Origin of the sequence: Paenibacillus thiaminolyticus, from assembly GCF_007066085.1 — a bacterium.
In the GTDB taxonomy this organism is placed as follows: Bacteria; Bacillota; Bacilli; order Paenibacillales; family Paenibacillaceae; genus Paenibacillus_B; species Paenibacillus_B thiaminolyticus.
Window position 1 is genome coordinate 5487501 of sequence record NZ_CP041405.1, and the last position, 57671, is coordinate 5545171.

Consider the following 57671-nt stretch of genomic DNA (forward strand, 5'->3'; position numbering starts at 1 on the left):
AGTCAGAGCCCTTTTTATGGGTGATGGCGTGCCTTTTGTAGAATGAACCGGCGAGTTACGTTTACGTGCAAGGTTAAGGTGAAAAGCCGTAGCCGCAGCGAAAGCGAGTCTGAATAGGGCGAATGAGTACGTAGGCGTAGACCCGAAACCGTGTGATCTACCCCTGTCCAGGGTGAAGGTGCGGTAACACGCACTGGAGGCCCGAACCCACGAATGTTGAAAAATTCGGGGATGAGGTGGGGGTAGCGGAGAAATTCCAATCGAACTCGGAGATAGCTGGTTCTCCCCGAAATAGCTTTAGGGCTAGCCTCGGAGGAAGAGTCGTGGAGGTAGAGCACTGATTGGGTGCGGGGCCCGCCAAGGGTTACCAAGCTCAGTCAAACTCCGAATGCCATGGACTTATTATCCGGGAGTCAGACAATGGGTGCTAAGGTCCGTTGTCAAGAGGGAAACAGCCCAGACCATCAGCTAAGGCCCCTAAGTGTACGTTAAGTGGGAAAGGATGTGGAGTTGCCCAGACAACCAGGATGTTGGCTTAGAAGCAGCCATCATTTAAAGAGTGCGTAATAGCTCACTGGTCGAGTGACTCTGCGCCGAAAATGTAACGGGGCTAAACGTACCGCCGAAGCTATGGATTGATGCTTTGCATCAGTGGTAGGGGAGCGTTGTGTACCGGGTTGAAGGCAGACCGGAAGGACTGCTGGACTGTACACAAGTGAGAATGCCGGTATGAGTAACGAAAAGACATGTGAGAATCATGTCCGCCGAAAGCCTAAGGGTTCCTGGGGAAGGCTCGTCCGCCCAGGGTAAGTCGGGACCTAAGGCGAGGCCGAAAGGCGTAGTCGAAGGACAACAGGTTGAAATTCCTGTACCACCGTAGCCGTTATGAGCAATGGGGGGGGACGCAGAAGGATAGGGACGCGAGCTGATGGATGCTCGTCCAAGCAGTGAGGCTGGTCAGTAGGCAAATCCGCTGACCGTAAGGCTGGGCTGTGACGGGGAGGGAAAATTACAGTACCGAAGGTCTTGATTTCATGCTGCCAAGAAAAGCCTCTAGCCAGGTAAAGGTGCCCGTACCGCAAACCGACACAGGTAGGCGAGAAGAGAATTCTAAGGCGCGCGGAAGAACTCTCGTTAAGGAACTCGGCAAAATGACCCCGTAACTTTGGGAGAAGGGGTGCCCCGGTAGGGTGAATAGCCCGAGGGGGCCGCAGTGAATAGGCCCGAGCGACTGTTTAGCAAAAACACAGGTCTGTGCGAAGCCGTAAGGCGAAGTATACGGGCTGACGCCTGCCCGGTGCTGGAAGGTTAAGGGGTGGTTAGCCGCAAGGCGAAGCTATGAACCGAAGCCCCAGTAAACGGCGGCCGTAACTATAACGGTCCTAAGGTAGCGAAATTCCTTGTCAGGTAAATTCTGACCCGCACGAATGGCGTAACGACTTGGGCGCTGTCTCAACGAGAGATCCGGTGAAATTTTAATACCTGTGAAGATGCAGGTTACCCGCGACAAGACGGAAAGACCCCATGGAGCTTTACTGCAGCTTGATATTGACTTTGGTACGGTCTGTACAGGATAGGTGGGAGCCTGAGAAGCCGGAGCGCCAGCTTCGGTGGAGGCGCCGTTGGGATACCACCCTGATCGTATCGGAGTTCTAACCTGGGACCGTGGAACCGGTTCGGGGACAGTGTCAGGCGGGCAGTTTGACTGGGGCGGTCGCCTCCTAAAGAGTAACGGAGGCGCCCCAAGGTTCCCTCAGAATGGTTGGAAATCATTCGAAGAGTGCAAAGGCAGAAGGGAGCTTGACTGCGAGACCTACAAGTCGAGCAGGGACGAAAGTCGGGCTTAGTGATCCGGTGGTACCGCATGGAAGGGCCATCGCTCAACGGATAAAAGCTACCCTGGGGATAACAGGCTTATCTCCCCCAAGAGTCCACATCGACGGGGAGGTTTGGCACCTCGATGTCGGCTCATCGCATCCTGGGGCTGAAGTAGGTCCCAAGGGTTGGGCTGTTCGCCCATTAAAGCGGTACGCGAGCTGGGTTCAGAACGTCGTGAGACAGTTCGGTCCCTATCTGTCGCGGGCGTAGGAAATTTGAGAGGAGCTGTCCTTAGTACGAGAGGACCGGGATGGACGTACCGCTGGTGTACCAGTTGTCTCGCCAGAGGCATAGCTGGGTAGCCAAGTACGGAAGGGATAAGCGCTGAAAGCATCTAAGCGTGAAGCCCCCCTCAAGATGAGATTTCCCACATTGGTAAGACCCCTTGAAGACGACGAGGTAGATAGGTTGGAGGTGGAAGTGCAGCAATGCATGGAGCTGACCAATACTAATCGGTCGAGGGCTTATCCTAACTAAGATGATTCGCAAGACAAACTTTCGCATTCAGTTTTTAAGGTACAATACCTTATCTGTTTGGTGGCGATAGCGGAGGGGTTCCACGCGTACCCATCCCGAACACGACCGTTAAGCCCTCCAGCGCCGATGGTACTTGGACCGCAGGGTCCTGGGAGAGTAGGACGTTGCCAAGCAGAGGCTTTACATATCGGTCTCCGGCGAAGTCCGAGAGATACGTTACATTCCCTGATAGCTCAGTCGGTAGAGCACTCGGCTGTTAACCGAGTTGTCACAGGTTCGAGTCCTGTTCGGGGAGCCACACGGAGAGATGTCCGAGCTGGCCGAAGGAGCACGATTGGAAATCGTGTAGGCGTCACAAGCGTCTCGAGGGTTCAAATCCCTCTCTCTCCGCCAGCGTGGCCCGTTGGTCAAGCGGTTAAGACACCGCCCTTTCACGGCGGTAACACGGGTTCGAATCCCGTACGGGTCACCATTACATTCATATGGACACTTAGCTCAGTTGGGAGAGCACCATCTTGACAGGGTGGGGGTCAGCGGTTCGAACCCGTTAGTGTCCACCATATTATCGCGGGGTGGAGCAGTTCGGTAGCTCGTCGGGCTCATAACCCGAAGGTCGCAGGTTCAAATCCTGTCCCCGCAATATTATTTCCATCGAGAGCGGTTATTACGCATCGATGCGGAAAATGAATAACAACTATGGAGCTGTGGTGTAGAGGCCTAACATGCCTGCCTGTCACGCAGGAGAACGCGGGTTCGAATCCCGTCAGCTCCGCCATTATTATGAAATGCTGGGGCCCGTTGGTCAAGCGGTTAAGACACCGCCCTTTCACGGCGGTAACACGGGTTCGAATCCCGTACGGGTCACCATGCGAGCCATTAGCTCAGTTGGTAGAGCACCTGACTTTTAATCAGGGTGTCGAAGGTTCGAGTCCTTCATGGCTCACCAGTATGCATTCAACAAGCTTGCGCAGATGCGCAGGCTTTTTTCTTTTTTTGCCTGCTAAGAAGGGACCGTGAACCATTCTACGAATACATTGTAACCATGTGCAGGGAAAAGAATGGAGGATGGCAGCTTGGCAAGGCGAATCAGTACAGCACAGCTTAGACCGTTTGTCCGGCGATACGGGCTGCATTTGCGTCACATTCAGCCCTGCCATTCGCTGTATCGACGCCATGCGGCATTTCGGGCGCTGGCCACGCTTCATACGATATGTCAGGCCGCTCTTCCCCATGTCTCCATACACTTCCCGTCAGATTTCACTTTTCCAAGATCAGGACCGAATGTTCCGCCGCCGATTGACGATGATGCGTAAGCGGAAGGGCGGCCTGGTTCAGGGTACATAGCATCAGTGCATTCGCTTGGCTGAGGAGGCGTGGAGGTCTATCCAGAGGCCGGCCACGAGCAGGTGCTCCGGGATGAAAGCCGGTTCCCGGCATTAATCCACGGGGATGTAACCTTCCCGAATGTCATTATGCACTCGAATGGCTTGTATTTAATTGATTGGAATCAGGTCAGAATGGAGTCAACCTATTACGAAATCGCAAAGACGCTTTTGAATACCACGAATTTCAATCCGCTGTGGATGGGAGCGCTGTTACAGGGGGAATGGCTGGATGAATGGGGCCGCCAATCAGGCCAGCCGTAGCTTGCTCGCAAGCACAAGCTGGCCCGAGCATCGTTATGACCAGCGATCAACCTTCTGGTACCCTTTGCCCATCCGGAAGGATGAGGGGCTGATTCCGTATACGGAGGAGAATTGATTAGAGAAATAATGAATGGAATCGTATCCGAGCATAAGCGCGATGTCCGTAATTGATTGGCGGCTTTCCATCAACAGGACGGCCGCTTTTTTCATGCGGGCCTGCAGCGCGTACGCTTTGGGCGACATTCCGGTCTCCTGCTTGAACAGCCGATAGAATTGCGACTTCTCCAATCCGCACTCGCTGCACCAGTAATCTACGGAGAACCGCTGCTCCGGACAGGCCTCCATCTGCTCCAATATGCGGGTAATCCGGTAATCAGCCGTCTCGGTCAGACTGCCAGCTTCATGCCATTGCAATATCCAGGAATAAAAGCAGGCGGAGACCGCTTGCGCCGTATATTTGCCGGAACGGTTGAACGCAACCAGCGTCTGCTTGATCAGCTCGATCAGATGCGGGTAAGGCCGCAGCGACATGCTCGTCGGCAGCGCATCCAATTCGGGGCAGGGCATCTGTTCCGTAAGCCACCGGGGATCATAGTCGTCCCATTGATAAGCGAAGGTTGGCTGCTTAGGCTGGGGCAGGCACCATAAGTCGCAGTAAATATTGCAGGCATCCATCGTTTCCCCCGGGGCCGGAACGAAATAGTGCCCCTCTCCCGGACGGACGAAGATCAGGCTGCCGCTGGCAACGGGGTAGACCTGTTCATTGATAATCATATGTCCATGGCCTTCCGTGAAAAGATGGAAGGCATAGCTGTAGCCTCTGCGCCGCTGCTCCTCGGGAGCCCCGCGATAGTTGTACATATGGGCCGCACGGATATGGGGCTGTACCTTAATGAGCGGTTTCATCGTTTTTCCTCCACATGATCGGAATTTTGTATAAATGAAAGGAAGCTGTCTTAAATACGTCCGCCTATGTAAATGATACAATGATCTCAAGAAAATGTCATGTATAGGAGGATATTATGCGCTACAGACAGGTTCACCTCGATTTCCATACGTCGGAGCATATTTCTGATATCGGGAGAAATTTTTCTAAAAAGAATTTTCAAGAGATGCTGCAGCTGGGACATGTGAACTCGATAACCGTGTTCGCCAAGTGCCATCACGGCTGGGCGTACTTCCCTTCGGCAACGAATGAAATCCATCCGAGGCTTGATTTTGACCTGCTTGGCGCCCAGATCGAAGCGGCGCACGAGATCGGCGTCAAGGTGCCAATTTATATATCCGTCGGCTTCGATGAGAAGCTGGCTTGGGAGAAGCCGCAATGGTTGATGCGGGATGAAGCGGACCGGATGAACTGGGTCGACTCCTTCATGAAGCCGGGCTATCATCAATTTTGCTTGAATACGCCCTATCTTGATCTAGTCATTGAGCAGGTGCAGGAAGTTGTGCGGAAGTATGACGGCGACGGCATATTCCTCGATATTGTAGGCGAGCGGACGTGCTATTGTACGACCTGTCTGAAGCAAATGCAGGCGGATGGCCTCGATCCCCATAACAAGGAAGATGTGATTGCGAACGGCCGCCGCATTTACGCGAATTACACGACACGCATCCGGGAAGCGATCGACGCGATCAAGCCGGGATTGCCGGTCTTCCATAACGCGGGACATATTCATCAGGGGCGCCGCGATCTTATGGGTATGAACTCCCATCTTGAACTGGAGTCGTTGCCGACAGGCGGCTGGGGGTATGATCATTTTCCGCTGTCTGCCCGCTACGCCCAGCCCACCGGGTTCCATTTCCTCGGCATGACCGGGAAATTCCATACCTTCTGGGGCGAATTCGGCGGTTACAAGCATCCGAACGCCTTGCGCTATGAGACTGCGCTGAGCTTGGCGAACGGTGCCCGCTGCTCGATCGGAGACCAGCTCCACCCTGGCGGACAGATGGACCGGGCCACGTATGAGCTGATCGGGAAGGCGTACGCGGAAGTGGAGGCCAAGGAAGCATGGTGCGTCAACGCAGTCAACCTTGCGGATGTCGCGCTGCTTACGGTAGAGGCCGCCGGCGTGCAGCAGGAAAGCGGAGCCATGTATTCCGGCAAAGTCGATATGGGTGCGGTCCGCATGCTGCTGGAAGGCAAAATCTTGTTCGATATCGTAGACCTGGAAAGCGACTGGAGCGGCTATAAGGTGCTCATTCTCCCGGACTCGATCGTGATGAAGGATACCATTTTGCCGAAGGTGGAGGCTTTCTTGGCTGCAGGGGGCAAAGTGTTGGCGTCCGGGCGTTCCGGCCTGAATGTCGAACTGACGCGGCAGATGCTGCCCCTTGGCTTCACCGATAGCGGACTGAATCCGTTCCGTCCGGATTATTTCCGTCCGCTCTGCGATGGAATGGCGAATCTCGGAGAAGCGGCTTATGTCATGTACGGAGACGGGCGCCGCATCGAGCTGACAGACGGGACAGAGCTTGGAAGAAGGGAGGATCCGTACTTCAACCGCCAGGCCTTCCGTTTCTGTTCCCATCAGCATGCGCCGAGTTCTGAACAGGAGGGCGGTCCAGGCATGGTCGAATCCGCCCAAGGCATTTATATCGCTTGGAACGTATTTGAAGATTATGCGACGAAGGGCAGTCTCATTTTGAAGGAAATGGTTCTGTTCGCGCTTCGCCGGCTGCTCGGGGAGCAGATCACGTTGAAGACGACACTGCCTGCCCAGGGCGTGACGACGCTCCAGCATCAGGCAGCAGAGCGCCGCTATATCAATCATTTGCTGTATGCTTCCCCGGTGAAGCGCGGGGAACGGGTCGAAATCATTGAAGATATGATTCCTCTACAACAGGTCGAGGTTCAGCTCCAGCTGCCGGTGACCGACGTGAAGCGGGTCTATCTGGCTCCGCAAATGACCGAAATCGAGTTCAAGGCGTCCGGGGGAGATGTGCAATTTACGGTGCCTCAATTGGAATGCCACCAAATGGTCGTCGTAGAGTATAATGAGTAGCAGCAGGACAGTCATCCCGGAGTTGCGAGGAGGAACCAACATGGTAGACTTGGGTAAAGTGTTAGTAGAAGAGTATCGTGGCAATTGGTTGGAATGCGCGTATACCGGCCATATGGTCGGTGTGAATGAGCAGGGAGAGCCGCTATTCTCGGTAGGGGATGAGAACTATGTCAGCTTCATGCGTTCATCATCGAAGCCGGTTCAGGCGCTGCCCGCGCTTATGGCCGGAGTGCCGGAGCATTATGGATTGAGCGACGAGGAGATCGTGCTCATGACGGCATCGCACCGGGCGCAGCAATTCCATGTAGAAGCGCTGGAATCGTTCATGCGCAAGACCGGAATCTCGGAGTCGCAGTTCGTATGCAAGCCGACGTATCCGCTGAACGGAGCGGCCCGTGACGAGCTGATCGCCCATGGCAAGCCTGCGCGCTCCATCTACCATAATTGCTCGGGCAAGCATCTCGGGGTGCTGGCCCTCTGCAAAATGAAAGGCTGGCCGACTGAGAACTATGCCGAGTTGGACCATCCGGTGCAGCAGCAGGTGCTGTCTCTGATGTCCGCGCTTTCGGATGTGCCGGTCGAGCAGATCCGGTTAGGGACGGACGGATGCGGCTTCCCGGTCTATGCGCTGCCGATCCGCAATATCGCTACGCTGTACTTGCGGCTTGCTTGTCCGGATCTGATTCCGGATGAGGCGATCCGAGCGGCTGTCATCCGCTTGACGACGCTAATGAACCGGTACCCGTTCTACGTATCCGGCACGCAGTTGATCTGTCCGACGCTTCTGCAGGACGACAACATCGTCGCCAAAGGCGGAGCCAAAGGAATCTACTGCTTCGGCTTGCGGAATGAGCGTATGGGGATCGCCTTCAAAGTGATGGACGGCTCCGAGGATCAATGGCCGCTCATCGCAGCCCATATTTTGAAGGAGATTGGATATCCGAACGTGGAGACGATCGAGCGTCTGCGGCAGCTCAGTCCGCCAGAGACGAAGAATGACAATGGCCGGGTCGTCGGCATGCGGGAAGCGAAATTCGAATTGAAGTGGGTTAAGAATAAGAAGAAAGTATAAGTATATACCGTCTTGTCCGAAGGGTTAACCCTGAAGACAAGGCGGTTTTTTCCATTCTTGCCCTCATATTAAAGAAGAGAAAGCTAAGGAAAAAACATCACTTTTCATCAAAAAAGAATTGATTTTCGAAAGGTGGTCTGTTATATTAATAAATGTCCTTCTTGAAGCATGCTCTCGCGGCAAGCGAGGGAATGACGATGGACAGGCTGGACAGCCGATGCGCGGACATAGCTCAGTGGTAGAGTATCGCCTTGCCAAGGCGAGGGTCGCGGGTTCGAATCCCGTTGTCCGCTCCAGAAGAATGCGCCCTTAGCTCAGCCGGATAGAGCGTTTGACTACGAATCAAAAGGTCGGGAGTTCGAATCTCTCAGGGCGCGCCAGATTAACTTTATAGGCCGGTGTGGCGGAATGGCAGACGCGCGCGACTCAAAATCGTGAGGGAAACCGTGGAGGTTCGAGTCCTCTCACCGGCACCAGCATAAGCGATGAAGTTCTTTGGGGTTAAAAAATCCTAAAGGACTTTTTATTTTTTAAGCTGTAAACATTGCTTATTGCATGAGCGGAACTAATTTACTGCTGGATGGTAATAGTTATGGTATCGTTATTCTCCGTAAGGCTTAACACATCGCGGGTGTTGTCGCAAAGGATGAAACGATTACGAAGGCAATGTTGATCGTTCCTGACGTATCCTTTCCGGTAAGCCTTTATTTCACGTTCAGATCCAGCAATTCGGGGATGGTCACCAACTTCACCCCATCGTTTTGCAGTGTACGAATGATGTCCGGCAAAGCCAAAACCGTTCCGGATAAATCTTGGCCTGTTCCTCCGGCAGAATGTTGCAAAATAATTGCCCCTGGGGATACATGAGCAAGGACATTTGTCTTCACTTCTTCTGCATCCAAACCTTTCCAATCGAGGGAATCGACATTCCAGTTGACGATCTTTTTCTTCTGGCTTGCCAACCACTTGATTTGATCCTCGCTGATATTACCATAAGGCGGCCGGACGATATTGGGGGTATATCCGGTATGCTCGCGAATCAATTGATCCGTTTTAATAATTTGATCGCGAAATTCTGCATCGCTTAATTTAGGCAAATTTGCATGGTTGTAAGAATGATTGCCAAGGATATGGCCTTCCTCGACAATCCGTTTCACGATGTCGGGATGCTTCTCGATTCTGTTTCCAACTACGAAAAAAGTTGCTTTCACGCCTTCGCTTTTGAGTACATCCAACACCTTCGGGGTAAAGTTGTCATCTGGCGCATCATCAAATGAAAGGGCAATTTCCCGTTTCGTACCGGGACCGTGCAGTATAAACGTTGATGGGTACTTCGCCCGCAAATCCGCCAAGGAAAGGGCATGCGGCTCACGCAAATTTGCCTCAGGTCCATCTGCAAGATCTGGTGTTGAAGATCTAGCGGAATTTTGCAAAATTTGCGGTGGTTGGGGAGCGCTGTAGCTGTAAGGAGTGCTGCCGGGCTTTTGTTGCGCGTGATTCTGAGCACATCCCGACAGCACACTAAGCCCTGCTAGAACTAATAACAATAAACGCAAGATCATCTTTCCTCCATTTCTTTGGAAATCACGTGCTTATAGAATTACACAATGTGAATAAATTATTCGTGGCTTCTCTTCTCCAGTCTGCGGAGAAGGGCGAGAATGAGTCTTGCGGCTCAAAATCGTGAGGGAAACTATGGAGATTCAAGTTTTGTTTTTACCCACTTCTTTTTCTCAGCCCAAAATAAACCCCTGAAATTATCGTAAAAAACAGTAAATAACCGAAGAAGCTGTATAAATGCATCCATTTATCGGAATGGACAAACATCCCTAATCGCTCCGCTATTTTTTCAAAAATCGGCATCAGCAGGCTGACACAGATAATAATCCCTACCCTTCCCCAACGATTTGCTTGGGAGAAGCAGTACAGAAAAATCATCGTCAATATAGGCAACCCGATTAAAGTGAAGACGATATGAATCGAAAAGATCTCCGGTAGCAGCCGGTAAGGAAAATGATACAGCCCTTTACCGACAAAATAGAGATCTAAATACGTACCAAGCAACGATCCCAGTACTGCACATGCTAAACTATCTTTGTTCCAAAAAGTGAATCGTTTTTTTGGCGAACGCGGCAATTTCGAGCCGCTCCAATGTTTTGCAGTAGTCATTCTTAATCTCTCCGTCCGTCATTTCTTGGTCAACCTCCAAATAATCCACCACGCTTATATGTTGAAACCAATCCCCCGGTTCTGCTTCCGGCTGGCTGACATTTTTCCAGGCATATTCCAGCTTGGGGCTGTAAATTCTCCTTGCTCCCTTGCGAAGCCGGCACGATTTTAACCGTAATGGATAGGTAATTCCCGGTGTGCCTTCATTTACATCATTAAATAAATGCGGCCAGTAGTCTTTCCTCGATCCGGTATGCGGCTGACGTGTCGCCCAATCCAGAGCCTGCCTATGAAAATCCTTATTTTTAAACAAAATCGCATACAGCCTTTTTCCAAGTAAAATTCGCTCATGGAGAGACTGGAATTGGTGAAGGGTCTGCCCCTTTACGTTCTCGCCTTCCGAAGGAAACAGAATTTGATTAAACGATAGCCAGTTCTGAAGGTGAAATTCGATCTTGTGTAATACTTCTTTTTGATAATGGGGATTTTGGATGACCCTTTGTTCCAAATAGCTCTGTTCATTGATGACTAACGCTAGACAAAGAATATACGCATCTCGGACTCTCCAAAAATAATTCCAAACCGTTTCCATAAAAATAGAAACATTCAATTGAGGCAGCAGATAAAACATAGGTCTCTTTTGCCGTAAACTCTCATCGTAAAGCAGAAATTGCGGGTATACATCCTGGAAAATCAGCCAGTTGCCGCGTTCTAAAAAATGAAAAAAGGATTCCCGCTCCTCTTTTGCAAGGAGTGTGGCTAAAAATTCTCCCTTGAGATCGCTCATATTCCAGCCGCCATTCCGCGATACCATATGGCCTAAAAATGCCCAGTGGATCTCAGGATGCCGGAGATAAAACTCGAGATAGGCTTTTGTTCTCGTCACATTATTTAGGTTGTGGTCCTGTGTAATCTCTCTGATTTTGTTTAAAAGCTTTTTCTCGGTAAGAGTTAGCTCATTCAAGATGGCAGGGGAGTGTTTCTTTCTTTTCTTTAATTCCTCGCGAATCGTTTCAAGCGGCGTTTTGTGGCGTTTTCTTATTAAAAAGATGGCAGCTTCCCTCCCTCATGAATTCTCGATAACAGAGCCGAATATGTATAGCTTAAAGGCTTTTGCGGGAGGAAGGAGTATGGGGATGATTGATACCGTCACAGGGATAGGGTGGATTATTGAGACACTTCGCAAAGAGCAATCTCCCGATGGGTCATGGGCTTATCCGTTTGATACGGGTATTTCTACCGATGCCTATATGATTATTTTATTACGGACTTTAGAGATTGATGATGAGGAATTAATCGAGGGGCTTTGCCGCAGAATTTTAAGTAAACAGCAGCAAAATGGAGCATGGAAGCTTTTTTATGATGAAGGAGAAGGAAATGTAACCTCCACTGTAGAAGCCTATTACGGACTGCTTTTTTCCGGATTGTACCGTAAAGAAGACGAGCGTCTTCGCGCTGCCAAAAAGTTTATTCTCGCTCACGGCGGTTTATCGGAAGTAAGCATGTTTACGAAAATCATGCTGGCACTGACCGGGCAATATCAATGGCCGTCCTTTACCCCTCTGCCTATTGAGATGATTCTGCTCCCGCCCAACTTCCCTATCAATTTCTATTCTTTTTCTGTTTTCGGGAGAGCCAACCTGACTCCGATTATGATACTGGCTGATCAAAAGTTTTCGATGAAAACAGTATATTCCCCCGACCTGTCTGATTTGAAATGGATAAGGGGGAATGAGGAACAATGGGTTCGCTCAAGGGAATGGCGCTCGCTGCTCTCCTGTATTCAGGACGGAGTCAAAAGATTGATCGGCATCCCGGGGGAACTGCGCCGCTTAGCGCTTGAGCGTGCCCGAACCTATATGCTGGACCATTTGGAGCAGGATGGAACTTTTTATAGTTATTACAGCAGTACCTTTTTGATGATTTTTGCCCTGCTGTCCTTAGGCTATAAAAAAACCGATCCGATCATTACAAAGGCCGTCGAGGGGATTCGGGCAATGAAATGCGAAATTAATGGCCTCCCTCATTTGCAATACACCACGGCCAATGTGTGGAATACCTCGTTAATAGGTTATACCCTTCAGGCAGCGGGAGTATCGCATGAAGACCCAATGGTGACGAAGGCTAACAAGTATTTGCTGAGCCGCCAGCATTACCGCTTCGGCGACTGGGTCGTGCACAATCCCAACGGCTTGCCGGGCGGCTGGGGTTTTTCTGATGTGAATACGATGAATCCGGATGTGGATGACACGACGGCCTCGTTAAGGTCCATATCCAGAATTGCGTCGCAGCATCCAACGGCCTGGGCAAGGGGCATCAGCTGGCTTTTGCCGATGCAGAACGATAATGGCGGGTGGGCTGCTTTTGAAAAAAATACGGATTCCAAGCTATTAGAATTTCTTCCGCTTGAAAAGGGCCGGTTTTTGCTGCTGGATCCCCCTTGTGCGGATTTGACCGGGAGAACGCTTGAATTTTTGGGGAACTATACTAACCGTCCCGCCAGCCATGCGGTTATCCGGAATGCTGTGCATTGGCTGTTAAAAGATCAGCGGAAGGACGGTTCGTGGTACGGGCGCTGGGGGATCTGCTATATTTATGGGACATGGGGCGCTGTTACCGGTTTGAAAGCGGCGGGCGTATCGAAAAAGCATCCAAGCATGCAAAAGGCGGCCGCATGGCTGAAGAGTATTCAGAATGCGGACGGCGGATGGGGCGAATCGTGCCGCAGTGACATTCAAATGACCTACGTTTCGTTGACGACGAGCACGCTGACGGATACGGCTTGGGCGTTAGATGCCTTGATAGCCATTGCAGACCGGCCGACGACGGCTATCCAAAAAGGTATCACCTTTTTGCTGGATTCTCTTGAAAAAGAGGATTGGACCACGGACTATCCCAAAGGCCAAGGGATGGGAGGAGCGTTTTATATCCATTATCATAGTTACCGGTATATCTTTCCTCTACTTGCATTAGCGCATTACCGAAACAAGTTTGAATAACGAACTATTCCGTCCCGCCCTGAGGAGGATGCTCTTCGCGGGAACCTGTAGACCGTCAAAGAACAGCTACACCACTGGTAGGGGCTAGCTCCAAAAAGGTGATACAATAATCCGTGAAATTGCCGATTCAACAATGACTGAGCAGGCCCAAGTGCTCCATATTGGGATAGAGAGCAGGTGCGATATCATGGTAGATGTGGAGAAGTTAGCCGGGGTATTTGGCAATGATCCCAATGATATAGAAGATGTCTATCGTTTAGTGATCCAGCCGAAAAGTGTTTTGCGTGAATTTCGAACCGTTAGGCATGGATTTCTTTTTACAGTTCGCGGACAAGCTAGAATCTGTGTGAATGGAACGATCTACGATTTACATCCAGGATTCGTATTTCATGCGGCTCCAGACATGCAGTTGGAATCGAGAGTGATAGGTCAATCCGAGTTGGAATATTATTCTGTTTTTTATCGCCTGGACAAGAGGCGGGAAGACAACAGCGATCATGAATGTAATGCTCATTTCAAGCTGGAGCCTGGAGCCAACCCGAGATTGATCGAATTACTGACTATGCCTCATCAGAATGCTCAAACACTTGGAGGGCTTGGGAAACTTCGCGTGAAGGAATTATTTTTATGTATCGTATGGAAAGAGCGAGTGAATTGCTTAAAGCGGGCATTTTTCCTATCCGTGATATTGCTGTCAGTGTCGGCTACGCCAACCCGTTATATTTCAGCCGAGCGTTTAAAAAAAAATTCGGCATGTCTCCCTCTGCATACGCAGATCAATAAAATATTCTTATCTATGAGTGAAGATGGATGTGTTTCAGCTCCGGATTAGATAATATTTGTTCAGAAGAGAATATACAGGCTCGACTCTAAAGGACCATTTAGGCAGGCAAGATCTGTCATTGGTATGACCCGAAGCCGATTGCCAAGCAGGTGCGGGTCAATAGGGAAGAATGAAAAATGCCCCGGCTTGGATGAAAGCGCGGGGCTGGTTTTCGTTCAGGACGGATCCTCTTGTACATATTCCAATATATCACCTGGCTGACAGTCCAGCACTTCGCATATTTTCTCCAAGGTGGAAAAGCGGACCGCCTTCGCTTTGCCATTTTTCAGGATGGACAGGTTCGCCATCGTAATGCCGACCTTCTCCGACAGCTCGGTGACGCTCATTTTTCGTTTTGCCAGCATAACATCGATATTGATGATAATCGCCATATGAACACCTCAGACCGTCAAATCATTTTCTGATTTGATTGCAAGTGCGTGGGTTAGCAGTTCTTGAAGCACTGCCGCAAAAATCGCTACCGTGAATGCGGCCAAAATGATGACTGCTCCTATGAGTGCGATGGAAGTGAGCAGGACGCTCTGGAAGCCAAGGAATGCGCCGCCTATTGCATAGATGATCGCGATTGCAACGGCGCACTGTTTGATGCGCTTCAACGATGCTACAGCGAGATCGGAAAAAGCATGTTTTCGTTCGATATATTGGAGCAGCTTGTAAGATTGATAAAGAGCAATATAAAAAGGTATCGATGTCATATATACAACGATGAGCACCGGATATTTCAAAGAGATGTAATCCGGATTCTCCGCTGCACGGCTTGTCACGAATCCGGGCAGCCAGAATATTGACAGAATCAAAGCCGTAATCCCGATCATGGCGATAGCCAGTTTAAGAAAGGCGGTTTGTCCTCGCAGCATACAGCACCTCGCATAAAATGAATGGCAATAGCATATCACTGCATTTATCGTCTTTCAATATGTTTTTCATGTTTCTTAGTAAACATCTCTTTATGGCATCTGAAGCGGCTGTTCTATGCTATGGGATCGGTGGGAGCGGCCCTCCTTCACATGCTTCAACTGGGCGACGATCATGAACGACACGATGACCAGCAAGAACCATGAGCTGAATTTCCCCCACTGAACAAGATTCCAACCGTTGGCCTGATGGGGATAGCGCCAAGCGCCCAGGAACGTCCCGATATTTTCCGCTACCCAAATAAAGAAACCGATCAACGCAAACGACAGTACGAGCGGCATCCGCCGCGTCACGCCCAGCACCGTATATTCGACATATGTGCGAAAGAAGACGGCGAACAGCAGAATGGTCAACACCCAGCGCAAATCGTAGATGAAATGATGGGTCATGAAATTGAGGTAAATCGCCGCCCCGAGCGGGACGGTACACCACGGCTTCGGATACCGGTGAAGCTTCACTTGCAGCCGGCGCCACGCCTGGCATAAGTAACTGGCGACGCTGGCATACATAAATCCGCTATAGAGCGGCACGCCGAACACTTTAGTCCAGCCGTCGAGCGGATAAGCCCATGATCCCATATGAACTTTGTAAATTTCAAGCACGAGCCCGATCAGATGGAATACGCAAATGACCTTTAACTCGTCCATCGTTTCCAGCCTGGAGCGGATCATGATGATTTGAACCGCGAGACAGATAAGGAGCATGAAGTCGTAAGCGGGAATGTACGGGATGTCTATCACCCGCGCGAGTGCAAGCGCCGCAAAAATAATGGCCGGGAACAGGCAGGACAGCGCCTGCTGCCAGCCGAACTCGACAAATGATTTAAGCTTGAAAGCCATGATACGTTCCTCCTGCATTGGAATCCGTCTGACGGAAGGACAGTGCTTCTCCGCAACGGCACTTGAATGAGCCGCCAATGCGGCTCGACAGGTATTATCATAATCGTGCGCATCCTCTTGGTCAATAAAAATTTATTGTTTATCGATAAATATTTATTGTTTAAGTTGTCCTTGTTTAGATTTTGTCTAGTTTTCAGGTGTCGCTGCTTGAAGAAGTCCTCTATAATTAAAGCGGAAAGAAATACGCTCGGGAGGATCGTGAATGGCCACAAAGAAGAGAACCGCCGCAAGGATAATCTATAATGCCGTCTGTGCCGCCGTTCTCTTGGCCGGTATTGTCATGCTGCTTCACGAGCCTATCCAGGGCTGGTTCGTCTCCAGAGGGACGAGCTCATTAGGGCTTGACAAGGTGGCTGCGGCAGGCGAGGAGAAGCGGGACAACAGCCACGTCCGCAAGCAAGAAGCCACCTTTCATTTTGAAGAGGTGGCGGAACTGGATTTCGAGACCATCTTAATGGCGAATTTGCACAAAGATGAGATTCACGTGATCGGCGGGATCAGCATCCCGAGCATTGATATGAATTTGCCGATAGGAGAAGGCGTGGCCCCGTATACGTTAGCGCTCACGGCGGGAACGCTGAAGCCCGGCCAGGTTATGGGAGAAGGCAATTATGCGTTGGCCGGTCATCATATGAACCGCAAAGATCTGCTGTTCAGCCCGCTGCTGCAAGTCAAAACGGGCGCGGCAGCTTATTTAACCGATATGCAGTATATCTATGAATATCAGATTGAGGAGCAAAAAACGATCGAAGCAACCGCGGTCGAAGTCATTGAGGATGAGGGCACGGAACGAATGTTGACCTTGATCACCTGTGATGACAGCGGCAAGGCGCGGGTGTTGACGAGAGGCCGATTTGTCGGCAAGACGCCGATTCAAGAGGCGACGAAGGAAATGAAGGAAGCCTTTCAGCTGGAAATGAGTAACTTATAGCCATTGAGGGTGCGAGTGAATCGGCGGCTAACGATTATGGACCTCGAAGAATACCAACTTTGGACGTGTTCAACCCATCCAAATTTCATTAAGCTGAAAATATGGAATTTTTGCCTGTTAGGCAAGCAAGCAGGAGGGGAGAACGTGAGCGATATAATCGAAGACAACCTGAAGGCAGTGCGCCGTCGAATGGAATTGGCTTGTCTGGCCTCCGGGCGGCAGAAGGATGAGGTCAAGCTGCTGCTGGCTACCAAGACCGTGCCGCTTGACAAATTGCAGAGCGCGATCCGGGCGGGAAAGACGTTATTCGGGGAGAACAAAGCCCAGGAACTTCGCGGCAAATATGCGGATATGCAGCAGTACAAGCAGGTGGAATGGCATTTTATCGGACTTCTCCAGACGAATAAAGTGAAGGACGTCGTCAAATATGTCACGATGATCCACTCCGTCGATCGGATCAAATTGGGTCATGCTCTACATAATCAATTGCGGAAAGAGAATAAAACCATGGATATTCTCGTTCAAATTAATACCTCCTACGAGGAAAGCAAATTTGGCGCGCGGCCGGAAGAGGCGCTGGAACTGGTGGAACAGCTTTCCCAATTCGACACGCTGAATATAAAGGGGCTTATGACCATCGGCAAGCTGAATGCCACGAGCGCCGAGACCCGGCATTGCTTTCGGCTATTGAAGCGGATCCAGACCCAGATTATCGCCAAGAATATCCCGGGTGTGGGGATGGACGTGCTCTCTATGGGAATGTCCGGTGATTTCGAGGTCGCCATTGAAGAAGGAGCCACGATCGTTCGGGTAGGGACGGGAATATTCGGTGAGCGCTATTTGCCGGATAGTTATTATTGGAACGAAAAAGCAGGCTCGCATGATTAAGCGATGCTTCCTATAGTTGCCGCCACAGCCGGAGGACTTGCGGGACGATACTAGAGCAGTATGCCCGCAAGCCGGCTAATACCCTGCTGAATGGCCGCTTCGTCTACGTTCGGGAAGCCGAGCACCCATCCTTTGCGGTTGCTTGCCAAGCAATATGAGCTAAGGGGATAGACGCGTATGCCTTGTTCCAGTGCACTTCTGGTCGCGGCTTGCTCATCATATGTGTCCCCGGCTTCCAGCAGCATATGCGAGCCGGTCTCGACACCGGAGAGCTTGAATCGGCCGCCCAGGCCGCTTGCCATTATCGCTTTGGTCATCGCTTCGTGTCTGCGCCGGTATACATTGCGGACTCTTCTCATATGGCGCATAAAATGGCCGCGGGCGATGAAATGAGCAAGCGTCAGTTGCTCCATCATCGGCAGATGCCGGTAAGTCAATCGATGAACCCGGACCAGACGGCTGATCGCTTCTTCCGATCCGACAATGGCGGAGAGCCGAATGCCAGGGGCAATCATTTTGGAAAAGCTCATCATATACAAGGTGTTGCGGGGCAGCTGGCTGAACAGCGTCGGCAGCGGAGTTCCGCGATAACGGAATTCGCTGTCGTAATCATCCTCCACAATCCAGCATGGAGCCGAAGCGGCCAGGTGCAGCAGCTGCTGCCTGCGCGGCTCCGACATAATGACGCCAACCGCGCACTGGTGCGAAGGCGTCACGAAGACGAGCTTGGATTGCGGCGGGACGCGGTCCACCTGCAAGCCGTATTCGTCAACGGGAGCGGGAACGACATTCATTCCCCGGTATGCCATCGCCATCCAGGCGGCGGGGAAGCCAGGATCCTCGACCGTGACCGTGTCTCCTTCACGCAAGAGCGATTGCGCTATAAGGTCAAGGCTGTGCTGGGCGCCCGAGGTCAGCAGAATCTGATTCACCCCCACGTGAATCCCCCGTTCCAGCGACAAGTAGCGCTGTATCTGTTCCCGCAAGGGGAGGTAGCCGCACGGATCGCCGTATGCCCAAGTGCTTGCATCGATGCCGGCAGCCGCCTGTAAGAACGACTGGCGCCATATGTGATGAAAGCGCTCGTCCAAAAAAGGCTCGTGGGGGCTAAAATTGATATCCACCTGGCACGGACCGCTGTCTCCCAGCCAGTGGTGCAGATGATCAACCGCCGCATCCAGAAAAGGAAGCTCAGGCAGCGCTGGCCCTGCCGTTACCGTATCAGCTTCCGGGCCGGCAGCTTGCTTCCACTCGCTTACGCGGGTTCCTCCTCGCCGGGAGGTGACGGTGTAACCCCGGCTGAACAGCTCCTCGTACACGATCTGGATGGTGGAACGCGAGACGCCAAGCAAATGTGCGAGTTCCCGCGACGGAAGCAGCAATTGTCCCGGCGGCCAATTGCCGGCCGTTATATTGTGGATCGCCTGATCAAGCAGTTGCTGCCATATGGGCCGATCATCATTACGATTAATCGTCAACATTCCGTTCACCTCCGGTTCAGACACGGGTTGCGAAGCTAGTATGGATTGGTCAAAAATATGTGTATTGGACATGTTCGTCCATTCCAATGGTTGATATACTAGCATAACGAATGGCGTTGAACAAGATATTAGCGTGAAAGAATGGGAGTATCCGCATACAGAGGAGGTTGGGTTGCGGTATGACCGATTGGAGTGGGAGTGGACATGAACATTCATTATAACGAAAAAGAGATTGGCTGGTTTCCTGTCACTTTGACGGAGGAGAGCAGGGAATCCGTGTTTTTTAGGAGCTGCGGCCGCTTCTCGGGATGCAACCGGGGAGCGGCTGTGTGCTTACTTGCGCCGGGAGGCTGCCGCTGTCTCCCGCATAAGACATTATCTTTTTTCTTCGCGATCAACCCATCTTTTGCAAAAGTAGTAACGCAATTTTTTGCGCGCCCTAACCAATAATTGCGCAGAAGCTTGCTCGCTGATCCCTAATTCCCGGGCCAGCTCTCGATGTGACTTATCTTCCACATAGTAGCGAAACAGCACATTGCGATATCTCGCATTAAGCTGGTCAAGAGCTTCATGAAGCATTTCATCGCGAATTTGTTCCTCCACTTGATCGGCTACGGCCGTCTCGGCTTCGGAAGAGAACAGTTCCTTTTCCTCTATGCTCTCCAGGTTGGATAAATATTGATATTTTTTGTGTTTCCTCAAATAATCATAGGCGGTATTCCGCGCGATTTTTTTGAGCCACGCCTTCATATTGGCCGCATTTTTCGATGTAGGCGATGAGGCAATCACTTTCAAGAAGGATTCTTGGATAACATCTTCCGTCAGTTCATGATTTTGGAGTAAGAAGTAAATGTCACGGTAGATGAAATCCCGGTAGGATTGGTAAGTCATTTCTTGAGATGAGCGGTCCAGGTGTTGGAACTTACGCTGTAAAAAAGACAACCACTGTTCCATAATGCCCCCTCCACGAACTGGCAAGCATATGTTTCTGGCTCGCCCTTTTTTTCTATATATACTAATATATACTAAAAGGGTGGATTGATCTATGAAATATCTCATAATTCTTACTAGTTTATACATTAAAAAATAATTTCGTCATATTTTGGTAGATTAATCCGTCTACTATATAGAGAAACCTTCATCATGACTTTACATCTATCATCTAACGGGCAGGAGGTGTGTGTCCCCCGCAACGTCTGATGCAATGTAAAGTTCTGCAGGAAGTTTTGAAGTCAAGGTCATGGTAATGTTCAAAAACACGGCGGCGTTTGCAAACACTTCAGAAGTGGATGCAACAGGTTATGGGAAACTGACCGGCACGTTATCGGGTAAATCCTATAAGACAACGGTCTCTCAAAATCGTGACAATGCGTACCTGACAGTCGGAGGGACGATTCAAGACATTAACGGCAATACACTTGTCCAGCAGCAGGAAATTCGCAGTTCTAGAGGATCGACTAACTTATCGGGCTCCTGGAACGCGTTGCCTTCCAAAGCTTATGCTATTTATGGGGCGCATGGCGTGCAGGGTGGAAACACCTATGGCGCTAAGGCTGTATACACTTACACACACGTGTAATCTGGAGTAAGAGCAGGGTAATGGCTGCGTAGAAGAATGTTTATACCAATGCGGATGAAGTCTGCCTAGACTTTGTTTGCTTGGTATAAACATCTTCTTTTTTATAACGGGAAATACATATTAGGCAATTGTAAAAAATATTCGCAAAACCTATTGACATTTATTTTTGACAAGTGTAAAACTTTATGTAAGACAATTGTCAAAAAGGAGTAAAATGGGATGAGAAAGATGAAGAAGCTGCCTGATGCGGAATTTGACATTATGAGGGTAGTGTGGGCGAATGAACCGCCGATTACGACCGCCATGATTATGGATCAACTCGGGAATGAACGCCAATGGAAGGCTCCGACCGTCATTTCCCTGATGATGCGTTTGGTCGAACGGGGGTTTTTGAAGACGGAAAAGGAAGGGAAGGAACGCACGTATTATCCGCTCATACGCAAAGAAGATTATCTGGCCTTAGAAACGCAACATTTTATGAAGCAGTATCACGAAAACTCATTTTTAAGCTTCGTGAATACCTTGTACAACGGGAAGCGGCTTACGGAAAAAGAGTTGGATGAATTGTTGAAATGGGCCAAGGAACGGAGGGAGTAGCCGGTGCAGGGATTTATGATTGCATTGCTGGAATGTTCGATTACGATGTCCGTCATTGCCCTTCTATATATGGCGATTACCCCGCTGCTTGCGAAGACATTTACGGCAAAAGGACGTTATTATGGATGGCTGGTCATCATACTCGGATTCATTATTCCGTTCCGGCTTCATCCGCATGTCTCGGTGATTCGTCTCGATGCGCTGCTGCCTGCGCTGAAGATGTCGGACGGCGGCTCCGCCCGCCAAGCCGTGTCCGCAGCGGCGGCGTCATCAGCTATTCCGTGGCAGGCCGTCGCTGGCGGTCTGTGGCTTGCAGGAGTCGTTGTATTTCTGGCCTATCACGCCATTCGGCACCGGCGCTTTCTGCAAATGGTGACACGGTGGAGCACGGAGATTCGCGACCGGCAAGCGCTACATATGCTGCATGATGTTCAGGCGAAGCTGGGAATAAGACAGCAAGTCGCTTTGCAAGCTTGTCCCGGCATTTCCAGTCCGATGCTGCTCGGCTTTGTCCGGCCAACCATTTTGCTTCCATCCGACGACATCCTCTCAGACGAGCTTCCACTGATTTTTAAGCATGAGCTGGTACATTTGAAGCGAAGAGATTTGTGGTATAAAGCACTTGTGCTCGTAGCCGCCGCCCTCCACTGGTTCAATCCAGTCGTCTACGTCATGGCAAGAGACATCGCCCTCCAATGCGAGCTCTCCTGTGACGAAGAAGTGGTCAAAAACACGGATATCGCCGGCCGGCAACAATATGTCGAAGCCATTATCGGGATGCTAAAAAAACAGTCCGTAGCGCCAACCATATTTTCCACCAATTTTTATGGCAGCAAGCAAGGCTTGAAAAACAGGGTTCTCTCTATTTGGATACCAGAAGCAAAAAATGGGGGATGCCCATTGTTGCGCTCGTTATTGCGGCGACGCTAAGCACGGGTACGCTGTTAACGCTGAGCGCGCCGTCATCCTATCCCGTCCAACCCGCGCCTCTATCGAAGGTGGAAGCGGGTCCGATAGAGAAGCTTCCGGTGAATCATCCTCCTGAATCAACTTCTCCAGTGCATCACCTCGAAGCAAGTAAGGACAGATCTGCCTCTGAGCATGAGCTTCTTCCTAACAATGCTGCTCCACGATTAATCCAGGGAAATCAAAAGGTGGAGATGGAGGTTCCGGCTGCTGAGGGACCTAAATTAATCAAGATCGAGTAATGACCCGGCAGAACTGGCATGCTCAGGAATCAATTCTTTCTTAGTAAATCGGCTGGAAATTTCGAAGGAGGATGACATTGTGAAAAAAGCATGGCTTTTCAGGTTAGTATCTTGTCTGCTCATCGTCGTCGTGTTGGCAGCAGGCTGCTCCAATCCGAATCCGACTCCAAATCCGGGCGAATCCAATGCCGCCGGCGACGGAAATCAGAATCCGTTTGAAGCGGGTAATGAGGAAACGGTCATTCTGGGCGGTATCGGTCACGGGTTTGTCAATCCGGACTTAGATGAGAACGGAAAAATGCGTTCCTTGCGCTACGATGGCGGTGAGCTAAAAATTCCTTATTCCGTGAACGCTTCGGGAAAAGCCAAAAATGTCGGCTTTCTCGTATTTGTAGACGGGATACCGCAGCCCTATAAATTTAACACAACCGATGCGCCCTATGAATATATGCACATTTTTGAGCTGGAGGAGGATGATAAGGACACGCCGTTCACATTCGTGTTCACCCCGGTCACAGGCAAGAAGGGGGATACCCTGGGCATCAGCATCGCCAGCATGTACAATCCGGGCTTTATCCCGGATATGAAAGAGACAAGCTCGTACGGCGGCTATCACAGTACGTTGGAAGCGGGAGGAACCCTGTATTTTAACAAAGACGCGGATGCTCTTGATCCTTCCTCTATCCCGCAATATGAGTATGCAAGCGATGTCCGCCTGTCGACAGAGCCGGTGACGAAGGAACTGCTGGAAGTGCAAAGCGGCATGGAGGCCGTGGATATGGACACATTGGAGCAGCGCATGTTTAGCGATTTGTATATTGACGGCGAGGTCAAGCGCGACAACGCTAAGGTCAATGACAGCGGAGCCCTTCACGTCAGCTTCAAAATATTCGGCCATCCCGGAGTGCGGTACCGGAACACGTTATTTATCAATCATCAGGCGGTAACAAGCAAGGACGGAAGCTCCTTTGAGACGGAGCTGGCCAAGGGAGATGTGGCGGTAATCAACATGGATATTGATTTGGAAAAGCTGGACGATTTCAGCACGATTTATGTGGTGTCCGTTCCCGTGAATGCGGCCGATTTCCCCGATGATGTGATTGTTTTGCAGAAGACCTTGTCCCTCTTACTATACAAATGAATGGAGAAAAGTGTGACATGAACATGAAACGGTTGAGCGTCATATTGGCCTTATTCGTACTGCTAACCGCAGGATGCTTGCAATTCAATTCCGGCAGCGCAAATCCAACTAAGCCGGTTCAACCCGATGATCCGGCCTCCCGGACGGAAAGCAAGGGCGGGGGCGGCGCTGCGGAGCCGAGCGTTGCGGCAGACTTGAACTTGGAGAATATAGAAGGCGGCATCAAAAATATCTATTACGCGCACGGCAATCAGGTTCTCATTTCGGCTGATCAGCTCTATTTATATGATTTGGGCGCCCGGAAGATCGCAGCGTCAGCTCCGCAGCCGGCCTTCGAACGGGAAAATTATTGGGTTATTGAAAACGGATACGCGGCAGTCAGGGAAACATTGGCCAGCGGTGATGGCGGGGGCATCGTCATGACGAATGGCGCGAACCAGTATCATTGCATCTTGTACGATGCGAGCTTACAGCCGATCTCCGAGTTCGATCTCGATTCCTTGCTGGAAGGCGACGAAATGATTTTATCGTTTGAAGCGATTGCGGTGTCTGCCGATGGAAGTCACGTTGCCTATGCCACATCCGCCGGACTGTATCTCTATGATTGGAAAGCGGAAAAAAAGACAACGATTATCGATTTGGCATCGGATGACGCGGCGCCGCGTTCCGGCATAGCTGCTTTGGAGCAAATCGGATTTACCGATCAGGACAAGCGACTTGCGTTCAAGGCGCAAAGCTTTGATATCCCCGCCGTTCCGGGCAAGCCTTCCTTCGACACCTGCGGAATCGTCAATACGGATGGTTCCGGACTGTCGAATCAGACATTTGACAATTACACCTGCAAGGAACTAACGGCTTACAATAAGCATCTGTTTTTTGCCGAAGATTTTACGACGGCTACCGGAAGAATGTTGATGATGGATGCGCTGAGCGGGAAGACGAAGCTGATAACGCTGAACGACAAAAAGGAAAGCGGAAACATCGCGGGCTCTAACTCGGGACGCTATTTCGCGGCGCCGGTGTCGGCTGGAGCGGTCTGGAAAATTCGGATTTACAACACGGACACAGGCGCTGTAGAGGCCGAGCAGATCATCTCCAGTGAAGGCAAGGAGCTGTATATGGCTAATGAGCCGATCATCAGGCTGGTGGACGAGACCAGGACTTGCATTGTGTTGCTGGGCTCGAAGCAGGCCGAGATTGATACGAAAATGGTGATCAGTCAGTTTTAAATAGAAAGCGGACGCTTTCTTTGTCATTCCAAAGAAAGCTCTTACTTCTATGGGAGGGGCCAATTTGTGAAAGTAACATTTAAAGAAATTTCAAAGCAGTATAAAGGCAAATATGCATTGAAAGATTTCACCTCAGAGCTGGAGAACGGCATTTACGGGCTCCTCGGAACGAACGGCGCGGGGAAAACGACGCTGATTAATATTTTTGTCGGCATTTTAAAAAGCGATCAAGGGCAGGTCTTGATCAATGATGTGGATGTCAGGAGCATGGGGATCAACTTTTTATCCCGGATCGGTTATTTGCCTCAGTACCCGCAATTCTACAAAAATTTTGAGGTGATGGAGTTTTTACGATATATGTGCGTGCTCAAAAACATCCCCAAGGAAGAAGGCGAAAAAAGGGCGAGAGAATTATTGGATATCGTAAATTTAAGCAGCGCCTCCACCAAAAAAATCGGGGCTCTATCCGGAGGAATGCGCCAGCGCGTCGGTATCGCGCAAGCCATGCTCAATAATCCCGATATCTTAATTTTGGATGAACCGACAGCTGGTCTTGATCCGCAAGAAAGAATCCGCTTCCGGAATCTGATTACCAAATTTTCCGAGAATCGAATTGTCTTGTTGGCCACGCATATCGTGTCCGATATTGAATTTATCGCCAATCAGGTCATTCTGCTCAAAGACGGGCAGCTTTTGAAGCAGGATACGCCAGCGGCGCTCGCGGAGGGAATCGAGGGGAAGGTATGGTCGGTTACGGCCACGGATGCGACGATCGATGAGAAGCTGTCACGGCTAAAGATCAGCAATATGATGCGGGAGCGTGATGAGATTCATTTGCGGGTCATTGCCGATGAACAACCGGATGACCATGCCGTGAATGTACAGGCCAATTTGGAGGATGTCTTTCTGTACTATTTCGGAGAGGGCGAACAATGGTAAAATTAATTCTTTTTGAATGCCGCAAGCATTTCCTCAAAAAGTCAATTATTGTAGCGCTGCTTCTCTTCTCTATACTGAGTGTGGTTAAAATATACAGCATCTATGATGCCGACTCGCTGCTGTCCCCAACGTCCGATCCGGAGTGGAAGGGCCTCTATTGGGAGATGTACAAGGACTTCGGAGGAACAATCACGAACGAAAAAATCGGGAAGCTGATGTCCATTTATCGGCCTCTTGAGAACCAAACTGCCGATCGCACCGCAAGCAAGACGAACGACAATCCCAATACGTTCACGGGAAATGTGTATCGGGATTACTATTTCTTCCGCTGGTGCTTCGTCAATCCGATCGAGTATGCCTACAACTACAAAAGGTTGGCCAATGACGTCGTAACCGCCGCCAAGGACAATATGGAATTTTATAAAGCGGTCGGTAATGAATACGAGTACCGCAAAAACGCGGCCATTGCGGAACGGTTTACAGGACGAATGATAACAAATTTTTCCTATACGGAAATGTACCAATACTATGTTCATTATGATTTTTCGGCGTTTTTAGTGCTTCTGCTGTGTCTGTACGGCATCGTGAACGTCTTTGTATCCGAAAAGGAAACGGAGATGGACACCCTGTTATTGACCGCCCAATCCGGCGGGACCAGAACGGTTATGGCCAAAATTTTTGCAACGGCCATCTTTGTATGCAGCGTTTGTTTCTGGTTTTGGCTGCTTGATTTTGCGGCATTTTCCGTTATTTTTGGCTCGTGGGAAGGTGCCTTCTCCCCTCTGTACGCCATTGAGAATTTCGCAAATGCGCCGCTGAACATAAGCCTGGGCCAATACGCACTGTTATCCGGCATGGTGAAAACAGCGGGAATGCTCGTGCTCGGATTCGCGTTTTTGCTGATCTCCAGCCTTTTTAAAAATGCGTTATTGCCTTACGTGATCAGCCTGTTCGCTGGCTTTGGCTGCATTTATATGCAGGAGGCATACATGGGCTCCGGGCATGTTCTGTTCAAAATATTTAATCCGTTCATGCTGGTGGTGAATCGGGAATTGTTCCGCAACACGGAGTTTGTCAATCTGTTCGGCTTTCCCGTGCTCAGCTTTGTTCCGGCCCTGTTGATTGCGGCAGCCTGGGGGGCGATATGTGTGGCAGGCATAGCGATTGTGGTCAGGAAGAACGCTCTCTGCAGACAAGGGGGAAGACAGCGTGTCATTATTGATCTATGAGATGAAAAAGATGTTTGTCCATCAGAAGGGCTTATTATTTATCGGCCTGTTTTTCGTCTTCAGTATGGCGTCCCTGATTGTCTTTGACACGCCCTCCAACCAGGATATCGAGATGAACTCCGGGCCGTATTCTTACTACCTGGATCAAGTCAACGGACCGTACTCGGAGGATACGGAACGGTTTTTCGCCAACGAATCCAAAACAATATCCGACGCCAATATTGTGCTGCGCAAAGCATACGATAATTGGTATGACGGGAAGATTTCAGAGCAAGAATTTGAGGCCCTATCCGGTCCACTGGACAAAATCGTGCAAAATGAACGAGGCTTTAAACTGATTTATGACCAATTTGCCTATATCCGCGAACATCCGGACAACCGGTATTTTCTGTACACGAACGGCTGGAACGGGTTGTTAGCGAACGACAGTCTCGATTTCTTATTTCTTGCCTTGCTGCTGGTGATCGTGACTCCGATATTCTGCTACGAGTTCGACAGCAAAATGGATCCCATCATTCTCACTGTGCATAAAGGGACAAAGACACAGGCCATCTGCAAAGTAGGTCTGGTATCGGTGACGGTTATTATCCTATGCCTGTTGATGTCCGGTCTGCGATATTGGTTTTTCGATCTAAAATATGGCCTGGAGAATGGGAGTTATCCGCTGCAAAGCCTGTCATACTTTGGAACGTCAACAAAGAACATCTCGTTATTCGGCACTTTTCTGACGGCGACGGCTTGTAAAATATTCGGTAATCTCAGTTTTGCGATGCTGATCATGTGTGTGGCGGTGTGCATCAAAAAATATGCGCTTACCCTGTTTGCCTGTACCGCCCTGAGCCTGCTCCCTTATTACGGATTCAGTCTGGAATCCTCCAAATATTTTGTGCCGGGCCCGCTCGGGTTTATGGTTGCGACCGGTTATTTCCGAGGCAATGAATACCATCACAATATATTTACGGATCAGATGGACGTCGTGTTCCGGGAAGTCTCCGGCCCTGCTGGGCTTATCTTGTTCGCCGTCACGTTGTGTCTCAGTATCGGGATGTGGATCGTAATCCTGGTTCGGCACATGAATGTATGGGGCGCAAGGCAACGGCGCCATTGGGCGAGGCCGCTCGGTCTTTCGCTCATCCTTTGCTTTGCCGTATCCGGCCTTGCCGGCTGTGTCCCGAAGGAGAACGCGGCTAACGATGATATTTACAATTGGTCTTCCCGGCGAGCTTTTGAGAATGAGCACTACCGGTTTCATGTGGATGATACGGATCTGAATGGTAGCCGAATCGTATTCGAGGATAAAAGAACCGGCAAGACAAGAAACTTAATCCGCAACCCGCTGCAATCACTCACCAAGGTCGAGGATAGTATTTATGGCAACGGTCCTGTTGTCTACTATATGAAATATGATTACGACAAGTCGCAATTTCGGGAAGCCGTTGACAGACTCTCCATTATCGAAGTAGACACTTCGACCTTTAATGAGAGAATTGTGTTTGAAAAGAGTGTAAACACGGAAAAAAGCAATTTTTTGGGGCTCGTTCACGCGGATGAGAGCGATTTGCGCTTTTTTAACACGGTAAGCTCTTTCTTCCTGAATGACGGTAACATCTACTTCATTGGCGAGAACGAGATTAGGAAGGTCAATGCCTTTACAGGGCGCGCGAATGTTATTATCCAGTTTCCGGTCTTGCGAAGCGCCGCTTTTGACGGCCGGAATATTTATTATGTCAATGAGAAATCCGAGGTGGCGAAGTACGACACGAAGACGGATACGGCAACGGTGCTTCCCGATATTATCACGGATTATTTCGTGCTGACCGACACCGAACTGCTTTTTTTGAATCGCAAGGATCAGCAAAAAATCTATGCCATGAGCTTGAGCGATTCGGCAATCCGAAAAATAACGGATAAAACGGCGCTCGACTTTCGTTGCGACAATCAATATATTTTTTATGTCAATAAGGCGGATCTGAAAAAATACCGTATCGACCGGGATGGGCGCAATGACTCGCTTTTCCTGGAGTAGCTTAGACCGCTGTGCCAATGCCAACACGGTAACGGGCAGAATGTTCACCGAGGACGGGCGCCTCCCCAAAAAAAGAAGCAGGCTCTTAAGAAACAGTCTACACTGGGTCTTAAGAGTTTTTTGTATTTAAAGGATCATTTCTTGCTAAAGCGTGATGCGCGATTGAACGTTCGGACAGACTGAAACGTAATATGAGTACTTCACCTGATGTCAAGAGAGAAGGGGGGCGGGCAGGACGTGGATCAGGAGCAGGAATGGATTCGGCGAGCCGTCCGCGGCGATACCGATGCGTTGGCACATTTACTGCATCGACACTATTTCTTTTTACACAAATACATGTTGAAGCTGACGATGAACCCGAGCGTGGCGGAAGATGTCGTGCAGGACACGATGGTTCGCTGCCTAGAGAAAATACACACGTATAACGGGAAAATGAAGTTTTCGTCGTGGCTCATCATGATCGGCTCGCGGCTGTACATCGACATGCTGCGGAGGAAGAAGGTGGAGCAGCGTTGGCAGGAAGCGGAGCAGAAGCAGGCAGCTCGCCAGCTTCGTTATTATATGGAATCGAGCAATGTCGAATGGTCGCTGCTGCTTGAACAACTGGGAGCGTTGACGGCCGAGCAGCGCGCACCGATTGTGCTTAAGCATTATTACGGCTATTCGATTCCCGAGATCGCGGCCATGTTGAACGTGAATGAAGGCACTGTCAAATCCCGAATCCATTACGGATTGGCGAAGCTGCGGAAGGAGTGGAGCAAAGATGAACAAGCGCAATAAGAAGAAGCTGAATATCCCGATGATTGCCGAGCCGGGGAATAACAAGACGCATCCGGCGCCTGCGGAATGGGAGGCTGACGCCGACTCGCTGCGAAGGCTGCACCAAGCATGGGCCAGTCTGGATCAGGCAAGCGAGCGGAATGCCGAGATTCCGGATGTGGAACAACTGCAGCGCATGCTGCACAGCCGCTCCCGGCGCAATCGCAGCCGGCTGTGGAAGGAGCTGCTTCTGCTCTGGGGGGCGGCCTGCATTCTCGTCGGCGGGGGCTTGTCGCTGGCCATGACAGATTGGCGCGCCTTTGCGGGCTTCCAGGCAGCCGCTCTGTTGGGCGGGGTGATGTTCTGTCTAGTGAAGTCGCCGCTTCGCGCTTCGGAAGAAGGTGAGCGCGAATGAAACGGCATTATACAGTCGCCGAAGTTCCGTGGTGGCTATGGGCTCTCATTGCGGTTATCCTGCTTGTGCAAGGCACATGGCTGTTCCTGGATGCCCGCAAGCGGGGAAAATATCCGTGGTTCTGGGGAATATGGGGCTTCACAGGCACGCCGACGCCGCTCTTGTGCTATTTGTTGTTCGTAGTGAAGCCTTGGCGGAAGAAGCGCAACTGAGATCGCCTGCATACGCAAGCATTGCTGCACGGCTCTGCTCGGGCCGAACGGAGCCGGAAAGACGACGACGCTGCATATGCTCGCCGGGCTTATCCGGCCGACATCCGGCGAAGTGCGGCTGCTGCGAGAGGACGGGACGGCCGCGGCGGGAGATTTGCGCCGATGGGTAGGCTTTCTGTCCCAGACGCCCGCCTTCTATGGCTGGATGAGCGGAAGCGAGTGGCTCGTCTATCATGCTGAATTGTGCGGGATGCCCCGCAAGTTAGCGCGGTCGGCGGCGTCGCAATGGCTGGAGAAGGTCGGGCTCGCTGATGCGGGGCGCCGCCGCATCAGCGGATACTCGGGAGGGATGAAGCAGCGGCTCGGCATTGCCCAAGCGCTGATCGGGACCCCGAAGCCGGTCATTCTGGACGAGCCGGCCGGTTGACCGTCGAGGTCGAGCCGCATCCTGCCGCGCTCGATTGGCTGCGGCGTTGGGCAGGGAAGCCGGAAGTGGAGCACAGCCGCATCGCCCGGGGGCGGGCGGAATTCACGGTGCGCAGCATAGGCGAGGCGCGCCGCGCGATGCTGACGGAGGCGGCGGACATGGATATTCCTCTTCTCCGGCTGGAATGTGGCGTAATGAGTCTGGAAGCCATGTTCATGGAGGCGATGATCTCATGAGCCGATGGCATGTGCTTGCGCGGAAAGAATGGCTGGAAATGTTCGCAGCTACAAATTGCTCTGGGTACCGCTTGTATTCATTGTGCTAGGCATCAGCCAGCCTCTCGTGATGAAGTTCCTGCCCGACATTCTGGCATGGTCGGGAAGCATGCCGCAAGGAATGAATATGGCTTTCCCGGAACTGCAGGCGGGAGAGATTATGGCGCAGATGCTGATCCAGTCCGGAACGGTAGGTCTTCTCGTTCTCGTATTGTCGCAGATGTCATCCATCTCGGGCGAGATCCATACCGGCACTGCCGGTGCCGTCCTAGTCCGCCCAGTTTGTTACGGGGCTTTTATCGCTTCGAAATGGTTAGGAGCCACAACGCTGACCTTGGTATCCTTCCTGTGCGGATATGGGGCGGGCTGGTATTATACGGTGCTGTTGTTCGGACCTGTGCCGGTGCAGAGGGTGTGGCGGCCGGAGCCGGCTACGCCCTGTGGATGCTCTTCGCAAGCAGCGTTACGCTGCTAATGAGCAGCTGTGTGCACAGCGGAGCGGCGTCTGCGGGCCTGACTCTGGCGCTTGTGCTGCTATTGTCGCTTCTCCAGAGCTGGCGCGTTCCAGGCGCCAGCTACTTGCCTTCGGCTCTGCCTGCTGATGCGGCCGCTCAACTGATGCCGGGCGCCCGGGCCGAATCATTCGGCGGGGCGATCGCTGTTGCCATCGTCCTTAGCATCGGGTGCGCGATCTTGGCGGTCATCCTGCTGCAGAACCGGAACAGCCTTCTCCCGGATGGCCGTTGATGTCTTCGAAGACGCTTCTGCGGCAAAAATGGTATAACATCCCCCTCTATTGGGTCACACTATGGATAAAAAAGTAAGAGGGGATTGTCATGACTCGAGAACATCGTTCCCATTCCCGGTTCTATTTTCGAGTGAAGCAATGGAAACAGGATATCCGCCGCATGAAAGGCCCGATCTGGTGGCTTGTCGCTATTGTACTATTTTTTGGTGCTCTGACCTTAGGTATTCGCATGTCGATGGAGATCCGGCAGCTTATGTACGAGCGGGAGACGCCCATTTCGATGGAGACGTTCGCGCTGATGCAGGACGATGAGTTCGCGAGGCTGCATGATTCTTCCCGCCTGGTGCTGAATCAGCTGCTTCAGCAGGACGATCGGAAGCGCGAAGTCATTCACCGCCAGCAATTCATTTGCGGCCAGCGGGAAGAGACGATGGGCAAGCATACTTCGGCTGGTATCATTCAATTGATGCTGAATCATCCGGAGTGGGGCGCTATGATGGATGACGCTGGCCGGGTCATCATGGAGGAACAGATCGAGGAAATGTCCGATCGCTGCAAGGATGCCCGCATCAGTCTCGACGAGGACGGGAATCTGACGCTGTACGAAGGCCCGCCTGCGGAGAAAAAAGTGATACGGACCTTTTTCCAAATTGATATTGAATCGATGGAGAGCGCGCTGCCTCCGAATGTGCTTCAGCAGCTGTATGACGGCATTCTGATTACGGATACCGACGAATACCACAGCGTGCTGTCCACCTTCAGCGATTATGCAGTGGAAGCCTCGCAGAAAGTGATGAAGCCGGCGGAGGAGGATAATTGACCGCCGGATATTTTACGAATGAGGGTTGTCCCCAAAGTAGTATGCAACTGCATGGAGACAACCCCCTATTTTCAAAACTCAATTCGCCTTTTTACGAAGGGGTGGAGATGCCCATTACCTAATCAAAACTTGGCGCGGAGAGCGTTTTAAGTCGATTTTTCCTACCGAGAGACGAGATCCACCATATAAAAAATGAAGCGGCGAAAATTCCTATGGACTTCTTAACGGCCTGATTTTACGGGATCCAAGAGACCGCGTCGGATCCTGGGGGGCATCATCGCCTTCAGGAGGCATCGTCGCCTTCTGGAGGCATCGTCGCCTTAAGGAGGCAGCATCGCCTTAAGGAGGCAGCATCGCCCTCAAGAGGCATCGTCGCCTTGGAGGCATCGTTGCCTCCTGGGGCTTGAACGTGTGGAGGGAATTGCTGCTATTTTACAGGAATTTCGGCTCAATGAGTCCACATCCCAGGGAATTGCTGCAAATCTACATCAATTTAGGCCCTTTTGCTTCAAGCCGAAGCGAAACGGGTGAAATTCCTGCAGTTTTGCAGGATTCACTTTCTGGTAAAGTCGTCCATATCGAATTGCTGTATTTGCGTAGGATTTCGCTTACCGAATAGGCGTAGAGATCGTGCAGTTTTGCAGATTTCGCTTTACCGAATAGGCGTGTCTGGAGATCGTGCAGTTTTGCGCATTTCTCCTACCGGATAGACGTGTCTAGGGGAATGGTGCAGTTTTCAGGCCGTTGGAAAACCCCTGTTTTTACGAAGGGGTGGAGATTGTCCATTTTCCTACTCAAAACTCGCACCCATAGCGTTTTAAATCGATTTTTTCTACGTAGAGACGAGATCCACTACTTGAAGTGTCAAAAAATCCCTTGTACTTTCTCGACAGCCTGACTTTTACAGGAATTTCATCAAATCGCTTAAAGAGAAGTCATTGCTGCATCCACGCAGGATTTAATTGTTTGATCCCCTTCCGCCGTAGTGCGCGCCGCCCGCCCTTTTTCCGATCTGTACAGTATTATATGAGCATTCTTTTTCCGATCTGACAGTTTTATCGAGCATTTCCTTTTTCCGCATCCGCATTCTCTGTTGACTCGTCGCCTCAATCATTTGCAATGCCAATGAGCCCCCCTATTTTTTGTTCGCTGCGGTGGAATGATAAGAATCGTCTGATTCCAAGGAAGGAGAATGCGCATGGATATCGTGCTGATGCTCCTCATTGTACTGACGGCGACCAAGCTGGCCGGCGACTTGACGGTAAGGCTCGGCCAGCCTTCGGTGCTGGGGAAGCTGATCGTCGGCATCATTCTCGGCCCTGCAGTGCTTGGCTGGGTGACCAATGGAGAGATCGTTCGCGACATGGCCGAGGTCGGCGTCATTCTGCTCATGTTCATCGCCGGCCTGGAGACCGATCTCGACCAATTGAAGCAGAACTGGAAGGCCTCGGTCGCCGTCGCGCTCGGCGGCATTATTTTGCCCTTCATCGGCGGGTATTTGGGAGGGACAGCGCTCGGGATGGATCAAGGACAGTCGCTATTCATCGGGCTGCTGCTGTGTGCCACTTCCGTCAGCATCTCGGTTCAGACGCTGAAGGATCTGGGACAGCTCAGCTCCAGGGAAGGAACGACGATTCTCGGAGCCGCCGTCGTCGATGATGTGCTCGTCGTCATCCTGCTGGCCTTCATGCTGAGCTTTCTCGGAGCGGGGGCGGAGCAAGCTTCCCTCGGATGGATTGTCGGCAAGAAAGCGATTTTCTTCGCCGGGGCGATTGCCGCGGGCATCTTTGCCGTTCCCCTCCTGATGAGATGGCTCGCTCCATTGAAGGTGAGCGAAGCGGTCATCAGCGGGGCGCTCATCATCTGCTTCGCCTTCTCTTATGCTGCGGAGCAATTGGGGGTTGCCGGCATTATCGGCGCGTTCGCCGCCGGCATCGCCATCTCGCAGACCGACTTCAAGCAGGAGGTAGAGCATCGGCTGGAGCCGATCGCTTACGGAATTTTTGTGCCGGTCTTCTTCGTCAGCGTCGGATTGGAGGTCACCTTCGCCGGGCTGGGCCAGCATATTGGGTTTATGCTGCTATTTTCGCTTATCGCGATTGCCACTAAGCTGTTCGGCTGCATGCTGGGGGCGCGCATGACGGGCTTCGGCCGCCGCAGCGCGTTCGGCATCGGGTCGGGGATGGTATCCCGCGGCGAGGTTGCCCTCATCATCGCCACCGCCGGACTGGAGGGGGCGCTGTTCAACCCCGCCCTGTTCACGCCCCTCGTCATCGTCATCATCGTGACGACGCTCGTCACGCCGCCGATGCTCAAATTGGCCTTTCGGCAGGGCGCAAAGCACTCCTGACGGAAGACCCGGCGATCGGCTGGCGGTCCGCGGCTTCTGTTCGTCACGTCCCCATTCGAGCCTGGGAATAGCGCGGAAAGACTCATTCTCTTCCTTTCGATCTGTGTTATAATGGAGTGAACACATATGTTCGCCAGACATACACGGAATCGTTAGGGAGAGATTTTTTTTGCGAATATTAGGAATTGACCCGGGCATTGCCATTGTAGGCTTCGGATTTGTGGACAAAATCGGCAACAAGGTCATTCCCGTGCAATATGGCTGTATTCAGACCGATTCGGCCACCGCTCCGGAGATCCGGCTGCTTCAAGTGTTCGAAGCGGCGGAGGAATTGCTGGATCGCTATAAGCCGGACGCGATGGCGATAGAGAAGTTGTTCTTCAACCGCAACGTGACGAATGCCTTCAGCGTAGGACAAGCCCGCGGCGTCGTCATCCTCGCAGCCGCGAAGCGGGGCATTCCGATCGGGGAGTACACCCCGATGCAGGTGAAGCAGGCGGTTGTCGGTTACGGCAACGCCGAGAAGAGACAGGTGCAGGAAATGGTGCGGCTGCTGCTGAAGCTGAAGGCGATACCGAAGCCGGATGATGTGGCGGACGCCTTGGCCGTGGCGCTATGCCATGCGCATTCCAGCGGATTACATGACAAATTGAACGGAGTATTGCGTCCATGATTGATTTTGTTCGCGGACCGGTGGTCCATTTGGAAGCCGATTATGTCGTATTGGATGTTCAAGGGATCGGTTATCGCATATATACGCCAAACCCGTACGGGTTTGCGAAGTCGGAAGCGGCAGTAACCGTATATACGCACCATCATGTGAGGGAAGACGCGATTCTGCTGTTCGGATTCGCGTCGCGGCAGGAGCAGAAGCTGTTCCGCCGCCTGATTGAAGTTAGCGGTGTCGGGCCGAAGGTCGCGCTCGGCATTTTGAGCGCAGGGAAGCCGGATTCGGTCGTGGCGGCGATTCAGCAGGAGAACTATTCGTTCCTGACGAAGCTGCCCGGAATCGGGAAGAAGACGGCTCAGCGCATCGTGCTTGATTTGAAGGACAAGCTGGACGGCATGGGCTGGGACATGGAGCCGGGGTCGCTGTTCGCAGAAGTGCAGACGATCGGGGACGACCGGGAAGCCGGGGCGTGGGACGAAGCCCGCGAAGCGCTGAAGGCGCTTGGTTACAGGGAAGTCGAGCTGGATCGGGTCTGGAACGATCTCCAGCATCGCGTCCATGCGGACGAGACGGTCGACTCGCTCATGAAGAAGGCGCTGCAATTGCTGTTCACAGGGTAAGGAGAGGCGGTACAGATGGAAGAACGCATCATTTCAGCCAATTATATGATGGAGGATCAGGCGGTCGAGTTGAGCCTGCGTCCGCGTTATTTGTCTGAATACATAGGGCAGAACCAGGTGAAGGACAATCTCAAAATATTCATCGAAGCGGCCAAAATGCGCAAGGAAGCGCTCGATCACGTGCTGCTGTACGGTCCGCCCGGATTGGGGAAGACGACACTGTCCAACATTATCGCCAACGAGATGGGCGTCAACATCCGCACGACTTCCGGTCCGGCCATCGAGCGGCCGGGCGACTTGGCGGCCTTGCTGACCAATCTGCAGGAAGGCGATGTGTTGTTCATCGATGAGATCCACCGGCTTCACCGGACGGTGGAGGAAGTGCTGTATCCGGCGATGGAGGATTTCGCGCTGGATATCATTATCGGCAAAGGCCCGAGCGCGCGCTCCGTTCGCCTCGATCTGCCCAGCTTCACCCTTATCGGGGCGACGACGCGGGCAGGACTGCTCTCGGCGCCGCTTCGCGATCGCTTCGGCGTCGTTAGCCGGCTGGAGTATTACAGCAAGGACGAGCTCAGCTTCATCGTGAGCCGCGCCGCCGATATTTTGGACGTCCAGATTACTGGCGACGCCAGCGACGAGATCGCGATCCGCTCACGGGGCACTCCGCGGATTGCGAACCGGCTCTTGAAGCGGGTGCGCGACTTCGCTCAAGTGCGCGGCGACGGGATTATTACGCCCGTATTGGCAGGGGAAGCGCTGCGCTTGATCCAGGTCGATGCCCTTGGCCTCGACGCGATCGATCACAAGATGCTTCAAGCGATGATCTCCCATTTCCGCGGCGGTCCGGTCGGACTGGATACGATTGCTGCGACCATCGGAGAGGAGAGCCAGACGATCGAAGATGTATATGAACCATATCTGCTGCAGATCGGATTTTTGCAGCGGACACCCCGAGGGCGCATGGTTACCCATCAGGCCTATCACCATCTAGGATTACCCATTCCAGAGAAATAAATTCAATCGACATCGATTTTGAGCATGTTTCCAAGCAGAATTTTGAACGACATCTACCAGACACGACGAGCAGGAAGGGGAACAGAAGAGTATGACTACCACCTACCGGAATGTGATTCGAAGAACCGTCACTGGCGCCGTAGCAGGCACGCTGTTGCTCGGTGGAGCCGCAATGCTGCCTGCGGGGGGCTTCCCTGCGGCGCCGATTGTAGCCTTTGCAGATAACGGACAACCAGCCAAGGCTGGAGCCCAATCACCGGAGCAGAGCGTATCCCAACCGATTCGTGTCGCATTATTTGCCGATTTGGGCAGCCGTTCACCTGGCCAGACGCCTCAGGTGACCCTGAATTCGACCGTTGGGCTTCAGATCGGAGCCCGTGGAGCCGGGACGTCCGGAGCGTTGAGGGCAGACGGGACAATCCGCTTCAGTGCGGATGATTACAAAATCAAGCTGTATGAATCGAAGAACAAGGCAGCCGCTATGGCGGTGCTGAAGCAGGCGGAGGCGAACAACACCGCCGTCATGACTGAATTCAGCCGCCGCGGGGCGACATTCTATGCGGTCCATGCAGGCAGCTATCCGACCGAGAAGGCGGCCGGACAGGCGCTTGAACGCACGATGGCCGATCAAGCCCTGATGGAGCTGGTGCAGGATTATAAGCCCGCATTAGCCGGGCCGAATTACTTGCAGGCAGGAACCTATTCGTCCGAGAAAGAGGCGGCATCGGCGTTGAAGACGCTGCTGGATGCCGATATCGACGCCTACCTCGTTACGATGCTGGATAACGGGAAGAGCCGGGTAGCGGTATGGGCCGGACAAGCGGCCTCGGCAGCCGATTTGGGCGGCACGAAGCAGAAAATAGCCAGCACCTCCTTGACTGCCGTCACTCCGCAGGGGGAAGGCGCGCTTATACATATGAAGGAAGCCGGCGAAGCAAAGACGATCATGCATTACCGCGTGAACGGCGACGCCAAATGGATGGTGTCGGCGAGCACTTCAAGCACGATCCAGGTAACAGAGCGTTATGGCCGGGCCTATCGCGGCGATATGGAGATCAGTCTGCATAAAGATAAGCTGGCGCTCGTCAATGAGGTTCCGCTGGAGCAATATTTGGTATCTGTCGTGGGAGGCGAGGTGTACGCCGAATGGCCCCAGGATGCGCTGAAGGCTCAGGCGGTCGCAGCCCGGACGTTCGCGCTCTTCCAGAACGGCAAGTTCGAGATTGCCAATGTGGTGGATACGACGTTAAGCCAGGCGTACTTCGGCGTAGAGAAGGAGCATGACAATATCCGCAAAGCCGTCGAAGCGACGGCAGGGGAAGTGCTCATGCAGGATGGGAAGCTGATTGAAGCCATCTTCCACTCCAATGCCGGAGGGAAGACCGCCGATCCGAGCGAGATCTGGGGCGGAGAGTATGGTTACTTCCAGGTCGTAGACAGCCCCGACGAAGGGGTGCTCGAAGGCAAAAAATCATGGTTCCAGGTCATCTTGCCGGACGGGAAGAGCGGTTATGTGCGGGAAGATGTCGTTCGTCCGGTCAACCGCAATAATGAAGCGGGCTTCGAGCAGGTTACCGCGATTGAGGACGGAACCAACGTAAGGCCGATCCCGGCTATCCAATCGAATGTCGCTCCCGTAGCCAAGGTGAACCAAGGGACGGAGATGACCGTCATTGACACGGTGCCGGAATCAACCGAGATGAATTGGATTCGCGGGCCTTATACTTCTTCCCAGATTACGGCCTGGCTCAAGGATCGGACCAAGACGGAGCTGACCGGACCGGTGACGAGCTTGGAGATTACCGAGCGCGGACCTTCCGGGCGCGTGACCAAGGTCGAGGCGAACGGCGTTCCCGTTGGAGTTAGCTACCCGGACAACTTCCGGAGCGCGTTCGGCGGCTTGCCGAGCACGCTGTTCGATATCGTGCCGGCCGGAACCGACGCTGTGGTTGGCGCGGACGGGAAGTTGAAGGAGACGAAGCTGGCCGGCTCGGCAGCCCAGGGCTCCGGCAGCGGCAGCAGTTCGCCTTTGCCGGCGGGATCGGTCGCCGTTGACGGCAAGGGCAAGGCGGAAGTGCTGTCGAAGGAGCCGTCCTTCCTGTTCGTCGGACGCGGCAACGGGCATGGCGTCGGCATGTCGCAATGGGGCGCGAAGGGTCTGGCCGACCAAGGGTATGACTACGAAGCAATCTTGAAATACTACTATAAAAACGTAGATTTAGTGAAACGGTAGGGCATAACTCACATGGATGTAAATTTATTTGATTTTCATTTGCCGGAACGCCTCATTGCCCAGACACCGCTGCCGGATCGAACGGCATCGCGCCTGTTGGCATTGAACCGGCGGACCGGGGAAGTGGAGCATCGAACTTTTCCCGATATTATTGAATACTTGAAGCCGGGCGATCTGCTCGTGCTGAACGATACGAGGGTCATCCCGGCCCGCCTGTTCGGGGTCAAGCCGGATACGGGCGGACATGTCGAGGTGCTGCTGCTGAAGCAGGAGCAGGATGATATATGGGAAGTGCTGGCCAAGCCGGCCAAGCGGCTGAAGAAGGGGGCGACCGTCCGCTTCGGAGACGAGCTGACAGGAACCGTCATCGAGGAGCGCGAGATGGGCGCACGGCTGCTCCGCTTCGAGTACGCTGGCATCTTCAATGAGATTCTCGATCGCTTGGGGGAGATGCCGCTTCCCCCGTACATCAAGGAGCAGTTGAATGACCGGGAGCGTTATCAGACGGTCTACGCGCAGCATGAAGGCTCGGCGGCGGCTCCGACAGCCGGGCTTCATTTTACGAACAAGATCTTAGAGCAGATTCGGGCCAGAGGGGTGCGCATCGCCATGATCACGCTTCATGTCGGTCTGGGCACGTTCCGGCCGATGTCGGCGGATGTGGTCGAGGAGCATGTGATGCATGCCGAATATTACGAGATGTCTGAGCAGACGGCCGCGCTCATTAACGAGACGAGAAGCTCGGGCGGCCGGATTATCGCGGTCGGCACCACTTCGTGCCGGACGCTGGAGACTGTAGCCGGCCGCTATGGGGCAGAGCCGGTGGCGGCGTGCTCGGGCTGGACGGATATCTTTATTTACCCGGGGTATGAATTCCGTCTTGTCGACTCGCTGCTGACGAACTTCCATCTGCCCAAGTCAACCTTGGTGATGCTCGTCAGCGCCTTCGCCGGCCGGGACCACATTATGGCGGCTTACCGTGAAGCGATAGAACAAGACTACCGTTTCTTCAGCTTCGGCGATGCGATGTTCATCTTCGCAGACGACTAACCTACTTACGACAAGGATGATGATTCGATGGCAGCAGCAGTAACGTATGAATTGATTAAAACATGCAAGCAGACCGGCGCGCGCCTGGGCATCGTCCATACGCCGCACGGTTCTTTCGAGACGCCAACCTTTATGCCGGTCGGCACGCAGGCGACGGTCAAGACGATGAGCCCGGAAGAATTGAAGGAGATGAATGCGAAGATTATATTGAGCAATACGTATCATCTTTTTCTGCGGCCGGGACATGAGATCGTACGGGAAGCAGGCGGATTGCATAAATTCATGAACTGGGACCGTGCGATATTGACGGACAGCGGCGGATTCCAGGTCTTCAGCCTAAGCGAGATGCGCAAGATTGAAGAGGAAGGCGTTCATTTCCGTTCTCATCTGAACGGAGACAAGCTGTTCATCTCTCCGGAGAAAGCAATGGAGATTCAGAATGCGCTCGGTTCCGACATTATGATGGCATTCGACGAATGCGCTCCTTATCCTGCCGAGCACAGCTACGTCAAGCATTCGCTGGAGCGGACGACCCGCTGGGCGGAACGGTGCCTGAATAGTCATGCAAGACCGCATGATCAAGCGCTGTTCGCCATCATTCAGGGCGGAATGTATGAAGATCTGCGCATACAGAGCGCCAAGGATTTGACTTCGATGGATTTCCCGGGGTATGCTATTGGAGGACTCAGTGTAGGCGAGCCGAAGCCGTTGATGTATGAGGTGTTGGAGACGACGGTGCCCCTCTTGCCTGACAGCAAGCCGCGATACTTGATGGGAGTCGGTTCGCCGGATGCATTGGTTGAAGGATCGATGCGCGGAATCGATATGTTCGATTGCGTCCTGCCCACCCGTATCGCGCGCAACGGGACAACGATGACGAGCCAAGGCCGTCTCGTCGTGCGGAATGCCAAGTTCACAAGGGATTTCGGACCGCTTGATCCGAACTGCGATTGTTATACGTGCCGCAATTATTCGCGTGCGTATCTCCGCCATTTGATTAAGGCGGATGAGACGTTTGGCTTGCGCCTGACGACGTATCACAATTTATACTTCCTGTTGAATCTGATGCGTCAAGTTCGTGAAGCCATTCGCGAAGATCGTTTGCGTGACTTCCGGGACGAATTTTTTGAAGCTTACGGAATGGATCGCAACGAGAGCGGCTTTTAATGGACTGCCGATGGCTGAGTGCGCGCATATAGACAACGGCATTGGCAGAAGGAGTCCATACATAGGTCAACCATTTGGAGAAAGGGGGATTGTCCATGTTTTTAGCCGGAGCAGCTGATCCTGGCGCTGGCGGCGGGTTGTTAACGATGCTGCTGCCATTCGTAGCAATGTTTGCGGTGTTCTATTTCCTGTTGATCCGACCGCAGCAGAAGAAGCAGAAGCAGCGTAATTCGATGCTGGGCCAGTTGAAAAAAGGGGACAAAATCGTGACGATTGGCGGCCTTCATGGCACGATTATGGAGATTACCGAAGACATCGTCGTTCTGCGTGTCAATGATGTGACGAAGATGACATTTGACCGCAATGCGATTAGCACGGTGGTCAACAGCGAGGAAGCCGCAAGCGCGTCATCATAGTCTAGTCGCCTTTTACCGAACACGATTTATCATTAGCATGAATAAAGCGATGTCTCTTCAGAGACATCGCTTTTTTGTCCATATTCAGATTTTCGAATCCGGATACGATTTGGTGTAAGCTTTGCCGCTGCGCTTGGACAGCTCCGTATTCCACGAAGCCTGGACCCCTGCCCATTTCATGCCAAGCCAAGAGGCCGTCATTGCAAGTATCGTTCCCGCGATCATATCCGTCAGCCAATGGATGCCGAGGTAGAAGATCGAGAAGATGACGATGAGGGCGCTGATCGAGGTGAAGATCGCCCAACGGCGGTTGCCGGATTGCGAGGCGAGCAGCGCAACCGTCACGGATATCGACGTATGCAAGCTAGGGAAGCAGTTATCCAATCCGGATAGCTGCCGATAGTTCTCTTCGAAGGACGGAAACACGTCGAGCATACGGAACTCTACCGCAGCCGGCGGGTAAGACCAGACTTCGTTCACCGGGAAGAACAGATAGAACGGGATGGCTACCGCGTAATTGATGATGACCGCATAGCATACCGCCCGTGCCATGCGAAGATTATCCTTCGCGATATAGATGGCGATCGATCCGACAATGAGCGACTGGAAGACAACAATATAAAAAAAGGCGACGGCCTGAGTAAGAAGCGGATGATGGAACAGCTTCTGAATGCTGTGTACGAATTGCCCTTCCAACTGATGAATATGAGAAGTAAAATCCCAGTTGATGGCCAGCGCTTTCTCGATGGTCAGCTCAAAGTTGTTCACGAGCAAGATAAGAATGAGGCCGATAAAAGCGTATAAGAAAGAACGGGAATGCCGCAAAGCCTTGTAAAATGCAGCGACGACTGCCAGCGGCTGCTTGCCTGATCCGAACCATAGCAGCAGGATAACGACCGCGATAGTCCATAACGTGACCGTCTGCATGGAGTGAAATAAAACCACAAATATCCCCCTATATATTTCCGGTAAACGGTTATTTAATTCATATAGTATACCACAAAGAGCAGGGGGAACATATGCACCCAAGCGACCATTTCTTGCTGCCGGCCCGGATGCTTATTTGTTGCGGCTCATATTGACGCCGAATATGCCGCCGAGCGCGCTGCAGGCGCATGCCGCGACAACAAGAACCAGCTTCTGCAAGCTGATGCCGGCATCCATGGCGAGAAAGCCGATAATGAGAACGAGCATGGCGTAGCAAAACCCGGTCAGACCGCCATAGTACCAGCCTCTCCGCCCGCTGCGCCGGCCTGCCGTCCAGCCCCCGATAAAAAGAGCGATGATATGGACAAGATAAATATAGCTGAGTGTCTTATCCTCATTGGCAGAACTGGAGTAGAGCAGCACGGACAAGGCCAAGGCTCCCATGGCCATCCAGATAAATGAATTGACGATGCCGGCCAAAATGGGGTGATTCGGCTTCCATTGAGATACACGCTGCAATGCATTCATGATTGGGATTCTCCTTTCGGCTTGAATTATCGTTCCCGAGCATGGCTGGGACAAAATATATCGCGTAGTACAGATCGTATGGGCAAGCCGATAGAAATAGTACAAGGCATAGACGAAAAATAGTGAACGGCGTTATAATGTGTGAGCAAAAATATCGAATCCGTCATGTGATACCCGGATCCGGATATGGAAGCTTTGGCGCAGAGAGGGATGGAATGACATGGGACATGATGTGTCGGCATGGCAGGTATCGATTGCGGTAATCGTATTTTTGGTGACCTATGCCATCATCATTTCAGAAAAGATTAACCGGGCCATTATCGCGCTGCTTGGAGCCGTGGCGATGCTTGTGCTGCAAATCGTAGATGTGCGCCGCGCCTTCACCGAGCATATCGAATGGAACACCATTTTCCTGCTGGTCGGGATGATGATATTGGTCGGAATTACGAACAAGAGCGGCATCTTTCAATATGCAGCCGTTAAGGCCGCGCAGCGAACAAAAGGCAGGCCAATCCGGATCCTGGTGATTTTGGCAACCATAACTGCGGTCGGATCGGCTTTTCTGGATAATGTGACGACCGTGCTGCTGGTCGTGCCGATTACGTTTTCCATTACCCGAATGCTCAATATTAATCCGGTTCCGTTTTTGATTACGGAAGTAATCGCTTCGAATGTGGGCGGCACCGCGACATTGATCGGCGATCCGCCGAATATTATGATCGGGTCTGCGAACCCGCATTTGACCTTTAATATGTTCTTGATTTATTTGGCGCCGGTCATCGCTGTCATCATGGCCGTCCTGCTTGCCGTTCTCGTCCTAATATACCGGAAGCAATTGAAGGTGACGGACAGCCAGCGCCATGCCCTGATGCAGCTGTCGGCGGAATCGTATATTTCCGACATGCGGCTCGTGAAGAAATCAGTCACGATCCTCGTCTTGACGATCTTGGGCTTCGTGCTTCACTCGGCCATTCATGTAGAGCCGGCGGTCATCGCGATGGCAGGTGCCACGCTGCTGATGCTGATCGGCCTGAAGGGAGAAGAGGAGCTGGAAGAAGCGCTGCATCGGGTCGAATGGATAACCATCTTGTTCTTCATCGGCCTGTTCATTCTCGTCGGAGGACTGATCGAAGTCGGCGTCATCAATCAATTGGCCCAATGGATGTTGAGCGTTACGAACGGGGATATGACGCGCACCGCCATGTTCGTGCTCTGGGGCTCGGGCATCGCATCCGCGACGATAGACAATATCCCTTTTGTAGCGACGATGATTCCGCTCCTGCAGAATGTCGGAACCCAGATGGGCATTACGGATCCGAACCAATTGAATCCGCTCTGGTGGTCACTGGCGCTCGGGGCTTGCCTGGGGGGCAACGGTACCTTGATCGGCGCATCGGCGAACGTGATCGTGGCAGGGATGGCGCAGCGCGAGGGACATGGCTTCGGTTACATGGATTTTCTCAAAATCGGAGCTCCGTTGACACTGCTGGCGCTGGCGATTTCAACCGCCTACATTTTCCTGTTTATTCTGTAACCGTTCGCGAGCCCGAGCGACGGGCAGGTTGTAACGGCTGCCTAATCGTCTGTAAGATGCAGGATGGGAACATTTCGATAACAAAAAGCTGCATGCCTTTCGAAGCCCGGGGCCAGAATACACGGTACTGGCACACCGAAAAAGGCTCCGGGAGGCGTTGCGAATGGAACTGTGGACTCTCGTATTGCGCACGGTACTGATGTATGTTGTTGTCTTCGTCGTGCTTCGTCTGATGGGCAAAAGAGAGATTGGCAAGCTGTCCGTATTCGATGTCGTTATCTCCATTATGATTGCGGAGATTGCGGTATTTGTCATCGAAGATGGCAAGAAGCCGCTATGGCAAGGGCTTGTCCCGATCATCGTTCTAATTATCATTCAGATCAGCGTGGCTTACATAGCCTTGAAAAGCCAGTGGATGAGGGGGGTGTTCGATGGCAAGCCAAGCATTATCATCAAGAACGGCCAGCTTGACCGCAAGGAGATGGGCCGGCAGCGGTACAATCTGGATGACCTGATGCAGCAGCTCCGCGAGCAGGGCGTGGACAATATGGGTGACGTTCACTATGCGATATTGGAGGCGAACGGCAAGCTGACTGTCTTCCTGAAGGAGAATTCGGATACCTCTCCTGCCCAGGAGAAGCAGAACGGCGCGCAGCAATCGGGCGGCATCCTGGAGGAAGATTATACCGGAGACGCGAAAGGTCCCGGTCCGCTTACCGCCGCCAGCTCGGCCTCCTCGTCAGACGGCAGGAAGAAGGCGAAGAAAAAACGCCCCGCCCTGCGGAAGCCGGAGCGGTACCATTTCACGACACTGCCGCTCCCGCTTATTATGGATGGCAAGGTGCAGGATAATAATTTGTCGACCATCAATAAGACGCGCTTCTGGTTGAAAAACCAGCTTAATCTGAAAGGCATCAGCGAATTTAAAGATGTTTTTTTCTGTTCTATCGATCATCGTGGCCATTTATTCGTTGATCGGAAGCATAAGTAGGAACAGCCGGATGATTATTTGCGATGCGGCTTCGTAGGCAGCCATTGCCGGAGCAGAGGAAGCCGTGTCACATCATCGCGGTTGATAAGGCCCATAATAATGAGCAACAGCAGATAGACGATGACCCCCGCCATCCCCCCCGCGATGAAGCGGAGCAGACCGTAGCCTTCCGGAAGCGGCGCACGCACATAGACCGCCTGAATGCAGCCTGCCATAATCACCATGGCCGATCCCACCTTCATGAAATCGAGCCACGGCATCTTCAGATCAAGATGACGGATGACGCTCACCGCATGGAGGACCGTGACCAACACAATATTGATGCATATCGCGATAATGGCTCCATAAATGCCTAATTGAGGTTGTGAAGCCAACTGAATAATGAGCAGAAGCTTCATGGCGGCTCCGATGAATGTATTCACGAGGGCGGTTCCCGGGCGTTCAAGAGCCTGCAGCGCAGCTTGAAGCGGAGCCTGCAAGTAAATGAAGACCGCAATCGGGGCCATCCACCGCAGCATAGGAGCGACGCTGGCATCGTTATAGAGCAGGACGCAGAGCGGAAGGGCGAGCACGAACATGATGACGGCGAACGGCGCCCCGCATACGAGCGCCAGCCGTATCGCCTGATGTATCCGCTTGTGAATCGTGCGCATATCATTGCGGCCGAGCGCTTCGGATAACGAAGGTACGAGAGAGACAGCCAGCGAGTAAGTCAGCGCCCCAGGCAGCATCAATATCGGGATAATCATGCCCTGCAGAGCGCCGTACTGCGCCGTCGCGATCGCGGTGAGAACACCGGCCGCCGCCAGGCTGCGGGCGATCGCAATCGACTCCAGCAGGTAGGACAGCGATCCGATAAGCTTGCCTCCCGTTACGGGTAACGCAATGCGGAGCAAGCGGGGAGCTACCGGGTGCGAAGCCCCGTGGTCCGGCGGCTGTGGTGAAGCTGGACATTCGTCCGCTGGGCCGCGCTCCTTCTGCTTGCGCGCGGACCGCATCAGGAAGATGAGGACGAGCAGCCCGCCGAGCTCGCCTACGACGACGCCAACCATGGCGCCCGCCGCCGCCCATTCCAACCCGTAAGGAAGGAATAGAAAGGCGAAGCCGATGACGGCTACGATGCGGATGAGCGTCTCTGTCACTTGGGAGACGGCGGTCGGCACCATATTTTGCATGCCTTGGAAGTAGCCGCGCAGCACCGCGGAGATAGCGACCATGACGATGATAGGGGTCATGACGAGAAACGTATAGTACACCCGGCTATCCGTCAGAACGCGGGTTGTAATCCATGGCGCGAGCACGAGACAGGCGGCAGAGAAGACGATGCCCGCACTGACGGTCAGCTTCATGGCGACGGATACAATGCGTCGCACGCGGGCATGATCCCCGACAGAGTCCGCCTCGGCGATCAGCTTCGCTACGGCGAGCGGAACGCCGCCAGTAATCAACGTAATGATGACGAGCAGGAAGGGGTAGCCGAGCTGGTAGATTCCTACCCCCTCCGCCCCGATGATGCGCGGAAGAGTAACGCGCGGAATGAACCCGAGTATGCGATTCACAATGCCTGCGGCCAATAATATCAGCGTTCCCTGTATGAATGACTGCTTCTTCACGTTCCGATCATCCCTCTTCCCCTGCAGACTTGTCCTGATATAACCATAAATATGCGGTTGTCCCCATTCCATGACGATTGGCTTGTACGAATGGAAGCCGAAGGTCAGGAGAGGCAATGATTGCTATGGGACGCGAAGCAGGAATTGCGTGAAGGAGCGCGAATAATAGATAGACATGGAAAGGAGTGAGCGGCGTGTCTGAGCCAAGCACGGAACAGGAGCGGGTCGAGGCGATCGAAATGTGCTGTGAGAGCAAGGCGGAAGAACTTAGACTGCTCGGCTACGAGCAGGTAACGGGGAAGGATGTATGGGAATGCGTCAGCGCCAAGTATAAAAAAGAAGACGCTGAACCGGCTATGCATCAGGTCGTCAATGATATTTTGTCTTTGAAAGCAACGCAGTTCATGAACTTTATGACGATGGCGGCTTATCGCGGGTCTCCCTTTTTATAAGGCGAGATTTTTTTATGCCATGATCTCAAAAATTGACTCGAAAAATGACGGTCGATATAATAGGAATATTGAATATGAAAGGGGAATAGGGACGATATGAAAAGGGTGTTAGCATTTCTGCTCATCGTTGTCGTATCGCTAGGTGTCATTGTCTGGACTAGCCCTTCGATCGTCAACAGCATACGTCTCGGACTCGATCTCAAGGGCGGCTTCGAGATTCTATACCAAGCCTCTCCGCTGGAATCGGGCGGGAAAGTGACTAACGATGCGCTTAAACAGACTGCAAAAAGTCTGGATAAACGGATTAACGCAACCGGTACGAGCGAACCGGAGATTACGATCGAAGGTACGGACCGTATCCGCGTCAAGATTGCGGACGTTCAGAACGAGGAAGAGGTGCGGAAGAAGCTGAAAGAACCGGCTGTTCTTACATTCCGAAGCTCTGAAGGCTGTGAAGACGCGTCCGATTACTGCAAGATTGAACTGCAAGGAACCGACTTCGTCGAGGGTGGAGCGAGCGTCGTATTTGACGAGCTGCAGCGTCCAATCGTAGCGATTAAGCTGAAGGATGCAAGCAAATTCGCCGAAATTACGAAACGTCTCGCCGGTCTGTACGATCCGGATCCGACCAAAGCGCGCAACCATTTGGCGATTTTCATGGATGATACCCTCATCTCCGATCCGTCTGTCAATTATGAGATTCCAGGCGGGGAAGCGACGATTACGGGCCAGCGGACGAAGGAAGAAGCCAACGAGCTGAAGGATACGATCAATCTCGGCTCCTTGCCGCTCAAGCTGACTGAGAAGTACTCGCAGACCGTTACGGCTACGCTTGGCAAGATGTCGCTGGAGCAGACAGTGAAGGCCGGAATTATCGGCACGGCGCTGATTCTGTTATTTATGCTTGTCATTTACCGGCTGCCTGGCGTTATTGCCAGCTTCTCGCTGATTTTGTTCACATGGCTTCTGCTGCTTGTATTCTGGCTGTCCGAGATTACGCTGACGCTGCCGGGCATTGCGGCCTTCATCCTTGGTCTCAGCATGGCCGTCGACGCGAATATTATTACGTATGAACGGATTAAGGAGGAACTGCGCAGCGGCAAGTCGATCAAATCCGCGATGAAGGCAGGCTCCAAGAACTCGTTCCGGACGATTATGGACGCGAATATTACAACAATTATTGCCGGCGTCGTCATGTACATTTTGGGCGAGAGCCAAGTCAAAGGCTTTGCGCTCATTCTGATGATGACCGTTATCGTCAGTATTTTGACGAACGTGTTCCTCTCCCGCGTCATGCTGCATGCGCTGGTCAAAGCGAATGTGCTGACCAAACCGGGATACTTCGGCGTGAAGGAGAGTGAAATCCGTGCGCTTTAAAGGAACGTTCAACTTTGTTCATTCAAGCAAATACTTCTTTATTTTCTCCATCATTATTACGATTGTCGGCGCGATCTCGCTTGGCGCCCTCGGTTTGAACTACGGGGTAGACTTCAGCTCGGGGACGAGCGTGGACGTAACGCTCACGAAGCCGGTGGAGAAAGCCCAGGTCGAGCAGATGCTCGATCCGTACCAATTGAAGAAGGAGCCGACCATTACGATCGGCAGCGACCGGATGACGATCCGGTTCACGGAAGTGCTGACCGAGCAGATGGAGAACCAGTTCAAGGCTGACTTTAAAAAGCTGGATGAGGGTGCTTCGTTCGATATTAGTACGGTCGATGTCGAGATTGCGCGCGAACTGCAGCGCAATGCCTTGCTCGCGGTCCTGATTGCGAGCCTCGGCATCATCGTGTATATCAGCATCCGCTTCGAATGGCGCTTCGCCATCTCGGCGGTCGTCGCCTTGCTGCATGATGCGTTCATGGTTATCAGCATCTTCTCTATATTCCGGCTCGAGGTCAATCTGCCGTTCATTATCGCGGTGCTGACTATCATCGGGTATTCCATCAACGATACGATCGTTATCTTTGACCGGATTCGCGAGAATATGAGATTCGCCAAGATCAAAAATATTCATGACTTGTCCCATCTCGTGAACGACAGTATTTATCAGACGCTGACCCGGTCCATCAATACGGTATTGACGGTTCTCCTGGCGGCCCTCTGTCTGTTTATTTTCGCAAGCGAGTCGATTCGCATGTTCTCGCTGGCTATTCTGGTCGGCTTGGCATTCGGGGCTTATTCCTCCATATTCATCGCGAGCCCGCTGTGGGTCGTATTGAAGAGCAAGGAGAAGAGCAAGCCCAAGTCTCCGGCGAAGCCGAAGCAGGCGTAACCGCCAACTTCAAGCCGAAGGATGACGCGGCAATGGAGCGAGTCCCGGCTTGGCTTCCTTGCCGCAGCCTGCGGCGCAAGCATAACGTTGAAGCCGCGTCAGGTTGCTGACGCGGCTTTGATGTTGCAAGCAAGAACAGATCATGCGAAGTCGAAGTCCCCCAGCAGGAATGAAAAAATGGATTGAGAGGGTTGCGACATGACGACCGAGCGGTTTGCAAGGGCTGAGGCAGGGGCATGGCTGGGCATTATCGGCAACCTGCTGCTCGCCCTGCTCAAAGGGATCGCCGGCTTCTGTGCGGGCAGCCAAGCGCTCATCGCGGACGCTTGGCATTCCGCCTCGGATGTGGCGGGCTCCGGCGCCGTCCTTGTCGGCTTGAAGGCAGCGAAGCGCCCTCCGGACAAGGATCATCCGTATGGACGCGGCAAAGCGGAGCTCATCGCCGCCATTATCGTCTCGGCGCTGCTGCTCGTCGTCGGGCTTGAGCTCGCCGTCTCCGCAGTGAAGTCGGTATGGCAAGGGCGGGTGGACGTCCCGAAATGGTACGCTCTCGCCGCAATTATAGTGTCTATCGCAGTGAAGGAAGCGATGTTCCAGTACAAGTTCCGGCTGGGCAAGCGCTTATCGTCGCAGGCTCTGATTGCGAACGCATGGGAGCATCGTTCTGATGTCTATTCTTCCATCGCGGCGTTGATCGGGGTGGGAGCCGCGATGCTCGGCGGGATGTATCATATCGAATGGCTGCTGTATCTGGATCCGGCAGCCGGATTTATTGTCGCGCTTCTGGTGCTGCATATGGGAACCAGATTGGTGAAGGAAGCGATTCGCTCGACGATGGACCATGTTCTTCATGATGAAGAAGCGAATCCGCTCATCCGGGCCGCACAGTCCGTCAACGGCGTCATTACCGTCGACAATCTGCGGGCGCGGGAGCATGGCCATTATGTTATCGTCGATGTTACAATCAGTGTAAATCCCCGCATTTCGGTGGCTGACGGCCATGCGATTGCGAAGCGGGTCAAAAATCATTTAATGCAGCGTTTTTTGCATGTGGCAGACGTGTGTGTCCATGTGAACCCGTTCGATACCGGGAATCCGTACCGGATTCCGGAGAATGACGGGAGAGAGCCTACGCTGCTGCAATGAGAATGTTAAAGGAGTGGGAGGATGCTTCATCCACGCTCCCGGTGGATCTGCTCTGACGTGCCGGATACCGGTATCGAGCAACTGGCCCAGGAAGCCCGGGTCTCGAAGCTGGTCGCCCGTATGCTGGCCGTACGGGGGATAGCAGACGCAGAGCAGGCGCACCGGTTTTTGCATGCGGATATTGATGAGATGCACGATCCATATTTATTGGCAGGAATGGAAGACGCGGTGGCCCGAATCCGGACAGCGCTTGCGAACCGCGAGCGCATTCGCATTTATGGCGATTACGATGCGGACGGAGTCTCGAGCACATCGCTTATGATTTATTTGATGCGTCATCTGGAGGCGGAATTCGACTATTATATCCCGCACCGGGCCAACGAAGGGTACGGGCTGAACAAGGCTGCGCTGGAAGCTGCGCAGGCTTGCGGCGTCACCCTCGTCGTGACGGTCGATACCGGGATAAGCGCCGTGGAGGAAATCGCCTATGCCCGCGAGCTTGGAATCGACATCGTGGTGACCGATCACCATGAGCCTCCGGAGCAGCTTCCGAACGCCTGCGCGCTGGTCAATCCGAAGCTGCCTTATTGCCCTTATCCGTTCAAAGGGCTGGCCGGCGTCGGCGTAGCGTTCAAGCTGGCGCATGCGCTGCTCGGACGGATTCCCGAGGAATGGCTAGAGCTGGCCGCCATCGGCACTGTTGCCGATCTGATGCCGCTGCTGGATGAGAACCGCATTCTCGTGCGTGCGGCCCTCCAGCGGATGAAGCGTTCCCGCTATGCCGGGATTCGGGCGCTGCTTCAAGTGTGCAGCATTGATCCGAAGGAAGTGACCTCGACCCATATCGCCTTCTCGATGGCTCCGCGAATCAATGCCAGCGGGCGGCTCGATCATGCCGACATCGCGGTTCAGCTGCTGACGGCGGAGCACGACGCGGCGGCCGAGGCGTTCGCATGGGAGCTGGACCGGTTGAATAAGGAGCGGCAGAAAATCGTTGACGGCATCGTCAAGGAAGCGGAAGCGCTGCTGGTGGAGAAGATGGAGGATACGGGCGAGCCTCCCCATGTCATCGTATTGGCTGCGGAGGGGTGGAACGTCGGTGTCATCGGCATCGTTGCTTCCAAAATCCTCGAAAAATATTACCGTCCGACCTTCGTGCTGGGAATCGACGGCGAGACCGGATTGTGCAAAGGTTCGGCCCGCTCGATCCCGGGCTTCGATCTGTACGAGGCGATGCAATCGTGCGGCGAACTGTTCGAGCATTATGGCGGGCATCAGGCCGCGGCAGGCATGACGATTCAGGCAGACAAGCTTGAGGAGCTTGAGCAGCGCTTGCAAGAGGTTGCCGAGGGCATACTGACAGAGGAGCACTTCGTTCCTTGCGTCGAGGTGGACGCGGAATGCGGCTTGAATGAGATTCCGCTGGAAGTAATCGACCAGTTGGGGCAATTGGCCCCGTTCGGCATGGGCAATCCGAGCCCCCGGGTCGTCATCCGCAACGCGCGGGTGCGCGAGATCCGGACGATGGGCAAGGAAGGCCAACATTTGAAGTTGATGTTGAGCCAAGACCGTGCTACATTGGATGCGGTAGCTTTTCACCGGGGGGGCTTGGCCCGAAGGATTACGAGTGACGTGAAGGCGGATGTGCTGGGCGAGCTGTCCGTCAATGAATGGAACGGCCGGCGCAGGCCGCAGTTATTTATGCAGGATATCCGCATCCAGGAGCGGCAGCTGTTCGATTTGCGGGGGATCCCGGATGCTTGGGAGACGGCGGTGCAGCTGGCGCGCATATTGGAGCAGGATGGCGGCGGCGCCAACGTGCTCGTCACGACCCGCGAACAGGCGGGCGTTCATGCCGCGGAATCCTTCGCGTGGCTGTACAGCGACGAGGAGGAAGGACCGGTCGTCGTTCCGGGCGCATGGCGTGGAGACGAGCCGTTCATCGCCGCGATGTCGGAGCGCGTTCGCGAGATGGTGCTGTTCGGGATGCCGCCATCAGAGCAGGAGATGAGGCGGTTAACGCGCCAGCTTCGCCATATGGAACGGCTGCATGTCGTGCTGCCGCGCGAACCGATCGGGGGGCGGCTTCATATGCCGACGCGCGATCGAATCAAGCGGGCTTATGCTGAATTGAGACGGGTACATACATGGACCAATGAACCCGAGCCGATGCGGTCGCTGGCCAAGCGCGTCAGCTTGTCTCTGCGGGAATTCATGCTGCTGATCGATATGTTCCAGGAGCTGCAATTTTTATGTTGCACTCATCATAAACATACAACGACATTCGAAATGGCGGCACAGCCGGCGAAGACCTCGTTGGAAGCTTCCCAACGTTACCAGGACTGGGCAAGCGCAGCAGCCTGGGAGCAGCGCTGGTATGAGCCAGCGACAGAGGCGTTCGCGGCATGGCTGTGGTCCTGCTGGGACGAAGAACGCGATGTTTCATTACTTAGGAGGAGTTCAGATGGATTTTAAATCGTATATTCGGGTCATCCCCGATTTTCCTCAGCCGGGAATCAGCTTCAAAGATATTACGACGCTGCTGAAGGACGGTTCCGCTTATCAGGCGGCGATCGCCGCAATGAAGCAGATGGTCGAGGATCAACAAATTGATCTGATTGCCGGTCCGGAGGCGCGCGGGTTCGTCGTGGGCGCTCCGCTCGCCTTGGCGATCGGGGCCGGATTCGTCCCGATCCGCAAGAGCGGCAAGCTGCCGGGCGAGACGATTGAAGCGGGCTATGCGCTGGAATACGGCAGCGACAAGCTGGCTATGCACAAGGATGCGATCAAGCCGGGGCAAAAGGTGTTGATTGCCGACGACCTGCTGGCAACCGGAGGCACGATCTCCACAGCCGTCAATCTGGTTCGCCAACTGGGCGGAGAAGTGGTCGGGGCGTTGTTCCTTATCGAATTGAGCGACCTGAACGGACGCGCCAAGCTGCCGGATATTGACGTGCGTTCCCTGATGACGTACTAATAGGCTGAATGTCAAAACCCCCCTGAACCGGGCTGAGGCCCGTTCCAGGGGGGTTCTTGCATGCATCAGGCTTGCTCGTTGGACAAGCCCAGCTTGTCGATGATGATGAAGAACAGATTAAGCACGATGGCTAGCACCGTGGCCAGAGCCATTCCTTTCAATTCAACAGCGCCCAGCTTCAAGGTGGCGCCGCTGATGCCGATGACGATGATCAGCGTCGTCAGCAGCAGATTTTTCGGCTTGCCGTAGTCGACCTTGGCATCGACCAGCACCCGCAGGCCGGATGCCGCAATAACCCCGAACAACAGCAGGGATACGCCGCCCATGACGGGAACCGGGATGTTGGCGATAAGGGCGGAGACTTTGCCGAAGAAGGACATGATAATGGCAATGACCGCCGCGCCGCCGATGACATATACGGAATAGACGCGGGTAAGCGCCATGACGCCGATATTCTCCCCGTACGTCGTGTTCGGCGTGGAGCCGAAGAAGCCAGAGAAAATGGTCGAGACCCCGTTGCCGAGCAGGGAGCGGTGAAGCCCCGGATTTTTCGACAGATCGTTGCCTACAATATTGCTAGTTACCATCAGATGGCCGATATGTTCCACGACGACGACCAGTGCCGCAGGCACGATAATGGCGATCGCCGTCCAGTTGAATTCAGGGAACGTGAATGTCGGCGCTTTGAACAGGGCGGCCTCCCGGACCGGATCCATGCTGACGACGCCCATGAAGTAAGCGACGACATAACCGGTAATGATACCGATTAGAACAGGAATAATTTTGAAGAAACCACGGAAGAGCACATTGCCGAGCACGGTCACGCCGAGCGTGATGCAGGCCAGCGTAATGGCAGTCGAATCGAGCGCGGCTCCCGGATCGGACGGAATGAATCCCGACATTCCGGCAGCGACCGGAACCAGCTCAAGGCCGATGACCGCGACGATGGCTCCCATGGCGGCCGGCGGGAAGAGCACATCCAGCCAGCGAGTGCCGACCCACTTCACGATAAGCGCGACAGCCACGAAGATAATTCCGCATACGATGAAGCCGGAGAGCGCTTGGGCATAGCTGCCGCCATTGCCGGTGAGAACGACCGTAACCGGAGAAATGAACGCAAAGCTCGATCCGAGAAAGGCTGGGATGAGCCCCCGGCACAGCACAAGATAGAAGATGGTGCCCAGTCCGTTCATGAGCAGTACAATGCCCGGATCGACGTGGAACAGGTTCGGCACCAGCACGTTCGATCCGAACATGGCGAACATGTGTTGGATGCTTAGCAGCAGTCCGGGCCCGAAAGCCGGTTTTTCATGCACTTGAATTTCGCGTTGCAAGTCGAAAGCACTCCTTTAATATGAAATTGTCATCATCCGTTTCTGGATAGTATCCCTTAGACCCAACTATATAATTTACATGGTGTCCGGCCTATTTTTCAACAACATTTTTCTGATGAGGCAATAAAATGTCGGAAAAGTCGTGTTTTTTCGAATTGAAAACCTGTTTTTCGACAAAAAAAGACAGACTTGATCGGGGAAGCCTAGGGAGACCATTGACGGGAGACACCGAATAAAGGCATAATTAAAGGATATAAATCTATAGTCTGGCGGATAGGCTCCCCGACTGAAGAAAGGAACCGAAACGACTCCAATGGGCATCGAGCAATTATTAGAGAAGGCCTCGACGTATATGAAAGAATCGGATCTGGATCGTGTCCGCGAAGCGTATCTGTTCGCGGAGCAGGCTCATTCGGGGCAGGTCCGGAAATCCGGTGAACCCTATATACTGCACCCTCTGGCTGTCGCCGACATCGTAGTGGGCATGCAGATGGATCCGACTTCCGTCGTAGCTGCGCTGCTGCACGATGTAGTGGAGGACACGTCCGTCTCTCTGGAGGAAGTGCGCACCAAATTCGGAAACACATGCGCGATGCTGGTCGATGGATTAACGAAGCTCGAGCGGATTCAGTTCCGGTCCAAGGAAGAACAGCAGAACGAGAATTACCGGAAAATGTTCGTGGCCATGGCTAATGATATCCGCGTGATCGTCATCAAGCTGGCGGACCGGCTTCACAATATGCGAACGCTGAAGTACCAATCGGAAGAGAGTCAACGGCGCATCGCCTACGAGACATTGGAAATCTTCTCTCCCATCGCCCACCGTCTCGGAATCTCAGCCATCAAGTGGGAGATGGAAGACATTGCGCTTCGCTATTTGAATCCGCAGCAGTATTACCGCATTGCCAACCTCATGCACAAGAAGCGCGCCGAGCGGGAGGAGTATATCGCCGGCGTTATCGCGCGCATTCAGGAGAAGCTGGAGGAGATGGGCATCACCGCCGATCTGTCCGGCCGACCGAAGCATATATACAGCGTCTACAAAAAAATGACGGGCAAGAGCAAGCAGTTCAATGAAATCTACGATCTGCTGGCGATTCGCATCATTGTCGACAATATCAAAGACTGCTATGCCACCCTCGGCATTATCCACACGCTCTGGAAGCCGATGCCGGGCCGGTTCAAGGACTATATCGCGATGCCGAAGACGAATATGTACCAGTCGCTTCATACGACCGTTATCGGTCCGACGGGGGAACCGACCGAGGTGCAGATTCGGACCTGGGAGATGCACCGCACGGCCGAGTACGGGATTGCGGCGCACTGGGCATATAAAGAGGGCGGAGCCAATTCGGGCAGCTTCGAAGAGAAGATGACGTTCCTGCGCGAAATTCTCGATTTGCAGCAGGAGACGAACGACGCGCAGGAATTCGTCGAATCGCTCAAAATGGATTTTTTCTCCGATTTGGTATTTGTATTCACGCCCAAAGGAGAAGTCATCGAGCTTCCTGCCGGCTCCGTGCCGCTTGATTTCGCGTATCGCATCCATACGGAGGTCGGGAA

53 protein-coding genes, 11 tRNA genes and 2 rRNA genes (2 of these 66 cut by a window edge) are annotated in these 57671 nt (G+C 52.9%); 53 read left to right on the top strand and 13 right to left on the bottom strand.

Annotation, left to right across the window (positions count from 1 at the left end; all coding sequences use genetic code 11):
• From FLT43_RS24330 to FLT43_RS24380, 11 genes are all read left to right on the top strand, one after another.
• Window positions 1-2350 (top strand): 23S ribosomal RNA (locus tag FLT43_RS24330) (it extends 576 nt beyond the left edge of the window).
• Window positions 2351-2411: 61 nt separating this feature from the next.
• Window positions 2412-2528 (top strand): 5S ribosomal RNA (gene rrf, locus FLT43_RS24335).
• A 49-nt stretch (window positions 2529-2577) separates the two neighbouring features.
• Window positions 2578-2653: transfer RNA gene (locus FLT43_RS24340), tRNA-Asn, on the top strand.
• Window positions 2654-2656: 3 nt separating this feature from the next.
• Window positions 2657-2748: transfer RNA gene (locus tag FLT43_RS24345), tRNA-Ser, on the top strand.
• A 4-nt stretch (window positions 2749-2752) separates the two neighbouring features.
• Window positions 2753-2827: transfer RNA gene (locus tag FLT43_RS24350), tRNA-Glu, on the top strand.
• A gap of 12 nt (window positions 2828-2839) precedes the next feature.
• Window positions 2840-2915, top strand: a tRNA-Val gene (locus tag FLT43_RS24355).
• A 6-nt stretch (window positions 2916-2921) separates the two neighbouring features.
• Window positions 2922-2995: transfer RNA gene (locus tag FLT43_RS24360), tRNA-Met, on the top strand.
• A gap of 58 nt (window positions 2996-3053) precedes the next feature.
• A tRNA-Asp gene (locus tag FLT43_RS24365) sits at window positions 3054-3130 on the top strand.
• 17 nt (window positions 3131-3147) lie between these two features.
• Window positions 3148-3222: transfer RNA gene (locus tag FLT43_RS24370), tRNA-Glu, on the top strand.
• 3 nt (window positions 3223-3225) lie between these two features.
• A tRNA-Lys gene (locus tag FLT43_RS24375) sits at window positions 3226-3301 on the top strand.
• A 427-nt stretch (window positions 3302-3728) separates the two neighbouring features.
• On the top strand, window positions 3729-4001 hold the full coding sequence (locus FLT43_RS24380; protein WP_087441672.1) for a phosphotransferase: 273 nt from the start codon (window positions 3729-3731) through the stop codon (window positions 3999-4001).
• Window positions 4002-4034: 33 nt separating this feature from the next.
• Here the strand turns inward: FLT43_RS24380 and FLT43_RS24385 are convergent, their stop codons facing one another.
• Window positions 4035-4907, bottom strand: a complete 873-nt coding sequence (locus FLT43_RS24385; protein ID WP_087441671.1) for a helix-turn-helix domain-containing protein — start codon at window positions 4905-4907, stop codon at window positions 4035-4037.
• Between the two features lie 116 nt (window positions 4908-5023).
• On the opposite strand from FLT43_RS24385, the gene FLT43_RS24390 reads away from it, so the two are divergent.
• The 5 genes from FLT43_RS24390 (at window position 5024) to FLT43_RS24410 (ending at window position 8554) form a co-directional block, all read left to right on the top strand.
• Window positions 5024-7006: an alpha-amylase family protein gene (locus FLT43_RS24390; RefSeq protein ID WP_087441670.1), complete on the top strand. Its 1983-nt coding sequence runs from the start codon at window positions 5024-5026 to the stop codon at window positions 7004-7006.
• Between the two features lie 40 nt (window positions 7007-7046).
• A complete protein-coding gene (locus tag FLT43_RS24395) occupies window positions 7047-8078 on the top strand; it encodes an asparaginase (RefSeq protein WP_087441669.1) in 1032 nt (343 codons plus the stop codon).
• A gap of 221 nt (window positions 8079-8299) precedes the next feature.
• Window positions 8300-8374, top strand: a tRNA-Gly gene (locus FLT43_RS24400).
• A gap of 7 nt (window positions 8375-8381) precedes the next feature.
• A tRNA-Arg gene (locus FLT43_RS24405) sits at window positions 8382-8458 on the top strand.
• Window positions 8459-8472: 14 nt separating this feature from the next.
• Window positions 8473-8554 (top strand) — tRNA-Leu (locus FLT43_RS24410).
• Window positions 8555-8782: 228 nt separating this feature from the next.
• Here the strand turns inward: FLT43_RS24410 and FLT43_RS24415 are convergent.
• The 3 genes from FLT43_RS24415 to FLT43_RS24425 all read right to left on the bottom strand — a co-directional run bounded on the left by FLT43_RS24415 (window position 8783) and on the right by FLT43_RS24425 (window position 11289).
• On the bottom strand, window positions 8783-9640 hold the full coding sequence (locus FLT43_RS24415) for a polysaccharide deacetylase family protein (RefSeq protein WP_244194122.1): 858 nt from the start codon (window positions 9638-9640) through the stop codon (window positions 8783-8785).
• A gap of 154 nt (window positions 9641-9794) precedes the next feature.
• Entirely contained in the window at window positions 9795-10247 is a 453-nt protein-coding gene (locus tag FLT43_RS24420; RefSeq protein WP_244194121.1) for a CBO0543 family protein, read from the bottom strand.
• A complete protein-coding gene (locus tag FLT43_RS24425; RefSeq protein ID WP_087441666.1) occupies window positions 10168-11289 on the bottom strand; it encodes a DUF2515 family protein in 1122 nt (373 codons plus the stop codon). The genes FLT43_RS24420 and FLT43_RS24425 overlap by 80 nt, the downstream gene beginning before the upstream one ends.
• A 94-nt stretch (window positions 11290-11383) precedes the next feature.
• Between FLT43_RS24425 and shc the strand changes: the two genes are divergently transcribed.
• Window positions 11384-13246 (top strand): squalene--hopene cyclase, encoded by a 1863-nt coding sequence (gene shc / locus FLT43_RS24430; RefSeq protein ID WP_087441665.1) that lies wholly within the window; start codon window positions 11384-11386, stop codon window positions 13244-13246.
• 187 nt (window positions 13247-13433) lie between these two features.
• On the top strand, window positions 13434-14078 hold the full coding sequence (locus tag FLT43_RS30920) for a hypothetical protein (protein WP_422730820.1): 645 nt from the start codon (window positions 13434-13436) through the stop codon (window positions 14076-14078).
• 167 nt (window positions 14079-14245) lie between these two features.
• Here FLT43_RS30920 and FLT43_RS24440 read toward each other — a convergent pair whose 3' ends face one another.
• From FLT43_RS24440 to FLT43_RS24450, 3 genes are all read right to left on the bottom strand, one after another.
• Entirely contained in the window at window positions 14246-14461 is a 216-nt protein-coding gene (locus FLT43_RS24440) for a helix-turn-helix domain-containing protein (RefSeq protein WP_087441664.1), read from the bottom strand.
• A 9-nt stretch (window positions 14462-14470) separates the two neighbouring features.
• Complete coding sequence (locus tag FLT43_RS24445) at window positions 14471-14947, bottom strand: DUF2975 domain-containing protein (protein WP_087441663.1); 477 nt, start codon at window positions 14945-14947, stop codon at window positions 14471-14473.
• 90 nt (window positions 14948-15037) lie between these two features.
• Entirely contained in the window at window positions 15038-15844 is an 807-nt protein-coding gene (locus FLT43_RS24450; protein WP_087441662.1) for a DUF817 domain-containing protein, read from the bottom strand.
• A 262-nt stretch (window positions 15845-16106) separates the two neighbouring features.
• Between FLT43_RS24450 and FLT43_RS24455 the strand changes: the two genes are divergently transcribed.
• Both FLT43_RS24455 and FLT43_RS24460 read left to right on the top strand, forming a co-directional pair.
• Window positions 16107-16835 (top strand): class A sortase, encoded by a 729-nt coding sequence (locus tag FLT43_RS24455; protein ID WP_087441661.1) that lies wholly within the window; start codon window positions 16107-16109, stop codon window positions 16833-16835.
• 144 nt (window positions 16836-16979) lie between these two features.
• Window positions 16980-17723 carry a YggS family pyridoxal phosphate-dependent enzyme gene (locus tag FLT43_RS24460; RefSeq protein ID WP_087441660.1) on the top strand — a complete coding sequence of 248 codons (744 nt, stop codon included), beginning with the start codon at window positions 16980-16982 and terminating at the stop codon, window positions 17721-17723.
• A 50-nt stretch (window positions 17724-17773) separates the two neighbouring features.
• Here the strand turns inward: FLT43_RS24460 and pdxR are convergent, their stop codons facing one another.
• Entirely contained in the window at window positions 17774-19204 is a 1431-nt protein-coding gene (gene pdxR / locus FLT43_RS24465) for a MocR-like pyridoxine biosynthesis transcription factor PdxR (RefSeq protein WP_087441659.1), read from the bottom strand.
• A 375-nt stretch (window positions 19205-19579) separates the two neighbouring features.
• Window positions 19580-20158, bottom strand: a complete 579-nt coding sequence (locus tag FLT43_RS24470) for an RNA polymerase sigma factor (RefSeq protein WP_087441658.1) — start codon at window positions 20156-20158, stop codon at window positions 19580-19582.
• Between the two features lie 286 nt (window positions 20159-20444).
• Here FLT43_RS24470 and FLT43_RS24475 point away from each other — a divergent pair, with 286 nt between their 5' ends.
• The 24 genes from FLT43_RS24475 (at window position 20445) to yajC (ending at window position 42331) form a co-directional block, all read left to right on the top strand.
• Window positions 20445-20783, top strand: coding sequence for a hypothetical protein (locus tag FLT43_RS24475; protein ID WP_087441657.1), 339 nt, complete (start codon window positions 20445-20447; stop codon window positions 20781-20783).
• 219 nt (window positions 20784-21002) lie between these two features.
• Complete coding sequence (locus FLT43_RS24480) at window positions 21003-21380, top strand: BlaI/MecI/CopY family transcriptional regulator (protein ID WP_087441656.1); 378 nt, start codon at window positions 21003-21005, stop codon at window positions 21378-21380.
• A 3-nt stretch (window positions 21381-21383) separates the two neighbouring features.
• A complete protein-coding gene (locus tag FLT43_RS24485) occupies window positions 21384-22310 on the top strand; it encodes a M56 family metallopeptidase (protein WP_087441655.1) in 927 nt (308 codons plus the stop codon).
• A 357-nt stretch (window positions 22311-22667) separates the two neighbouring features.
• Complete coding sequence (locus tag FLT43_RS24490) at window positions 22668-23729, top strand: beta-glucanase/beta-glucan synthetase (RefSeq protein ID WP_087441654.1); 1062 nt, start codon at window positions 22668-22670, stop codon at window positions 23727-23729.
• Between the two features lie 17 nt (window positions 23730-23746).
• Window positions 23747-24958 carry a transcriptional regulator gene (locus FLT43_RS24495; protein ID WP_087441653.1) on the top strand — a complete coding sequence of 404 codons (1212 nt, stop codon included), beginning with the start codon at window positions 23747-23749 and terminating at the stop codon, window positions 24956-24958.
• A 66-nt stretch (window positions 24959-25024) separates the two neighbouring features.
• Window positions 25025-25897: an ABC transporter ATP-binding protein gene (locus FLT43_RS24500; RefSeq protein WP_087441652.1), complete on the top strand. Its 873-nt coding sequence runs from the start codon at window positions 25025-25027 to the stop codon at window positions 25895-25897.
• Window positions 25891-27126, top strand: a complete 1236-nt coding sequence (locus FLT43_RS24505; RefSeq protein WP_087441651.1) for an ABC-2 transporter permease — start codon at window positions 25891-25893, stop codon at window positions 27124-27126. Before FLT43_RS24500 ends, FLT43_RS24505 begins: the two co-directional genes overlap by 7 nt.
• Entirely contained in the window at window positions 27107-29152 is a 2046-nt protein-coding gene (locus FLT43_RS24510; RefSeq protein ID WP_244194120.1) for a DUF5050 domain-containing protein, read from the top strand. The genes FLT43_RS24505 and FLT43_RS24510 overlap by 20 nt, the downstream gene beginning before the upstream one ends.
• 207 nt (window positions 29153-29359) lie before the next feature.
• Window positions 29360-29932: an RNA polymerase sigma factor SigY gene (gene sigY / locus FLT43_RS24515; RefSeq protein WP_164776651.1), complete on the top strand. Its 573-nt coding sequence runs from the start codon at window positions 29360-29362 to the stop codon at window positions 29930-29932.
• Window positions 29916-30326 (top strand): YxlC family protein, encoded by a 411-nt coding sequence (locus FLT43_RS24520; protein ID WP_087441649.1) that lies wholly within the window; start codon window positions 29916-29918, stop codon window positions 30324-30326. Before sigY ends, FLT43_RS24520 begins: the two co-directional genes overlap by 17 nt.
• Window positions 30323-30538 (top strand): sigmaY antisigma factor component, encoded by a 216-nt coding sequence (locus tag FLT43_RS24525; RefSeq protein ID WP_087441648.1) that lies wholly within the window; start codon window positions 30323-30325, stop codon window positions 30536-30538. Before FLT43_RS24520 ends, FLT43_RS24525 begins: the two co-directional genes overlap by 4 nt.
• A gap of 70 nt (window positions 30539-30608) precedes the next feature.
• Entirely contained in the window at window positions 30609-30965 is a 357-nt protein-coding gene (locus tag FLT43_RS24530; RefSeq protein WP_326051732.1) for an ABC transporter ATP-binding protein, read from the top strand.
• Window positions 30962-31201, top strand: coding sequence for a hypothetical protein (locus FLT43_RS24535; protein WP_087441646.1), 240 nt, complete (start codon window positions 30962-30964; stop codon window positions 31199-31201). Before FLT43_RS24530 ends, FLT43_RS24535 begins: the two co-directional genes overlap by 4 nt.
• 28 nt (window positions 31202-31229) lie before the next feature.
• Window positions 31230-31715 (top strand): ABC transporter permease subunit, encoded by a 486-nt coding sequence (locus FLT43_RS24540; protein ID WP_127510977.1) that lies wholly within the window; start codon window positions 31230-31232, stop codon window positions 31713-31715.
• Entirely contained in the window at window positions 31715-31987 is a 273-nt protein-coding gene (locus FLT43_RS24545) for a hypothetical protein (RefSeq protein ID WP_087441644.1), read from the top strand. Before FLT43_RS24540 ends, FLT43_RS24545 begins: the two co-directional genes overlap by 1 nt.
• An 89-nt stretch (window positions 31988-32076) precedes the next feature.
• Window positions 32077-32808 (top strand): BofC C-terminal domain-containing protein, encoded by a 732-nt coding sequence (locus FLT43_RS24550; RefSeq protein WP_087441643.1) that lies wholly within the window; start codon window positions 32077-32079, stop codon window positions 32806-32808.
• Window positions 32809-34006: 1198 nt separating this feature from the next.
• Window positions 34007-35158 carry a cation:proton antiporter gene (locus FLT43_RS24555; RefSeq protein ID WP_087441642.1) on the top strand — a complete coding sequence of 384 codons (1152 nt, stop codon included), beginning with the start codon at window positions 34007-34009 and terminating at the stop codon, window positions 35156-35158.
• Between the two features lie 169 nt (window positions 35159-35327).
• Window positions 35328-35831, top strand: coding sequence for a crossover junction endodeoxyribonuclease RuvC (gene ruvC, locus FLT43_RS24560; RefSeq protein WP_006679765.1), 504 nt, complete (start codon window positions 35328-35330; stop codon window positions 35829-35831).
• Window positions 35828-36448 (top strand): Holliday junction branch migration protein RuvA, encoded by a 621-nt coding sequence (ruvA, locus tag FLT43_RS24565; protein WP_087441641.1) that lies wholly within the window; start codon window positions 35828-35830, stop codon window positions 36446-36448. Before ruvC ends, ruvA begins: the two co-directional genes overlap by 4 nt.
• A 15-nt stretch (window positions 36449-36463) precedes the next feature.
• Complete coding sequence (ruvB, locus tag FLT43_RS24570) at window positions 36464-37465, top strand: Holliday junction branch migration DNA helicase RuvB (protein WP_087441640.1); 1002 nt, start codon at window positions 36464-36466, stop codon at window positions 37463-37465.
• A 91-nt stretch (window positions 37466-37556) separates the two neighbouring features.
• Window positions 37557-39698: a SpoIID/LytB domain-containing protein gene (locus FLT43_RS24575; RefSeq protein WP_087441639.1), complete on the top strand. Its 2142-nt coding sequence runs from the start codon at window positions 37557-37559 to the stop codon at window positions 39696-39698.
• Between the two features lie 12 nt (window positions 39699-39710).
• The gene (queA, locus tag FLT43_RS24580; protein WP_087441638.1) at window positions 39711-40748 is read left to right on the top strand and encodes a tRNA preQ1(34) S-adenosylmethionine ribosyltransferase-isomerase QueA; all 1038 of its coding nucleotides are present in this window, start codon (window positions 39711-39713) and stop codon (window positions 40746-40748) included.
• Between the two features lie 27 nt (window positions 40749-40775).
• Window positions 40776-41915 (top strand): tRNA guanosine(34) transglycosylase Tgt, encoded by a 1140-nt coding sequence (gene tgt, locus FLT43_RS24585; RefSeq protein WP_087441637.1) that lies wholly within the window; start codon window positions 40776-40778, stop codon window positions 41913-41915.
• A 95-nt stretch (window positions 41916-42010) separates the two neighbouring features.
• On the top strand, window positions 42011-42331 hold the full coding sequence (gene yajC / locus FLT43_RS24590; protein ID WP_087441636.1) for a preprotein translocase subunit YajC: 321 nt from the start codon (window positions 42011-42013) through the stop codon (window positions 42329-42331).
• A gap of 84 nt (window positions 42332-42415) precedes the next feature.
• On the opposite strand, the gene FLT43_RS24595 is transcribed toward yajC, so the two are convergent.
• Together FLT43_RS24595 and FLT43_RS24600 are read right to left on the bottom strand one after the other, a co-directional pair.
• Window positions 42416-43276, bottom strand: a complete 861-nt coding sequence (locus FLT43_RS24595) for a phosphatase PAP2 family protein (RefSeq protein WP_087441635.1) — start codon at window positions 43274-43276, stop codon at window positions 42416-42418.
• A 114-nt stretch (window positions 43277-43390) separates the two neighbouring features.
• Window positions 43391-43786, bottom strand: a complete 396-nt coding sequence (locus FLT43_RS24600; RefSeq protein ID WP_087441634.1) for a TIGR04086 family membrane protein — start codon at window positions 43784-43786, stop codon at window positions 43391-43393.
• Between the two features lie 220 nt (window positions 43787-44006).
• On the opposite strand from FLT43_RS24600, the gene FLT43_RS24605 reads away from it, so the two are divergent.
• Both FLT43_RS24605 and FLT43_RS24610 read left to right on the top strand, forming a co-directional pair.
• Complete coding sequence (locus FLT43_RS24605) at window positions 44007-45320, top strand: ArsB/NhaD family transporter (protein WP_087441633.1); 1314 nt, start codon at window positions 44007-44009, stop codon at window positions 45318-45320.
• A gap of 163 nt (window positions 45321-45483) precedes the next feature.
• A complete protein-coding gene (locus tag FLT43_RS24610; protein ID WP_087441632.1) occupies window positions 45484-46311 on the top strand; it encodes a DUF421 domain-containing protein in 828 nt (275 codons plus the stop codon).
• A 14-nt stretch (window positions 46312-46325) separates the two neighbouring features.
• Here FLT43_RS24610 and spoVB read toward each other — a convergent pair whose 3' ends face one another.
• On the bottom strand, window positions 46326-47924 hold the full coding sequence (gene spoVB, locus FLT43_RS24615) for a stage V sporulation protein B (RefSeq protein WP_087441631.1): 1599 nt from the start codon (window positions 47922-47924) through the stop codon (window positions 46326-46328).
• 239 nt (window positions 47925-48163) lie between these two features.
• Here spoVB and FLT43_RS24620 point away from each other — a divergent pair, with 239 nt between their 5' ends.
• The 6 genes from FLT43_RS24620 to FLT43_RS24645 all read left to right on the top strand — a co-directional run bounded on the left by FLT43_RS24620 (window position 48164) and on the right by FLT43_RS24645 (window position 54774).
• Window positions 48164-48376, top strand: coding sequence for a post-transcriptional regulator (locus tag FLT43_RS24620; protein ID WP_172879099.1), 213 nt, complete (start codon window positions 48164-48166; stop codon window positions 48374-48376).
• A 96-nt stretch (window positions 48377-48472) separates the two neighbouring features.
• The gene (gene secD / locus FLT43_RS24625; RefSeq protein WP_087441629.1) at window positions 48473-49753 is read left to right on the top strand and encodes a protein translocase subunit SecD; all 1281 of its coding nucleotides are present in this window, start codon (window positions 48473-48475) and stop codon (window positions 49751-49753) included.
• Window positions 49743-50651: a protein translocase subunit SecF gene (gene secF, locus FLT43_RS24630; RefSeq protein ID WP_087441628.1), complete on the top strand. Its 909-nt coding sequence runs from the start codon at window positions 49743-49745 to the stop codon at window positions 50649-50651. The genes secD and secF overlap by 11 nt, the downstream gene beginning before the upstream one ends.
• Window positions 50652-50849: 198 nt before the next feature.
• Window positions 50850-51797: a cation diffusion facilitator family transporter gene (locus tag FLT43_RS24635; protein ID WP_087441627.1), complete on the top strand. Its 948-nt coding sequence runs from the start codon at window positions 50850-50852 to the stop codon at window positions 51795-51797.
• 21 nt (window positions 51798-51818) lie between these two features.
• A complete protein-coding gene (gene recJ, locus FLT43_RS24640; RefSeq protein ID WP_087441626.1) occupies window positions 51819-54272 on the top strand; it encodes a single-stranded-DNA-specific exonuclease RecJ in 2454 nt (817 codons plus the stop codon).
• A complete protein-coding gene (locus tag FLT43_RS24645) occupies window positions 54262-54774 on the top strand; it encodes an adenine phosphoribosyltransferase (RefSeq protein WP_087441625.1) in 513 nt (170 codons plus the stop codon). The genes recJ and FLT43_RS24645 overlap by 11 nt, the downstream gene beginning before the upstream one ends.
• Window positions 54775-54839: 65 nt before the next feature.
• On the opposite strand, the gene uraA is transcribed toward FLT43_RS24645, so the two are convergent.
• Window positions 54840-56108 (bottom strand): uracil permease, encoded by a 1269-nt coding sequence (gene uraA, locus FLT43_RS24650; RefSeq protein ID WP_087441624.1) that lies wholly within the window; start codon window positions 56106-56108, stop codon window positions 54840-54842.
• Window positions 56109-56421: 313 nt separating this feature from the next.
• Between uraA and FLT43_RS24655 the strand changes: the two genes are divergently transcribed.
• A protein-coding gene (locus tag FLT43_RS24655; RefSeq protein ID WP_087441623.1) for a RelA/SpoT family protein crosses the window boundary here: on the top strand, window positions 56422-57671 show its 5' portion. 928 nt of this gene lie beyond the right edge of the window; the window shows 1250 of its 2178 coding nt (coding positions 1-1250); the start codon lies at window positions 56422-56424; the stop codon falls past the right edge of the window.

Coding starts and splice junctions, on each gene's coding strand:
- FLT43_RS24385 (WP_087441671.1), bottom strand. CDS start 4,907: ATGAAACCGCTCATTAAGGTACAGCCCCATATCCGTGCGGCCCATATG.
- FLT43_RS24390 (WP_087441670.1), top strand. CDS start 5,024: ATGCGCTACAGACAGGTTCACCTCGATTTCCATACGTCGGAGCATATT.
- FLT43_RS24395 (WP_087441669.1), top strand. CDS start 7,047: ATGGTAGACTTGGGTAAAGTGTTAGTAGAAGAGTATCGTGGCAATTGG.
- FLT43_RS24415 (WP_244194122.1), bottom strand. CDS start 9,640: ATGATCTTGCGTTTATTGTTATTAGTTCTAGCAGGGCTTAGTGTGCTG.
- FLT43_RS24420 (WP_244194121.1), bottom strand. CDS start 10,247: ATGACTACTGCAAAACATTGGAGCGGCTCGAAATTGCCGCGTTCGCCA.
- shc (WP_087441665.1), top strand. CDS start 11,384: ATGATTGATACCGTCACAGGGATAGGGTGGATTATTGAGACACTTCGC.
- FLT43_RS30920 (WP_422730820.1), top strand. CDS start 13,434: ATGGTAGATGTGGAGAAGTTAGCCGGGGTATTTGGCAATGATCCCAAT.
- FLT43_RS24440 (WP_087441664.1), bottom strand. CDS start 14,461: ATGGCGATTATCATCAATATCGATGTTATGCTGGCAAAACGAAAAATG.
- FLT43_RS24445 (WP_087441663.1), bottom strand. CDS start 14,947: ATGCTGCGAGGACAAACCGCCTTTCTTAAACTGGCTATCGCCATGATC.
- FLT43_RS24450 (WP_087441662.1), bottom strand. CDS start 15,844: ATGGCTTTCAAGCTTAAATCATTTGTCGAGTTCGGCTGGCAGCAGGCG.
- FLT43_RS24455 (WP_087441661.1), top strand. CDS start 16,107: ATGGCCACAAAGAAGAGAACCGCCGCAAGGATAATCTATAATGCCGTC.
- pdxR (WP_087441659.1), bottom strand. CDS start 19,204: ATGTTGACGATTAATCGTAATGATGATCGGCCCATATGGCAGCAACTG.
- FLT43_RS24470 (WP_087441658.1), bottom strand. CDS start 20,158: ATGGAACAGTGGTTGTCTTTTTTACAGCGTAAGTTCCAACACCTGGAC.
- FLT43_RS24475 (WP_087441657.1), top strand. CDS start 20,445: ATGGTAATGTTCAAAAACACGGCGGCGTTTGCAAACACTTCAGAAGTG.
- FLT43_RS24480 (WP_087441656.1), top strand. CDS start 21,003: ATGAGAAAGATGAAGAAGCTGCCTGATGCGGAATTTGACATTATGAGG.
- FLT43_RS24495 (WP_087441653.1), top strand. CDS start 23,747: ATGAACATGAAACGGTTGAGCGTCATATTGGCCTTATTCGTACTGCTA.
- FLT43_RS24505 (WP_087441651.1), top strand. CDS start 25,891: ATGGTAAAATTAATTCTTTTTGAATGCCGCAAGCATTTCCTCAAAAAG.
- sigY (WP_164776651.1), top strand. CDS start 29,360: ATGTCAAGAGAGAAGGGGGGCGGGCAGGACGTGGATCAGGAGCAGGAA.
- FLT43_RS24520 (WP_087441649.1), top strand. CDS start 29,916: ATGAACAAGCGCAATAAGAAGAAGCTGAATATCCCGATGATTGCCGAG.
- FLT43_RS24525 (WP_087441648.1), top strand. CDS start 30,323: ATGAAACGGCATTATACAGTCGCCGAAGTTCCGTGGTGGCTATGGGCT.
- FLT43_RS24540 (WP_127510977.1), top strand. CDS start 31,230: ATGGCTGGAAATGTTCGCAGCTACAAATTGCTCTGGGTACCGCTTGTA.
- FLT43_RS24545 (WP_087441644.1), top strand. CDS start 31,715: ATGAGCAGCTGTGTGCACAGCGGAGCGGCGTCTGCGGGCCTGACTCTG.
- FLT43_RS24550 (WP_087441643.1), top strand. CDS start 32,077: ATGACTCGAGAACATCGTTCCCATTCCCGGTTCTATTTTCGAGTGAAG.
- FLT43_RS24555 (WP_087441642.1), top strand. CDS start 34,007: ATGGATATCGTGCTGATGCTCCTCATTGTACTGACGGCGACCAAGCTG.
- ruvA (WP_087441641.1), top strand. CDS start 35,828: ATGATTGATTTTGTTCGCGGACCGGTGGTCCATTTGGAAGCCGATTAT.
- ruvB (WP_087441640.1), top strand. CDS start 36,464: ATGGAAGAACGCATCATTTCAGCCAATTATATGATGGAGGATCAGGCG.
- FLT43_RS24575 (WP_087441639.1), top strand. CDS start 37,557: ATGACTACCACCTACCGGAATGTGATTCGAAGAACCGTCACTGGCGCC.
- queA (WP_087441638.1), top strand. CDS start 39,711: ATGGATGTAAATTTATTTGATTTTCATTTGCCGGAACGCCTCATTGCC.
- tgt (WP_087441637.1), top strand. CDS start 40,776: ATGGCAGCAGCAGTAACGTATGAATTGATTAAAACATGCAAGCAGACC.
- yajC (WP_087441636.1), top strand. CDS start 42,011: ATGTTTTTAGCCGGAGCAGCTGATCCTGGCGCTGGCGGCGGGTTGTTA.
- FLT43_RS24600 (WP_087441634.1), bottom strand. CDS start 43,786: ATGAATGCATTGCAGCGTGTATCTCAATGGAAGCCGAATCACCCCATT.
- FLT43_RS24605 (WP_087441633.1), top strand. CDS start 44,007: ATGGGACATGATGTGTCGGCATGGCAGGTATCGATTGCGGTAATCGTA.
- FLT43_RS24610 (WP_087441632.1), top strand. CDS start 45,484: ATGGAACTGTGGACTCTCGTATTGCGCACGGTACTGATGTATGTTGTT.
- FLT43_RS24620 (WP_172879099.1), top strand. CDS start 48,164: ATGTGCTGTGAGAGCAAGGCGGAAGAACTTAGACTGCTCGGCTACGAG.
- secD (WP_087441629.1), top strand. CDS start 48,473: ATGAAAAGGGTGTTAGCATTTCTGCTCATCGTTGTCGTATCGCTAGGT.
- FLT43_RS24635 (WP_087441627.1), top strand. CDS start 50,850: ATGACGACCGAGCGGTTTGCAAGGGCTGAGGCAGGGGCATGGCTGGGC.
- recJ (WP_087441626.1), top strand. CDS start 51,819: ATGCTTCATCCACGCTCCCGGTGGATCTGCTCTGACGTGCCGGATACC.
- FLT43_RS24645 (WP_087441625.1), top strand. CDS start 54,262: ATGGATTTTAAATCGTATATTCGGGTCATCCCCGATTTTCCTCAGCCG.